This is a genomic window from Caenimonas sp. SL110, from assembly GCF_001044395.1.
Classification (GTDB): domain Bacteria; phylum Pseudomonadota; class Gammaproteobacteria; order Burkholderiales; family Burkholderiaceae_C; genus Ramlibacter.
In genome coordinates this window covers 115343-170546 of sequence record NZ_JANU01000007.1, presented here as the reverse complement: position 1 = coordinate 170546, position 55204 = coordinate 115343, and the positions used below count along the sequence as shown (strand labels likewise).

The 55204-nt window shown below is 63.0% G+C and carries 58 protein-coding genes (2 of these 58 cut by a window edge); 25 read left to right on the top strand and 33 right to left on the bottom strand.

What is annotated here, in order from left to right:
* Nucleotides 1–377 carry the end of a metallopeptidase TldD-related protein gene (locus AQ12_RS05610; RefSeq protein ID WP_048438885.1) on the top strand. Its footprint begins 946 nt before the window's first position, so the window shows 377 of its 1323 coding nt (coding positions 947–1323); its start codon lies off the left edge, out of view; its stop codon occupies nucleotides 375–377.
* Here AQ12_RS05610 and AQ12_RS05605 read toward each other — a convergent pair.
* Nucleotides 367–2085, bottom strand: coding sequence for a thiamine pyrophosphate-binding protein (locus AQ12_RS05605; RefSeq protein WP_048438884.1), 1719 nt, complete (start codon nucleotides 2083–2085; stop codon nucleotides 367–369). The genes AQ12_RS05610 and AQ12_RS05605 overlap by 11 nt on opposite strands.
* A 75-nt stretch (nucleotides 2086–2160) precedes the next feature.
* Between AQ12_RS05605 and AQ12_RS05600 the strand changes: the two genes are divergently transcribed.
* The 6 genes from AQ12_RS05600 (at nucleotide 2161) to AQ12_RS05575 (ending at nucleotide 8435) form a co-directional block, all read left to right on the top strand.
* Complete coding sequence (locus AQ12_RS05600) at nucleotides 2161–2811, top strand: TetR/AcrR family transcriptional regulator (protein ID WP_048438883.1); 651 nt, start codon at nucleotides 2161–2163, stop codon at nucleotides 2809–2811.
* Nucleotides 2812–3048: 237 nt separating this feature from the next.
* Nucleotides 3049–4032, top strand: coding sequence for a tripartite tricarboxylate transporter substrate binding protein (locus tag AQ12_RS05595; RefSeq protein ID WP_048438882.1), 984 nt, complete (start codon nucleotides 3049–3051; stop codon nucleotides 4030–4032).
* A 12-nt stretch (nucleotides 4033–4044) separates the two neighbouring features.
* Nucleotides 4045–5208, top strand: a complete 1164-nt coding sequence (locus AQ12_RS05590; protein WP_048438881.1) for a Gfo/Idh/MocA family protein — start codon at nucleotides 4045–4047, stop codon at nucleotides 5206–5208.
* Nucleotides 5209–5346: 138 nt separating this feature from the next.
* Nucleotides 5347–6531, top strand: a complete 1185-nt coding sequence (locus tag AQ12_RS05585; protein WP_048438907.1) for a dihydrodipicolinate synthase family protein — start codon at nucleotides 5347–5349, stop codon at nucleotides 6529–6531.
* Nucleotides 6532–6738: 207 nt separating this feature from the next.
* Nucleotides 6739–7617: a sugar phosphate isomerase/epimerase gene (locus AQ12_RS05580; RefSeq protein WP_048438880.1), complete on the top strand. Its 879-nt coding sequence runs from the start codon at nucleotides 6739–6741 to the stop codon at nucleotides 7615–7617.
* Nucleotides 7618–7691: 74 nt separating this feature from the next.
* Nucleotides 7692–8435, top strand: a complete 744-nt coding sequence (locus tag AQ12_RS05575) for a hypothetical protein (protein WP_048438879.1) — start codon at nucleotides 7692–7694, stop codon at nucleotides 8433–8435.
* Here AQ12_RS05575 and AQ12_RS05570 read toward each other — a convergent pair.
* From AQ12_RS05570 to AQ12_RS05555, 4 genes are all read right to left on the bottom strand, one after another.
* Nucleotides 8419–8976, bottom strand: coding sequence for a polymer-forming cytoskeletal protein (locus tag AQ12_RS05570; RefSeq protein ID WP_048438878.1), 558 nt, complete (start codon nucleotides 8974–8976; stop codon nucleotides 8419–8421). The two genes, AQ12_RS05575 and AQ12_RS05570, sit on opposite strands and share 17 nt — an antisense overlap.
* Nucleotides 8977–9143: 167 nt before the next feature.
* Nucleotides 9144–10076 carry a general secretion pathway protein GspB gene (locus tag AQ12_RS05565; RefSeq protein WP_048438877.1) on the bottom strand — a complete coding sequence of 311 codons (933 nt, stop codon included), beginning with the start codon at nucleotides 10074–10076 and terminating at the stop codon, nucleotides 9144–9146.
* 6 nt (nucleotides 10077–10082) lie between these two features.
* Complete coding sequence (locus AQ12_RS05560) at nucleotides 10083–11870, bottom strand: AAA family ATPase (protein ID WP_369798970.1); 1788 nt, start codon at nucleotides 11868–11870, stop codon at nucleotides 10083–10085.
* Nucleotides 11871–11913: 43 nt separating this feature from the next.
* Nucleotides 11914–13191 carry an MFS transporter gene (locus AQ12_RS05555; RefSeq protein WP_048438875.1) on the bottom strand — a complete coding sequence of 426 codons (1278 nt, stop codon included), beginning with the start codon at nucleotides 13189–13191 and terminating at the stop codon, nucleotides 11914–11916.
* A 71-nt stretch (nucleotides 13192–13262) separates the two neighbouring features.
* Between AQ12_RS05555 and AQ12_RS05550 the strand changes: the two genes are divergently transcribed.
* Nucleotides 13263–14117, top strand: coding sequence for a helix-turn-helix domain-containing protein (locus AQ12_RS05550; RefSeq protein WP_048438874.1), 855 nt, complete (start codon nucleotides 13263–13265; stop codon nucleotides 14115–14117).
* Nucleotides 14118–14120: 3 nt separating this feature from the next.
* Here the strand turns inward: AQ12_RS05550 and AQ12_RS05545 are convergent, their stop codons facing one another.
* The 5 genes from AQ12_RS05545 to hutC are packed head-to-tail and all read right to left on the bottom strand — an operon-like array spanning nucleotide 14121 to nucleotide 18756.
* Complete coding sequence (locus AQ12_RS05545) at nucleotides 14121–15491, bottom strand: formimidoylglutamate deiminase (RefSeq protein WP_048438873.1); 1371 nt, start codon at nucleotides 15489–15491, stop codon at nucleotides 14121–14123.
* Entirely contained in the window at nucleotides 15481–16293 is an 813-nt protein-coding gene (gene hutG, locus AQ12_RS05540; RefSeq protein WP_048438872.1) for an N-formylglutamate deformylase, read from the bottom strand. The genes AQ12_RS05545 and hutG overlap by 11 nt, the downstream gene beginning before the upstream one ends.
* Nucleotides 16290–17465 carry an imidazolonepropionase gene (gene hutI, locus AQ12_RS05535; RefSeq protein WP_238587660.1) on the bottom strand — a complete coding sequence of 392 codons (1176 nt, stop codon included), beginning with the start codon at nucleotides 17463–17465 and terminating at the stop codon, nucleotides 16290–16292. The genes hutG and hutI overlap by 4 nt, the downstream gene beginning before the upstream one ends.
* A gap of 35 nt (nucleotides 17466–17500) precedes the next feature.
* Complete coding sequence (locus AQ12_RS05530; RefSeq protein WP_048438870.1) at nucleotides 17501–18055, bottom strand: HutD family protein; 555 nt, start codon at nucleotides 18053–18055, stop codon at nucleotides 17501–17503.
* Entirely contained in the window at nucleotides 18052–18756 is a 705-nt protein-coding gene (hutC, locus tag AQ12_RS05525; protein ID WP_048438869.1) for a histidine utilization repressor, read from the bottom strand. Before hutC ends, AQ12_RS05530 begins: the two co-directional genes overlap by 4 nt.
* Before the next feature lie 127 nt (nucleotides 18757–18883).
* Here hutC and hutU point away from each other — a divergent pair, with 127 nt between their 5' ends.
* The 7 genes from hutU to AQ12_RS05490 all read left to right on the top strand — a co-directional run bounded on the left by hutU (nucleotide 18884) and on the right by AQ12_RS05490 (nucleotide 25243).
* Nucleotides 18884–20587, top strand: coding sequence for a urocanate hydratase (gene hutU / locus AQ12_RS05520; RefSeq protein ID WP_048438868.1), 1704 nt, complete (start codon nucleotides 18884–18886; stop codon nucleotides 20585–20587).
* 22 nt (nucleotides 20588–20609) lie between these two features.
* Nucleotides 20610–22145 carry a histidine ammonia-lyase gene (hutH, locus tag AQ12_RS05515; RefSeq protein WP_048438867.1) on the top strand — a complete coding sequence of 512 codons (1536 nt, stop codon included), beginning with the start codon at nucleotides 20610–20612 and terminating at the stop codon, nucleotides 22143–22145.
* 50 nt (nucleotides 22146–22195) lie between these two features.
* On the top strand, nucleotides 22196–23140 hold the full coding sequence (locus AQ12_RS05510; protein ID WP_048438866.1) for an ABC transporter substrate-binding protein: 945 nt from the start codon (nucleotides 22196–22198) through the stop codon (nucleotides 23138–23140).
* Between the two features lie 22 nt (nucleotides 23141–23162).
* Nucleotides 23163–23936, top strand: coding sequence for an ABC transporter permease (locus AQ12_RS05505; protein WP_048438865.1), 774 nt, complete (start codon nucleotides 23163–23165; stop codon nucleotides 23934–23936).
* Nucleotides 23937–24719 (top strand): ABC transporter ATP-binding protein, encoded by a 783-nt coding sequence (locus AQ12_RS05500; protein WP_048438864.1) that lies wholly within the window; start codon nucleotides 23937–23939, stop codon nucleotides 24717–24719. It abuts the gene before it with no gap.
* Between the two features lie 144 nt (nucleotides 24720–24863).
* Nucleotides 24864–25058 (top strand): hypothetical protein, encoded by a 195-nt coding sequence (locus AQ12_RS05495; protein WP_048438863.1) that lies wholly within the window; start codon nucleotides 24864–24866, stop codon nucleotides 25056–25058.
* On the top strand, nucleotides 25055–25243 hold the full coding sequence (locus AQ12_RS05490; protein WP_048438862.1) for a hypothetical protein: 189 nt from the start codon (nucleotides 25055–25057) through the stop codon (nucleotides 25241–25243). Before AQ12_RS05495 ends, AQ12_RS05490 begins: the two co-directional genes overlap by 4 nt.
* Before the next feature lie 122 nt (nucleotides 25244–25365).
* On the opposite strand, the gene AQ12_RS21935 is transcribed toward AQ12_RS05490, so the two are convergent.
* Nucleotides 25366–25791 (bottom strand): hypothetical protein, encoded by a 426-nt coding sequence (locus AQ12_RS21935; protein WP_053076560.1) that lies wholly within the window; start codon nucleotides 25789–25791, stop codon nucleotides 25366–25368.
* A gap of 195 nt (nucleotides 25792–25986) precedes the next feature.
* On the opposite strand from AQ12_RS21935, the gene AQ12_RS05480 reads away from it, so the two are divergent.
* A complete protein-coding gene (locus tag AQ12_RS05480) occupies nucleotides 25987–26763 on the top strand; it encodes an SDR family oxidoreductase (protein WP_048438861.1) in 777 nt (258 codons plus the stop codon).
* An 18-nt stretch (nucleotides 26764–26781) separates the two neighbouring features.
* On the opposite strand, the gene AQ12_RS22415 is transcribed toward AQ12_RS05480, so the two are convergent.
* The 3 genes from AQ12_RS22415 to AQ12_RS05470 form a co-directional block, all read right to left on the bottom strand.
* Entirely contained in the window at nucleotides 26782–26919 is a 138-nt protein-coding gene (locus AQ12_RS22415) for a DUF3096 domain-containing protein (protein WP_082151415.1), read from the bottom strand.
* A 117-nt stretch (nucleotides 26920–27036) separates the two neighbouring features.
* Nucleotides 27037–27342: a DUF1330 domain-containing protein gene (locus AQ12_RS05475; RefSeq protein WP_048438860.1), complete on the bottom strand. Its 306-nt coding sequence runs from the start codon at nucleotides 27340–27342 to the stop codon at nucleotides 27037–27039.
* Nucleotides 27343–27394: 52 nt separating this feature from the next.
* Nucleotides 27395–27700 (bottom strand): hypothetical protein, encoded by a 306-nt coding sequence (locus AQ12_RS05470; RefSeq protein WP_048438859.1) that lies wholly within the window; start codon nucleotides 27698–27700, stop codon nucleotides 27395–27397.
* An 87-nt stretch (nucleotides 27701–27787) separates the two neighbouring features.
* Between AQ12_RS05470 and AQ12_RS05465 the strand changes: the two genes are divergently transcribed.
* Nucleotides 27788–28894 (top strand): S-(hydroxymethyl)glutathione dehydrogenase/class III alcohol dehydrogenase, encoded by a 1107-nt coding sequence (locus AQ12_RS05465; protein ID WP_048438858.1) that lies wholly within the window; start codon nucleotides 27788–27790, stop codon nucleotides 28892–28894.
* Nucleotides 28895–29016: 122 nt separating this feature from the next.
* Here the strand turns inward: AQ12_RS05465 and clpB are convergent, their stop codons facing one another.
* Nucleotides 29017–31659, bottom strand: a complete 2643-nt coding sequence (clpB, locus tag AQ12_RS05460; RefSeq protein WP_048438857.1) for an ATP-dependent chaperone ClpB — start codon at nucleotides 31657–31659, stop codon at nucleotides 29017–29019.
* 98 nt (nucleotides 31660–31757) lie between these two features.
* Between clpB and AQ12_RS05455 the strand changes: the two genes are divergently transcribed.
* Together AQ12_RS05455 and AQ12_RS05450 are read left to right on the top strand one after the other, a co-directional pair.
* Nucleotides 31758–32333 carry a hypothetical protein gene (locus AQ12_RS05455; protein ID WP_048438856.1) on the top strand — a complete coding sequence of 192 codons (576 nt, stop codon included), beginning with the start codon at nucleotides 31758–31760 and terminating at the stop codon, nucleotides 32331–32333.
* 108 nt (nucleotides 32334–32441) lie between these two features.
* Nucleotides 32442–32933: a MarR family winged helix-turn-helix transcriptional regulator gene (locus AQ12_RS05450; protein WP_053076561.1), complete on the top strand. Its 492-nt coding sequence runs from the start codon at nucleotides 32442–32444 to the stop codon at nucleotides 32931–32933.
* Between the two features lie 53 nt (nucleotides 32934–32986).
* Here AQ12_RS05450 and AQ12_RS05445 read toward each other — a convergent pair whose 3' ends face one another.
* From AQ12_RS05445 to AQ12_RS05415, 7 genes are read right to left on the bottom strand one after another with little or no spacing between them, the layout of a single operon-like run.
* Nucleotides 32987–33460: a molybdenum cofactor biosynthesis protein MoaE gene (locus AQ12_RS05445; RefSeq protein WP_048438855.1), complete on the bottom strand. Its 474-nt coding sequence runs from the start codon at nucleotides 33458–33460 to the stop codon at nucleotides 32987–32989.
* A gap of 2 nt (nucleotides 33461–33462) precedes the next feature.
* Nucleotides 33463–33714 carry a molybdopterin converting factor subunit 1 gene (moaD, locus tag AQ12_RS05440; protein WP_048438854.1) on the bottom strand — a complete coding sequence of 84 codons (252 nt, stop codon included), beginning with the start codon at nucleotides 33712–33714 and terminating at the stop codon, nucleotides 33463–33465.
* Nucleotides 33711–34940 carry a gephyrin-like molybdotransferase Glp gene (gene glp, locus AQ12_RS05435; protein WP_048438853.1) on the bottom strand — a complete coding sequence of 410 codons (1230 nt, stop codon included), beginning with the start codon at nucleotides 34938–34940 and terminating at the stop codon, nucleotides 33711–33713. The genes moaD and glp overlap by 4 nt, the downstream gene beginning before the upstream one ends.
* A complete protein-coding gene (mobB, locus tag AQ12_RS05430; protein ID WP_048438852.1) occupies nucleotides 34937–35470 on the bottom strand; it encodes a molybdopterin-guanine dinucleotide biosynthesis protein B in 534 nt (177 codons plus the stop codon). Before mobB ends, glp begins: the two co-directional genes overlap by 4 nt.
* A complete protein-coding gene (thrC, locus tag AQ12_RS05425; RefSeq protein WP_048438851.1) occupies nucleotides 35467–36894 on the bottom strand; it encodes a threonine synthase in 1428 nt (475 codons plus the stop codon). Before thrC ends, mobB begins: the two co-directional genes overlap by 4 nt.
* Complete coding sequence (locus AQ12_RS05420) at nucleotides 36894–38228, bottom strand: homoserine dehydrogenase (protein ID WP_048438850.1); 1335 nt, start codon at nucleotides 38226–38228, stop codon at nucleotides 36894–36896. Before AQ12_RS05420 ends, thrC begins: the two co-directional genes overlap by 1 nt.
* Nucleotides 38225–39451: a pyridoxal phosphate-dependent aminotransferase gene (locus tag AQ12_RS05415; RefSeq protein WP_048438849.1), complete on the bottom strand. Its 1227-nt coding sequence runs from the start codon at nucleotides 39449–39451 to the stop codon at nucleotides 38225–38227. The genes AQ12_RS05420 and AQ12_RS05415 overlap by 4 nt, the downstream gene beginning before the upstream one ends.
* Before the next feature lie 92 nt (nucleotides 39452–39543).
* Here AQ12_RS05415 and AQ12_RS05410 point away from each other — a divergent pair, with 92 nt between their 5' ends.
* From AQ12_RS05410 to AQ12_RS05395, 4 genes are all read left to right on the top strand, one after another.
* Nucleotides 39544–39912, top strand: a complete 369-nt coding sequence (locus AQ12_RS05410) for an Mth938-like domain-containing protein (RefSeq protein ID WP_048438848.1) — start codon at nucleotides 39544–39546, stop codon at nucleotides 39910–39912.
* Nucleotides 39913–40051: 139 nt separating this feature from the next.
* Nucleotides 40052–40528, top strand: coding sequence for a peroxiredoxin (locus tag AQ12_RS05405; protein ID WP_048438847.1), 477 nt, complete (start codon nucleotides 40052–40054; stop codon nucleotides 40526–40528).
* Nucleotides 40529–40755: 227 nt separating this feature from the next.
* Entirely contained in the window at nucleotides 40756–42450 is a 1695-nt protein-coding gene (locus AQ12_RS05400) for a PhoH family protein (protein WP_048438846.1), read from the top strand.
* An 82-nt stretch (nucleotides 42451–42532) separates the two neighbouring features.
* Nucleotides 42533–42952 carry a CBS domain-containing protein gene (locus tag AQ12_RS05395; protein ID WP_048438845.1) on the top strand — a complete coding sequence of 140 codons (420 nt, stop codon included), beginning with the start codon at nucleotides 42533–42535 and terminating at the stop codon, nucleotides 42950–42952.
* 19 nt (nucleotides 42953–42971) lie between these two features.
* Here the strand turns inward: AQ12_RS05395 and dnaB are convergent, their stop codons facing one another.
* The 11 genes from dnaB to ppsA all read right to left on the bottom strand — a co-directional run bounded on the left by dnaB (nucleotide 42972) and on the right by ppsA (nucleotide 53978).
* Complete coding sequence (dnaB, locus tag AQ12_RS05390; protein WP_048438844.1) at nucleotides 42972–44375, bottom strand: replicative DNA helicase; 1404 nt, start codon at nucleotides 44373–44375, stop codon at nucleotides 42972–42974.
* Nucleotides 44376–44540: 165 nt separating this feature from the next.
* The gene (gene rplI, locus AQ12_RS05385; protein ID WP_048438843.1) at nucleotides 44541–44993 is read right to left on the bottom strand and encodes a 50S ribosomal protein L9; all 453 of its coding nucleotides are present in this window, start codon (nucleotides 44991–44993) and stop codon (nucleotides 44541–44543) included.
* Between the two features lie 12 nt (nucleotides 44994–45005).
* Nucleotides 45006–45287 carry a 30S ribosomal protein S18 gene (rpsR, locus tag AQ12_RS05380; protein WP_048438842.1) on the bottom strand — a complete coding sequence of 94 codons (282 nt, stop codon included), beginning with the start codon at nucleotides 45285–45287 and terminating at the stop codon, nucleotides 45006–45008.
* A 15-nt stretch (nucleotides 45288–45302) separates the two neighbouring features.
* A complete protein-coding gene (gene priB, locus AQ12_RS05375) occupies nucleotides 45303–45593 on the bottom strand; it encodes a primosomal replication protein N (RefSeq protein WP_048438841.1) in 291 nt (96 codons plus the stop codon).
* A gap of 29 nt (nucleotides 45594–45622) precedes the next feature.
* On the bottom strand, nucleotides 45623–45988 hold the full coding sequence (gene rpsF, locus AQ12_RS05370) for a 30S ribosomal protein S6 (protein WP_048438840.1): 366 nt from the start codon (nucleotides 45986–45988) through the stop codon (nucleotides 45623–45625).
* Between the two features lie 125 nt (nucleotides 45989–46113).
* Nucleotides 46114–46572, bottom strand: coding sequence for a hypothetical protein (locus AQ12_RS05365; protein ID WP_048438839.1), 459 nt, complete (start codon nucleotides 46570–46572; stop codon nucleotides 46114–46116).
* Between the two features lie 87 nt (nucleotides 46573–46659).
* On the bottom strand, nucleotides 46660–47133 hold the full coding sequence (locus AQ12_RS05360) for a hypothetical protein (RefSeq protein WP_048438838.1): 474 nt from the start codon (nucleotides 47131–47133) through the stop codon (nucleotides 46660–46662).
* 183 nt (nucleotides 47134–47316) lie between these two features.
* Entirely contained in the window at nucleotides 47317–49017 is a 1701-nt protein-coding gene (locus tag AQ12_RS05355; RefSeq protein ID WP_048438837.1) for an MFS transporter, read from the bottom strand.
* A gap of 114 nt (nucleotides 49018–49131) precedes the next feature.
* Nucleotides 49132–51219 (bottom strand): VC_2705 family sodium/solute symporter, encoded by a 2088-nt coding sequence (locus AQ12_RS05350; RefSeq protein ID WP_048438836.1) that lies wholly within the window; start codon nucleotides 51217–51219, stop codon nucleotides 49132–49134.
* Nucleotides 51212–51484 carry a DUF4212 domain-containing protein gene (locus tag AQ12_RS05345; RefSeq protein WP_238587657.1) on the bottom strand — a complete coding sequence of 91 codons (273 nt, stop codon included), beginning with the start codon at nucleotides 51482–51484 and terminating at the stop codon, nucleotides 51212–51214. Before AQ12_RS05345 ends, AQ12_RS05350 begins: the two co-directional genes overlap by 8 nt.
* A gap of 76 nt (nucleotides 51485–51560) precedes the next feature.
* On the bottom strand, nucleotides 51561–53978 hold the full coding sequence (gene ppsA / locus AQ12_RS05340; RefSeq protein ID WP_048438834.1) for a phosphoenolpyruvate synthase: 2418 nt from the start codon (nucleotides 53976–53978) through the stop codon (nucleotides 51561–51563).
* A 252-nt stretch (nucleotides 53979–54230) separates the two neighbouring features.
* Between ppsA and AQ12_RS05335 the strand changes: the two genes are divergently transcribed.
* Complete coding sequence (locus AQ12_RS05335) at nucleotides 54231–55052, top strand: pyruvate, water dikinase regulatory protein (protein WP_048438833.1); 822 nt, start codon at nucleotides 54231–54233, stop codon at nucleotides 55050–55052.
* 125 nt (nucleotides 55053–55177) lie between these two features.
* Nucleotides 55178–55204, top strand: the start of a protein-coding gene (gene ahpC, locus AQ12_RS05330) for an alkyl hydroperoxide reductase subunit C (RefSeq protein ID WP_048438832.1). Its footprint extends 537 nt past the window's final position; the window shows 27 of its 564 coding nt (coding positions 1–27); it begins with the start codon at nucleotides 55178–55180; the stop codon falls past the right edge of the window.

Genomic DNA, 55204 nt, shown 5'->3' with positions numbered 1-55204 from the left:
ATGGCGCGAATGCCTACGAGTCACCCGAGTCGCTCGCCCTGGCCGCAGGCACTTTGGCCCCGGCCGACATCCTGCGCACGCTGGGCACCGGCATCTACCTGAGCAACCTTCACTACCTGAACTACAGCGACCGCCAGGCCTGCCGCATGACCGGCATGACGCGCTTTGCCTGCTTCTGGGTGGAAAACGGTGAGCTCGTCGCGCCGATCGCGGTGATGCGATTCGACGACTCGTTCCTGCGCATGTTCGGCGAAGGCCTGGTCGCACTCACTCACGAGCGCGAGCTGGTGCCAGACAGCGGCACCTACATGGCGCGCGCGCTGGGCAGCGTGACGACGCCCGGCGCGATCGTGCAGGGATTCCGATTTACCCTTTGATCGGCTGATCCTGCTGATCCCGTTGGCGCTTCAACGCGCCTTCGGTGATCGCCGACAGCGGCCCGCGAGTCGTGATGACCTCTGGGTCGAGCATGATCTCGATCAGCGTGCCCTGCTTGCGTTCGAGCGCTGCGACCAGCTCGGGCTCGAACTCCTCGGTGCGCGACACCTTGACGCCTGCGTAGCCATACGCGCGAGCCAGCGCGGCGAAATCCGGATTGTTCAGGTGCGTGCCGCTCACATGCTCGGGATAGTCGCGCTCCTGGTGCATGCGGATCGTGCCGTACATGCCGTTGTTCAGCAGCACGATGATGGTCTTGGCGCCGTATTGCACGGCAGTCGCCAGCTCCTGTCCGTTCATCAGGAAGTCGCCATCGCCCGCCATCGTGAGCACCGTGCGCCCGCTCACGATATTGGCCGCGATGCCCGCCGGCACGCCATAACCCATCGCGCCGACGGTCGGTGCGAGCTGCGTCTTGTGCCCCTTCACCAGGCCGTGATGCTTGAAGAATCGATGCACCCAGCTCGCAAAGTTTCCCGCGCCGTTGGTGTGAACCGCGTCTTCGGGCAGATGCTTTGCCAGCAGCCCCACGATGGCCGGCATGTCGATCGTGCCGGGCAACTTCTGCGGGACCAGGTTGGCTTCGTAGTCCGCATGAACCGCCTCGGTCCAGGCTGTCCACGGCAGCTCGGGTGGCGCGGTCAACACTTCCAGTGACCTTGCAGCCGCATTCATCGTTGCGTTGATCGCGAGATCCGCCTGGTAGACCCGGTTGAGCTCTTCCGGGTCGGCATGGATATGGATCAGCTTTTGCACCGGCCTGGGTGCGCGAAGCAAGGTGTAGCCGCTGGTCGTCATCTCGCCCAGCCTCGGCCCGATCGCCAGGATCAGGTCGCTCTCGCGCACACGCGCTGCGAGCCTCGGATTGATGCCGATACCCACATCACCCGCATACAACTCGTGATGGTTGTCGAACGTGTCCTGGAAGCGAAACGCATTGCCTACCGGCAGCTTCCAGTTTTCGGCAAAACGCTGCAGGGCCTGCGCTGACTGCGGGGTCCATCCGCCACCGCCGGCGATGACCATCGGCTTCGTGGCCTTCAGCAGCATCTCGCGCACTTCGCGCACGGCTCCGGGGTCGCTCCAGGCCTGCACCGCCTCGACACGCGCCGTGGGCCGCGCCTCGGTCATCTTGACCAGCATGTCTTCCGGCAGCACCAGCACCACAGGCCCCGGCCTTCCGTTCATCGCCGTGGCGAATGCGCGCGCGATGTATTCGGGAATGCGATCGGGCTCATCGATGCGCTCGACCCGCTTGGCCATGCCCTTGGTGCTCGGCCCGAAGAAGCTCGTGTACTCGACCTCCTGGAACGCTTCGCGATCGCGCTGGTCGCTGGCCACGTCGCCCACGAAGAGCACCATCGGCGACGAATCCTGGAACGCGGTGTGGACACCGATGGAAGCATTGGTTGCGCCCGGCCCGCGGGTAACGAAGCAGACGCCCGGACGCCCGGTCATCTTGCCGTGCGCCTCGGCCATGTAGGCCGCACCGCCCTCTTGCCGGTTGATGATGACGCGGATGTCGCCCCGATAGGCATGGAAGCCATCGAGCACGGCGAGGTAGCTTTCACCGGGCACGCCAAAGACGTGCTCCACGCCCTGCGCCACCAGGCATTCGACAATCAGGTGTCCCGCGATCTGTGCCATGTCTTGCTTGTCCCCAGGTGATCGGCGCTGGTTTGGCGCCTTGACTTTATTAACGACTTGGTGAATTATCAACCCATGACCCGAGCACTCGCCCCAGTCACCGAAGAGCGGCTGCGCGATGCAGACCGCTCGCAGGCCACCATCTTAGCGGCGGCTCGCGATGAATTTGCAGAGAGCGGCCTGGGCGGCGCGCGCATGGATCGCATCGCGGAACGCGCAGGCCTGAACAAGCGCCTCATCTACTACTACTTCCAGGACAAGGAAAAGCTGTTCCAGGCTGTGCTGGAACAGGCCTACGTTGATATCCGCGAAAAAGAACGCGGCCTCAAGCTCACGGCCATGCCGCCTGCCGAGGCTGTTCGGCGCCTGGTGGAGTTCACCTGGAACTACTACCTGGACCACCCGGAGTTCATCACGCTGCTCAACAGCGCCAATTTGCATCGCGCACGGCATCTGGAAGATTCCGAACGGGTGCGAGAGATGAATTCGCCGCTGATCGCCACGCTGGGTGAAGTGCTGGAGCGCGGACGCAAGGACGGCTCGTTTCGCGGCGGGGTCGATCCGGTGCAGCTGTATGTGTCGATTGCTGCGCTGTCGTATTTCTATCTCTCGAACAACCACACGCTCTCGGCCATCTTCGGCCGCGACCTGATGGCGCCCAAGGCGCGCAATGAGCGGCTTGCGCACATGTGCGATGTGATTTTGGGGTACGTGCTGCGCGATTAGCCGCATCGGTGCTTGAGCATGCGCCGTTGCCGCTGCGCGGTGGATGCCGGATCAAGTCCGGCATGACAGCCTCTATGGACTGTCATTGCGGGCTCGACCCGCAATCCATGACTTCAGCGACGCCAGGTAGGCCCACCGCCACAACCACAGGTTCTCCCCAACTTGCCATTCAAAAAATCACGCCCTACAATTCACCGCCTAGTGAATTAACCATCGAATATTCCAGGAGACATCCCCATGAAGCTCACCCGTCGCCTTGCCATTGCCGCAGCCGCCGCACTCACAGTCGCAACCCCGTTCGCCGCCCAGGCGCAAGCGGGCTATCCCAACAAGCCGATCCGCGTGATCGTGCCTTTCGCAGCAGGCAGCACCACCGACATCATTGCGCGCGCCATCGCCGACAAGATGGGCCAGAGCATGGGACAGACGCTCATCATCGACAACCGCGGCGGCGCTAGCGGCACCATCGGCCAGGCGACAGTCGCCACGGCAGCGCCCGACGGCTACACCATCATGGTTCACTCGTCGTCGCACACGGTGAGCCCGCACACGTTTGCCAAGCTGCCCTTCGACACCGAGAAAGACTTCGTCGGCATCACGCCGATCTCGTCCACGCCGAACGTGCTGGTGATCTCGCCGGCCAAAAACATCAAGACGCTGCCGCAGCTTTTGGCCGCCGCACGCGCCAAGCCGGGTAGCCTGAACTTCGCATCCGCCGGCCAGGGCAGCGCCACGCACCTGAACGCAGAGAAGTTCAAGCACGCCGCGAAGATCGAAGCGACCAACATCCCCTTCAAGGGTTCGGCCGAAGCCGTGACCGAAGTGATGTCGGGCCGCGTTGACTATTACTTCTCGCCCATCGCGCCGGTGATCGGCCAGATCCGCAATGGCCAGCTGCTCGCACTTGCGGTCGGCTCTCCCAAGCGCGCCAGCGCCCTGCCCGACGTGCCCACCACGTCTGAAGCTGGCGTACCCGGCTCCGAGTTCAACTTCTGGATCGGCATGATGGCGCCGGCCAAGACACCGCGCGACATCGTCAACCGCCTGCAGGAAGAAGTCGTGAAGGCGCTCAACACGCCTGAAGTCAAGGAGCGTTTCGCCACCCTGGGCGCCGATGCCTGGACGCTCAAGCCCGAGCAGTTCGATGCCTACATCGCCGGCGAAATCAAGACCAATGCCGCACTGGTGAAAGCCGCCGGCCTCGACGTGCAGAAGAACTGAAGGACCTGACGAATGGCTACGCAAAGACTCGGCCTCATCATGCACGGCGTCACCGGACGCATGGGCATGAACCAGCACCTGATCCGCTCCATCGTCGCGATCCGCGACCAGGGCGGCGTGCAGCTGTCCAACGGTGACCGGGTCATGCCCGACCCGATCCTGATCGGACGCAACGCGGACAAGATGCAGGCGCTCGCCAAGGCCTGGAAGATCGAGCGTTGGGGCACCGTCCTGGACAAGGCGCTGGAGAACACAGCCGACACGGTGTTCTTCGATGCAGGCACGACGCAGATGCGCCCCACCCTGCTGGCCAAGGCCATCCGTGCGGGCAAGCATGTGTACTGCGAAAAGCCCATCGCCACCAACCTCAACGAAGCCGTTGAAATCGCGCGACTCGCTCAGGAATCGGGCCTCAAGCACGGCGCGGTGCAGGACAAACTGTTCCTGCCCGGGCTTCGCAAGCTGGACATGCTCAGGCGCGCGGGCTTCTTCGGAAAGATGCTGTCGGTACGGCTGGAGTTCGGCTACTGGGTTTTTGAAGGCGACCTGCAACCCATACAGCGCCCGAGCTGGAACTACCGCACCGAAGACGGCGGCGGGATGATCCTGGACATGATGTGCCACTGGCGCTATGTGCTGGACAACCTGTTTGGCGAAGTGAAGTCCATCAGCTGCATCGGCGCGACGCATATTCCGCAGCGTTGGGACGAAGCCGGCAAGCCGTACCAGGCCACGGCCGACGACGCTGCCTACGCCACCGCAGAACTCATCGGCCACAACGGCGAGCCCGTCATCGCGCAGATGAACATGTCGTGGGCCACGCGTGTGCGCCGCGATGATCTGGTCACCTTCCATGTCGACGGCACGCATGGCTCGGCTGTTGCAGGCCTGCAGGAGTGCCGCGCACAGAGCCGCGTGACCACGCCGCGCCCGGTGTGGAACCCGGACGTGAAGCAGACGATGAACTTCTTCGACCAGTGGCAGGAAGTGCCCGACTCGCAGTTCTACGACAACGGCTTCAAGATCCAGTGGGAACACTTCATCCGCCACGTGGTGGAAGACGAGCCGTACCGCTGGACGTTGCCTGAGGGCGCGAAGGGTGTGCAGCTGGTGGAGGCCGCGCTGCAGTCGTGGAAAGAACGGCGCTGGGTGGATGTACCCAAGCTCGAGGTCTGAACAAGCGCAGTCTGGATTGCGGGTCTAGCCCGCAATGACAGTGAAGGCTGTCATGCCGGGCCTGATCCGGCATCCATCTTCGATCAAACGCCGCCGGGCTTGCGGCGCGACCGCAATGAAAGCCAAGAAGGACACAACATGCCCCTTTCACTCCAGCTCCCCGCATCAAACAGGGACCTGACCACGTACACGCTCAAGGGCACCGAGCCGGTCAAGCCCGCCAGGGGCATCAGGTTCAACCGCATCGCCTACTCGGCCGCCCACGTCGTTGCCGACCCGCTCGCCGCCATCGACCCCTGGCTGCAGTGCGCCGTCGATTGGGACGCGACCATCGCCTATCGCCAGCACCTGTGGTCGCTCGGCCTGGGTGTCGCAGAGGCGATGGACACCGCGCAACGAGGCATGGGCCTGGACTGGCCGACGTCGCTCGAATTGATCCGCCGTTCGCTGGACGCAGCGCGTGATGTACCCGGCGCCCTCGTCGCATCAGGTTGCGGAACGGACCATCTCATTCTCGATGACGTCACGACTGTCGACCAGGTCATCGCCGGCTATGAAGAACAGATGGCTGCCATCGAAAAGCTGGGCGGCAAGCTGATCGTGATGGCCAGTCGCGCGCTCGCCCGCGTTGCAAAGAGCCCTGCCGATTACGAACGTGTTTATGACCGCATCCTGTCGCAGGCCAAACAGCCCGTCGTGCTGCACTGGCTGGGCCAGATGTTCGATCCTGCCCTCGCCGGCTACTGGGGAACCAGCGACGTCGATGCGGCGATGGACACTGCACTTGGCATCATTGCCGCGCATCCGGACAAGGTCGATGGCATCAAGATTTCTCTCCTGGACAAGGACAAGGAAATCGCCATGCGCCGACGGTTGCCTGCGGGTGTTCGCATGTACACCGGCGACGACTTCAACTATGCGGAACTGATCGCAGGTGACGGCTTTGGCGACGAGCCCACGCACGGCCAAAGCGATGCGCTGCTGGGGATCTTCGATGCGATTGCGCCTGCTGCGAGTGCGGCGCTGGGCGAACTCGCGCAAGGCAACGTCGACAGGTTCCACGCAATCCTCGGGCCGACCGTGCCGCTGTCACGTCACATCTTTGCAGCGCCGACCCGCTTCTACAAGACCGGCGTGGTGTTCATGGCCTGGCTCAATGGTCATCAATCGCATTTCACGATGGTGGGTGGCCAGCAGAGCACCAGATCGCTGCAGCACTTCGCCGAGTTGTTCCGGCTGGCCGATGCTGCGAATTTGCTGGAGCAGCCGGAGTTGGCGGTGCGGCGGATGAAGACGCTGCTGGCGATGCACGGCGTGCAATGAGAGCGCAAGCGCCGTCGCCGCTTCGCGGTGGATTGCGGGTCGAGCCCGCAATGACAACCGGGCTGTCATGCCGGACTTGATCCCGAGCCGCTCTGACACTCAAGGCTGTCATGCCGGACTTGATCCGGCATCCACCGCGCAGCGGCAACGGCGGTCGAAGACATGGATTGCGGGGCAAGCCCGCAATGACAACCTGAAGAGATAGAAATGCGCGATTTCACACAAGACCACCGCTGGCTCTCCATCAACACCGCCACCGTCCGCAAGAGCCGGGGCGTCGAAGTGCCGCTGACCGACATCATCCAAGCCTGCGCGGCGCGCGGCATCCGCGCGATATCGCCCTGGCGCGACCAGGTTGCTGCAACGGGCCTGGCCCAGGTGTCAAAACTCGTGAAACAACACGGCCTCGAACTGTCGGGCTACTGCCGAGGCGGCATGTTCCCGGCAGTCGGTGCAGACGCATTGAAGGCAGCTCGCGACGACAACCGCCGCGCGGTCGATGAAGCACGCGAACTGAATGCGAAGTGCCTGGTGCTGGTCGTCGGCGGCCTGCCCGGCGCGTTGGCCGGCAAAGCACTGCACAAGGACATCGCACTCTCACGCTCGCAGGTCAGCGATGGCATCGCCGATCTGCTGGACTACGCAAAGACGGCGAACATGCCGCTGGCCATCGAACCCCTGCATCCCATGTATGCAGCCGACCGCGCCTGCATCAACACCCTGGAGCAAGCGCTCGATATCTGCGACGCGCTCGACCCCGGCAAGACCGGCGCACTCGGTGTTGCCGTCGATGTCTATCACGTCTGGTGGGACCCCAAACTCAAGCAGCAGATCGAACGCGCGGGCAGCCAGCGCTTGATGGCATTGCATGTGTGCGACTGGCTGACCCCCACCACCGACCTGCTCAATGATCGCGGGATGATGGGCGACGGCGTCATCGACATACCGCTCATACGCGGCTGGGTCGAAGCGCAGGGGTTTGACGGCTACAGCGAAGTCGAGATTTTTTCCGCAAGCAACTGGTGGCAACTCGACTGCGGCGAAGTGCTCGACACCTGCATCACCAGACACAGGTCGAGGGTCTGAGGAACAAAAGCGCAGCCGGGGTTACACAGTCTTCAATCAACGGCTCGCTTCGGGCTGGCAACAAGGAAGACTTCGTGCGAGCAGATGCATACAACCCCGCCACTCAATCCACACGCCTGATCAGCGGCGAGCCTGAACCTCCGCACGGCGGCCCTTTTGTCACGGACCACGCACCTGCGCCCGTACTGCTGACCCTGTTCCATTACCTGGACGCCGATAGTCTGCGCACGATTGCCGGCGATGCGCCGCTGTCGGGCGGCATGCGCCATGTCCCTGCCTTGCGTGCGCTTTCAAGCGCGGTCATGGCCGAGCAGCTTGCAACTCGCGAATTTGATGCGGCTGTATGCCTGAAGGAATCCGACCCCCAGAACACCAGAGCCTTTGAAAATCCGCGCCTCGTTCGCGCTTACGAGCAGGTGGTCCTGCAAAGAAACGGTCTACATCCCAGGGTCGAGTCCGCTTTGGTGAACGGGCTCTCATTCCTGACCAAGGCGGCCGCCATCGGGGTGACGGCAAAAGCGGTGAACGACGCGCCGCAGACCCCGACGTCGGAATGGATCGTCCTGAGTGGATTGATCCCACTTGCAATTGCAGCCAACCTGGCCGCACGCCGCCACCATCGGCTTGCCGTCGAAGGCGAACAAAGGGACATGAGCCATGCTGTCTCGCTTGAACTCGATCGGCTCGGCTCGCAAGTGAGCCACGCGCAAGAGGCGGTCCATGTCGCGCTGCGCCAGTTCGATATCGCGGGCGCGCAGGAGTCATCGATAACGATTCACGTCACCGACGAAGACCCCCTCCTCACCCCGCAGAGCTGAGGACGTTCTGCAATCCGGTACGCGAAGAAGTCACTGCCGTGGGCGCAGTCGCTGTCTTCGTCGCGGCCGACCCGAACTCGATCTCGCCTGACAGCTGGCCGCCCTCTTCGATCACGATCGTGCCGTAGCGCACCTTGCCGGTCACCTTGCCGGTCGAATAGATCACCAGCTTCTGGCGCGCATTGAGCACGCCTTCGAAGTGCCCGCGGATCTCGGCAATGTCGATATCGGCCGAGCCCTTGAACGAGCCGCGTTCTGAAATCTGGATCACGCGCGAATCCATCGTCGCTTCAACCGAGCCTTCGACCACGAGTGTGTCGCAGTCGGTGATCTCGACCCCCTTGAGCTTGATATTCGGCCCGACGGTCAGCTTGCTCTCGCCCTCTTTGACCGGCGCGCTGTTGGCAGCGGGCGTTGTCGGTGCGGCTGCTGCGGTAGACACTGCCCCTGCGACAGCTGCTGCATTCGGATTCACGGCACCCTGGCGGGGGTTGTACGGTTCGTTTTCGCGCTTGTTGAAAAACGGGGATTGCAGGGCCATGGGTACTTCCTCTGAGTGGCGTTGTAAGAGGTCCCCATCGTACGGATGACTGGGCTTACAAGTTCACGCGTTCACGCAAGTTCGGTAACCAAAAACCGTTGGGTCTTGCATACCCATCGGGCGTTGCAAGCGACTTAATCCGCCTCGCCTGCACCACATGTGGCTCGTCAGTAAGCGACGGTGTAGCGCGAACCGCGATAGCGCAACACGGCTGTCTTGTTTTTGATCTCGTCAAGCACCACGCCGGCCGCGATCTCGTTGCCTTCGTTGTAGACCTGCCCGTTGACGATCAGCATGCGCTGCGCCTTGTTGGTGGAGTAGACGCCGCCATTGATCGCGAGCTTGGGCGCATCGGCTGGAAGGCCAGAGGCCGGTGGTGTGGTTGCAGCCGCAATCGCTGCAGTGCCGGCGCGGGCACCCGGCATCGGCGTGGCCGGCGACATCTGCGGCGCCGCTGGTATGTTCATTTCGGTACCCGACACATTGATAGAGGGCAAGGCACCTGGCGTCTGCGCGATCGCCGCAGGTGCCACCGGTGGGGCGTTGGGTTGCGGTTCGGCCGGCAGGGCCTCCATCGCCGAGCCGACACGCGGTCCTGAGCGTGGGATGCGAGGCGCGCGCGGGTCTTCACCCGCCGCCGGCCACCTCGGCGGCATCGCCGCTGCAAGCTGTCCCACGGTCGGCGGGGGCGAGGCACTGGGCGGCGGCTGGATCGCGTTGCCAACCACTGGCGCAGCTTCAAGGCTCTGCACAGGCGGCAGGGACTGCACCTTGGCCTGGGGAGGCATCGCAGCGGGGGACTCCATCGGCGCGCCGGGCGAAGCCGCCAGACCTGGACGGGGACGCATGTGCGCAGGCACGGCAGCCGCCGATTCGCCGCTATCGAATTTCTTGTCATCGCCACCGCGAAAAACGAACCAGCCTGCTGCAGCGAGCACGATGAATCCAGCCAGCGCAACAGCGATGTGCAAGGGGCGCAAACGGGCTTGCGCGTTGCCAGAGCTTTCCGAGCCTCGCAAGGGTTGGGCATGAATGCCACGCACCGGGTCGCGCGCGCGCTGTGCATCGGCCTTGCGAAGGGCATCGAGGATGTATGACATGGATTTCTACGGCTTGTTGGCGCTGTTGGAGTCGGTGCGAAGGCGCGGCTCATCGATGCCGGCTGCGCGATTGATCTGCATGAAGGTCATGGGGCCGGGCCAGCCATCTGCCGGCAGGCCCTGCGCAAGCTGGAAAGAACGCAGGCGCGCCCGCAGTGGTGCATCGAGTGCCTGCGGCCCCGACGGCGGTGGTGCGCCCTCGATGGCCGCGAGCCTGGCAGCCGTCCAGTCGATCGCCGGTCCCTTGGTTTCTTCCTTGCCGGTGTAGCCGGGCGGTGCACGCCACAGCGTCGCGAAGTCACCTTGCCAGCGCGAGGCCAGCGCCGCGATCGTCACGGTCTGCTCGGTGCCGCCCGCGCTGAGCGTGGCGCTGTCTCGCGTGAGCGCTGTGAGGACCGCATAGGTCGGCTTGCCTGTGGCCGCATCGAGCGTCACCACACCAGGGCGACCCAGCTCGCGGATGACCGCCAGGTTGAGCGTGCGGCTGAAGCACTGCACACCTTGCAGTGGCGCTGCCCTGCAAACGCCCGCCTCGCCCGGCTCGATCTTCCAGGACCTGGCCAGATCAACGAATGCCTTTTCCGGGTCGCCGTACAAGGTGGGCGACGAGCTGGATGCGACCGCAGCGGCGGTCGCGGGCGAAGGCGATGCGGCGGCGGATGTGGCGGCGGATGTGGCGGCGGATGTGGCGGATGTGGGCAAGGCTGCCGCCGCAACGGCAGGACTAACTGCAGCCTTGGGCGCAGCCACTGGCGCAACGGCAGCCACCTGCGGCGCCGGTGCACGTTGACCCATCAGCTGGTTGATCAACGCGAAGAGCGCCGCCCCAGCGACAACGCCCAATGCCAGCATCAGGGCTGGAGACAGCCGCCGACCCGAGCCCGCAATGGGCACCGGCTTGTCAAAAACTTCCGCCGCCGCCTTGTCCACCGTCGCCCGGTCGACCGCGCCCTGCGTGTTGGCGAATGCACCCAGCAATGCGCGATCGCACAGCAGGTTGATGCGACGCGGCACGCCACGCGCCAGCTGGTGAATGCGCGCAATGGCTTTTTTCTCGAACGGCATGGGCCGCTCCAGCCCGCCCACTTCAAGCCGGTGGCGAATGTACTGCTCGGTCTCCTGCGGCGTCAGCGCGTCCAGGTGATAGCGCGCGATCACGCGTTGCGCGAGTTGCTCCAGCTCGGGCCGCGCCAGCATCGTGCGCAATTCGGGCTGGCCGATCAGCACGATCTGCAGCAGCTTGCGTTCTCGGGTTTCCAGGTTGGTCAGCAGGCGCAGCTGCTCCAGCACCTCGGCCGACAGGTTCTGCGCCTCATCGATGATGAGCACGTTGTTGCGGCCCGCAGCATGGCTTTCCAGCAGGAAGGCATTGAGCGGATCGAGATAGTCCTTGACCGTCGGCGGACCATCGCCTCGCTGCGGCTCTTGCACCGGAATGTGGAATTCTTCGCAGACCGATTGCAGCAACTCCAGCACCGTCAGCTTGGGATTGAAGATATAGGCGACGTTGCAATCGGGCGGAATCTGCTCCAGGAAGAGGCGGCACACCGTGGTCTTGCCGGTGCCGATCTCGCCGGACAGCAGCACGAAGCCGCCCCCACCGCCCAGCCCGTACAGCAGGTGCGCCAACGCCTCGCGGTGGCGCTCGCTCATGAAGAGGTAGCGGGGGTCTGGCGCGATCGAAAACGGCTCGTGCTTCAGACCGAAATAGGCGGCGTACATGGCGGCAAGGATACCTTGCGGTGAAACCGGGTCGTCGGGCCGAGGCACCCCAGGGCTGTCGTCCGAATTCATGGATGCCGGATCAGGTCCGGCATGACGTCCTCACGATAGAACCTCAAGGCGTCAGGGCAACCGTGCGCCTGACCTTGCGCACATTGAACGCGCTCGTGATGAGCACTGCCTGCATGAACACCAGTCCCAGCCAGACACCACGGTACTGCTGGTGATCCATCAGCGCGCCGAAGAATAGCGGCGCCAGCGCCTGGCCGATATCCAGGCCCGAATAGACGATGCCGTAAACCCGCCCGGTGGCGTTCTCGGGTGTGGAGCGCTTGACCAGCAGGTCACGCGACGGGCCGGCCAGGCCACTGGCAAAGCCCATCGCACCAAACAGCGCAGGTACTGCCATCGCGGGCACCGGTCCGAGCGCAATCCACAAAGCGATCAACGCTGCAGCGCCAAAGCCCATGCCCACCACGCGCTCGCACCGCGCCGGGTCGGACGCAAGAAAGCCGCCGACAACCATGCCGCCCGCGCTCAGCACCATGTAAACCGTGAGGCACATCGCCGCCAGCGTCAAAGGCACGCCATGCAGAAAATGAGCCGCCGTGGGCGCAAACGCCTGTATCGCGCTCAGGACAACCGCATAGAAGAAAAAGAAGCTGAAGCACATCCACACGGCGGGGATTCGCAGGAAGTCGAAGTTGCCCTCACCGGTTGCGGCGGGCGCGGGGCCCTTGCCCTGCGCCGCCACCTCCGCCTTGCGCGCGGCCGCCAGCGGCAGGTCAAGCTTGCTGCGGTTGAGCCACAGAACGCCAAGAACCACGAACGCCAGCGTGCCCGCCGTCATCAACGCGGCCTGCCATGAAACGGCGATGGCAATGGGCACCATCACCGCGGGCGCGAGCGCCCAGCCCAGGCTGCCCGTGATGCCGTGAAAGCTGTACGCGTGTCCCAACCGGGCGGGGCTGATCTTGCGATTGAGCAGCGTGTAATCCACTGGATGGAAGACGCCGTTGCCGATGCCCGCGACCACCGAGAAGCACGCCATCGTCCAGTAGCTGGGACTCATCGCAAAGCCGAACGCCGCCACGCCCAGCAGGCTGAGACCGGCAAAGAGAATCGGACGCGGGCCGTACTTGTCGACCAGGAAACCCGACGCTGCCTGCACCCCGCACGACACGACGAAAAAGATCGTCATCAGGAAGCCAAGCTCGGTGTAGCTCGCGTTGAAGGCGTCCTTGAGCCAGGGGAACAGCGGCGCCAGCAAGAGCTGCGAGAAGTGGCTGATCATGTGCGCCAGCCCGACAAGGCCGATGACGCCCGCGTCCTGTCTCAGGGGCACGGGCGGCAAGGCGCCGGTCGAATCGGTCGTCGCGCTCAGGGTACTCATGGCGTGGATCGTAGCGGCGCACGATCTTTCTGAAATGCGACAGAACGACAGCTTTCAGCGAAAATCGGCCAATGCCCGCCCAAGCCAGAACCCGCGCTTCGACACACATCGCTGCCGTCGGCGACACTGACGCCTACGAACCAGATCGCCAGCGGCCGGTACGGGTGCGAGCCCGGTCAATGGCCGCCGACACGCACTTCGAGCCTCACAGCCATGCGTGGTCGCAACTGGCCTACTGCGCAAGCGGGATCGTGCAGGTCACCGCCCACAACCAGGGCCCGCGCGGCGAAGAGATCACCTATCTCGTGCCACCGTCGCGAGCCGTGTGGATCGCACCGGGCGCGAGGCACGCGGTGCATGTGATTGAAGACGCCCAGTTCCGAACGCTCTACATCGACGCGTCCGTCACGCCAGCGGGCTGGACCGGCTGCCGGGTGATCGTTGTATCGCCGCTGCTGCGCGAGCTGGTCCAGGCGCTCGATGACACCGCCGATGCGAAACTGCCTCGCACCCGCGAAGAGCGCCTTGCCGGCCTCGTGCTCGACGAAATCGCGCGCGCCGACATCCAGGCGCTCGGCGTGCCGATGCCATCTGAGCAGTCCGGCGACAAGCGATTGCGCGCGCTGTGCGAGGCGGTGATGCAGTCGCCGTCCGAACGCGCGACGCTTGCGCAATGGGCCCGCGAAGTCGGTGCGAGCGAACGAACGATGGCAAGGCTGTTTCGCGACGAACTGGGCACGACATACCAGCAGTGGCGCCAGCAAGCCACGCTCGCCAACGCCCTGCCCCTGCTCGCGCGCGGGATGCCGGTCTCGCACGTGGCAGCCGTGAGCGGCTATGCGAGCGACAGCGCATTCACCGCGATGTTCAAATCCGCAATGGGCGCATCGCCGCGCCAGTTCCAGCCCGGCCGCGACCCACGCTGACGCTTACGACCACAGCGCAGTCATGGCACGGACAAAGTCGGCTCGCAGCGCGCGCATGTCCAGCTCGATGCGGCGTCCCGCGACGTAAGTTTCAAGCATCGCCGCGTCGGGGCTGGAGAACACGGCTGCGTCCAGCAAGTGGGATTGCGGGATGCCTGCCAGCGAGGGCGCATCGCCATCCACGACCATGAAGTCCGCGCGCTCGCCGACGGCAAGCCCGCCGACTCGCAGGCCGCAGGCCGCGCTGCCGCCATGGAGCGCGCCCTGGAACAGCGCCCCCGCAGAGCTTTCGCTCAGCGCCGCGCTGGCAGCCACATTGCGCTTGCGCAGGTGAAAGCGCTGCGAATACTCCAGCAGGCGCAGCTCTTCCTGCCAGCTGCGTGTGACGTGGCTGTCGGAGCCTATCGACCAGTTGCCGCTGTGCCCCATCCACGCCGGCAGGTCGAACACGCCATCGCCCAGGTTGCCTTCGGTGCTGGGGCAGATCACGATCGATGCGTGTCTGTCGCGAATGGCGTTGAGTTCAGTGCTCGTGGCCTGCGTGGCATGCACAAGGTTCCAGCGCTCATCGACATTGACTTGCGACAGCAGCCATTCGACGGGCCGCACGCCATGCTCGACGATGCAGTCCTCGACTTCGCGGCGCTGCTCGGCGATATGGATGTGAATGGGCATGACCGGTGAAGCACCGGCAGCCAGTTCGCGCAGCGCGCCCTCGCCCACCGCTCGCAACGAATGGATCGCAACACCTGCATTGACCCGTGCGCCATGCGTCTCTTGGGATGCAATCCGGCCCGCTATGTTCAGGATCGAATCCGGGGTGGACGCGAAACGTCGCTGGTCTTCGCGCAGGCCCGCGGCTGCGAAGCCCTGGCGCATGTAGAGCGTGGGCAGCAACGTGAGCCCGATGCCGACACGCCTGGCGGCGCGCACGAGGCCCAGCGAAAGCTCCACCGGGTCGGCATAGGCCTTGCCGTCCACATCGTTGTGCAGGTAGTGAAACTCGCAGACCTGCGTGTAGCCCGCGCGTAGCAACTCGGCGTAGAGGAAGGCGGCGATTGATTCAAGTTGCCCGGGCGTGACGCGCAAGGCCGCGCCGTACATGCGCTCGCGCCAGCTCCAGAAGTCGTCATCGGCCGATGTGCTTCGCTCGGTCAGGCCCGCGATGGCGCGCTGGAAAGCGTGGCTGTGTCCGTTGACCAGGCCCGGCAGGACAGGGCCGGCGAGCGTCGTTACGCCCTGCTGCTGATCGGGCGGCGCATCGGGCACGATTCGCAACCACGATCCATCAGCGCCCGCGACCAGCAGCACGTTGCTGCGCCAGCCGCCGTTGATCCAGGCAGCCGGAGCGAGGAAGCGCTGCTCACCGGGCATGGAGCTTTGCAGCGGCCTGGACCGCAGCTCGCATCATGTCGCCCAGCACCGGTTGCACCGATTGGGCGAGCGCTTCGTCATAGTCATACGGCGCCGTCTCGCTCATGTAGAGGTTCTGGCACATCTCCAGCTGCACCGCATGCACATGCGCGGCCGGATTGCCGTAGTGACGCGTGATGTAGCCGCCCTTGAATCGGCCGTTGACGATGTGGCTCACATTCACATGGCGCGACGCCGCGCTGGCCACAGCCGTCGTGATGGACGCATCTGCGCTCGCGCCATTTGCGGTGCCGATGTTCAGGCCCGGCAGCACGCCCTCGAAGAGCCAGGGAATGGCCGAGCGGATGCTGTGTGCATCCCACAGCAGTGCGTAGCCATGCTCGGCCTTCAGGCGATCCAGTTCGCCCTGCAGCGCGTCGTGATACGGGCGCCAGTACGCATCGCGCCTGCGCTGGCGCTCTTGCGGCGATGGCTCACGGCCCGCCGCGTACAGCGGATCGCCTGTGAAAAATCGCGTCGGGCACAGCTCGGTATTCGATGCGCCGGGATACATGGGCGCGTCGTCGGGCGGGCGATTGAGGTCGATCACATAACGCGAATAACGCGGCCGCAACACGCTCGCGCCCATCGCTTCAAGATGATCGTAAAGCCGCGCCAGATGCCAGTCCGTGTCTTCGACATCCAGGGCGCGCGGCAGGTAGTCGGCGCGAAGGTCATCGGGTATTTCGGTGCCGATGTGCGGCATGCTCACCAGCAAAGGCGCGCGTCCCCGGTCGAGGGTGAAAGTCGTGTGTTGATTCATTGCAGGTTGCCGTCGATCACGGTTGCGCGACGGGGATTGAGCCCCATCGGATAGACAAGCTGTGCAGGGCTGCGCACATCCCAAAGCACGAAATCCGCTCGCATGCCTTGTGCCAGCGCACCCCGATCTGCGAGACCCAGCGCGAGCGCCGCATGGCGCGTGACACCGGCCCAGGCTTCCTCGGGCGTCAGTCGAAAAAGCGTGCACGCCATGTTGAGCATCAGCAAAATCGAGGTGCAGGGCGAACTGCCAGGATTGCAATCGGTCGATATCGCCATGGGCACGCCGTGCTCGCGAAGCATGGCGACCGGCGGCAGCTTTGTCTCGCGCAGGAAATAGAAAGCGCCGGGCAAGAGCACGGCGACCGTGCCTGCCTGTGCCATGGCTTTCGCGCCCTCCTCGCCCAGCCACTCCAGGTGGTCGCAGCTGAGCGCGCCAAAGCGGGCCGCCAGCTGCGCGCCGCCGCTGTCACTCAGTTGCTCGGCGTGCAGCTTGACCGGCAACCCCAGCGCCTTCGCTGCGGTAAACACACGCTCGGTCTGCGCCGTGCTGAAAGCGATCCGCTCGCAGAAGGCATCGACCGCATCGACGAGGCCTTCTTCATGCAGCGCGGGCAGCATCTGCAGCACCGCGTCGATGTACTCGTCCGCGCGGCCGGTGAACTCGGGCGGCAGTGCATGCGCGCCAAGAAAGGTCGTGCGAACCGCTATCCCCGCCTGCGCCCCAAGCCGGCGCGCGACACGCAGGCATTTGCGCTCGTGCTCCAGCGACAGGCCATAGCCGGATTTGATCTCCAGCGTGGTCACGCCTTCAGCCATCAGTGCGTTCAAACGCGGCAGGCTTTGTGCGAACAGGTCGTCTTCGCTGGCGGCGCGCGTGGCTTGCACCGTCGATGCGATGCCGCCGCCTGCGCGCGCGATCTCTTCATAGCTCGCGCCGTTCAAGCGCAGCTCGAACTCGTTTGCACGATCACCGCCGTAGACCAGGTGCGTGTGACAGTCGATGAGCCCCGGCGTGATGAGCGCGCCACCGCAGTCGTGCTGCTCACTGGCCTGCTCGCTCCAGAACGGCGCGAGCGCTGCCCGGTCGCCGACCCACGCAATGCGCCCGCCCTGCACAACAAGCGCAGCGTCGTCGATAAGGCCGTAAGGCGTCGCTGCCTCCGGCTGCATGGTCGCGATGCGGCAGTGAGTCCAGAGCGAAACGGTCAAGGCGCCACCTCCATCCAGATCGCGTCATCGCCGCTGAGCTGCACTCGCGTTTCACTGGGCAGCAGCCGCCAGGCCAATGTGCCGGCGGGCACGCGCGTGACCACACCGGCGCAGTCGAGCGATGCGTCCGATTCGCTGGCGAAGGCTGCGACCAGCGTCTCGGCGCGCAGCCGTCCGGTCCATGTGCCATTGACCCGATCCATTCGTGCTACGCGGTCTTTCACCATCAGGTTGAGATCGAGCGTCGCGCCTCCCAGAAGGCGGCAATCCACCACGGCGCCGCCGCTGAATGCCAGCGCCGGATCGGCTCGGGTGACCCGGTGCAAGGCACCATCGACCGTCAACTCCACACCGGCCCCGGTCAACACCGCGAACCAGCGGTCAACGCCGGGAAACGACGAGAACGGGCCGGCGCGCGATACATCGGCCAATGAAATCCGCACAGCCCAGTCGTCGCCCGAAGGCCAGGCCAGGAGTTCACGCGTCACGCCGCCGCCGTTGCGCCAGGGCTGCACCGCAGCATCAGAAGCACGAATCAAAGTCCAGTTCATGCCTGGAATTCTCCTGCAAAGCTGTAGCGCGAAGCCGGATACAGCAGCCGGGCCACGCTGGCCACGTTGGCCCCACTGACCGTACGGCGCATCATCACAAGGCAAGGCTCGCTGCGTTTGATGGAGAGTTCGCGCGCCTCATCCGCGGTCGGCAGGCAGGCCTCGATGGAGTAGCTGGCTTCTGTCAGCGGTGCATGTTGCAGCAGATGCAAGGTCGGTGATGCCTGGGTGAAATCGGTGTCGATGTAATCGGGTGCCGCCGCCGGATTCACATAACGATCCTCGTACTGGATCGGCACACCGTTCTCCATGTGGATGAGCACGCTATGGAACACGATCGAACCCGCAGGCACGCCCAGCGACAGCGCCACCTCGCCGCCCGCCTTCTCTCGTGCAAGCAGCAGCACACGGGTCGTGTGAACGTGGCCGCGCTCGACCACCTCTTCGTGAATATCGCGGATGGTCAGGCGCGATGAGATGCGGTGCAGCTGCGCGACTCGCGTGCCCGAGCCCTGCACCCGGTTCACCAGGCCCTCGGCGGCGAGTTCACGCAAGGCGCGGTTCGCCGTCATGCGGCTGATGGAGAACTGCGCCATCAGCGCAGCCTCGCTGGGCACCGGATCGCCCGGACGCCACTCGCCGCTTGCAATGCGCTGGCGGATGTGGGCCTTGACCTGCTCGTACGCGGGAACGTCGCTCATGAATCGGAGAATAACCCAGTTGACACAAGTTGTATAGACAACTACGATTTCATTTCCCGTGTCAGCCTTCCTGGTGTCATTGCGGGCTTGACCCGCAATCCATGCAGCGCCTTTTATTGGAGCCTCCATGTCCGATCTTTCGACCACACCCTTCCTCGACAGCAAGGCGCGCCCCGTGCACGCGCCGCAAGGCACGGCGCTGACTTGCGCGAACTGGCAGATCGAAGCGGCCTACCGCATGATCCAGAACAACCTGGACCCCGCCGTCGCCGAGAACCCCGATGAACTCGTGGTGTACGGCGGCATCGGAAAGGCAGCGCGCAACTGGCCCGCGTTCGACGCCATCCTCGATTCGCTGCGCAAGCTCAAGCCTGATGAAACACTGCTCGTGCAATCGGGCAAGCCGGTCGGCGTGTTCCGCACGCATGAAGGCGCGCCGCGCGTGCTCATTGCCAACTCCAACCTCGTTCCCAAGTGGGCCACCTGGGAGCACTTCAATGAGCTCGATCGGGCGGGCTTGATGATGTACGGCCAGATGACGGCGGGCAGCTGGATCTACATCGGCACGCAGGGCATCGTGCAGGGCACCTACGAAACATTTGTCGAAGCCGGTCGCCAGCATTTCGGCGGTGACCTCGCAGGCCGCTGGGTGTTGACCGCAGGCCTGGGCGGCATGGGCGGCGCGCAGCCATTGGCCGCATCGTTTGCCGGTGCCTGCTCGCTCAACATCGAGTGCCAGCAATCGCGCATCGACTTTCGCCTGCGCACCCGATACCTCGACAAGCAGGCCAGGGACCTGGACGAGGCACTGGCCCTGATCGCACACCACACCTCGCGCAAGGAAGCCGTGTCCATCGGCCTGTGCGGCAATGCCGCCGAGATCGTGCCCGAACTGGCCCGGCGCGCAAAAGCTGGCGGCATCCGGCCCGACATCGTCACCGACCAGACTTCCGCGCACGACATCATCAACGGCTACCTGCCCGCCGGCTGGTCGGTCGAGCAATGGCAAGCCGCGCAAAAAGATGCTTCGCAGCACGCCGCGTTGAAGCAGGCAGCCGGCGAGTCGTGCGCAGCGCATGTGAAGGCCATGCTCGAATTCCACGAGATGGGCGTGCCCACGGTGGACTACGGAAACAACCTGCGCCAGGTCGCGCAGGATTTCGGCGTTGCCAACGCGTTCGACTACCCCGGCTTTGTGCCGGCCTATATTCGCCCGCTGTTTTGCCGTGGCGTCGGGCCCTTCCGCTGGGTCGCGCTCTCGGGCGACCCGCAAGACATCCGCAAGACCGACGCGAAGATGAAGGAGCTGTTTCCCAACAACGCGCCGCTGCATCGCTGGCTCGACATGGCCGAAGAACGCATCAGCTACCAGGGCCTGCCCGCACGCATCTGCTGGATCGGCCTGGGCGAGCGGCATATCGCAGGGCTGGCGTTCAACGAGATGGTGCGAACCGGCGAACTCAAGGCCCCCATCGTCATCGGTCGCGACCACCTCGACAGCGGCTCGGTCGCATCGCCCAACCGCGAAACCGAAAGCATGAAAGACGGCAGCGATGCCGTCAGCGACTGGCCGCTGCTCAACGCACTGCTCAATACCGCGAGCGGCGCGACCTGGGTCAGCATTCATCACGGCGGCGGTGTGGGCATGGGGTACTCGCAGCACTCGGGCGTGGTCATCGTTTGCGATGGCACGAAAGAAGCCGCCGAAAAGGTCGAACGCGTCTTGTGGAATGACCCGGCCACCGGCGTGATGCGCCATGCCGATGCCGGATACGAGATCGCCATCGAATCTGCGCGCGAGAACAAGCTCAACCTGCCCATGCTGCGGTAAGTCCCTTCTTCCGGTAAATCTCATGATCCTGACTCCCGGAAAGCTCACGCTGGCCGAGCTGCGCCAGCTGTGCAGCAGCACATCCGAGCAAGTGCAACTCTCGCCGTCTTGCAGGGACGGCATACGCGCCAGCGCCGCGCTGGTGCAACGCGCGGCCGACGGCGACGCGCCGGTGTATGGCGTCAACACCGGCTTTGGCAAGCTCGCGACAACCCGTATCGCCAGGAGCGACCTGGCGCTGCTGCAACTCAAGCTGCTTCGCTCGCACGCGGTGGGCGTGGGTCGTCCGCTCGATGAACGGGTGGTGGCCCTGATCCTTTTGCTCAAGGCGACGAGTCTTGCGCGCGGTCACTCGGGTGTGCGCGAAGAAGTCGTGGACACGCTGCTCGCGTTCTACAACTTGCGCATCATTCCGGTGATTCCCTGCCAGGGTTCGGTGGGTGCTTCGGGTGATCTCGCACCACTTGCGCATCTGTCGCTCCCACTCATTGGCGAAGGCGAGGTGTTCTATCGCGGCGAACGCATGCCGGCGGCTTCTGCGCTTGATCAGGCAGGCATCTCGCCGCTGAAGTTGGGCGCGAAAGAAGGCCTCGCGCTGATCAACGGCACACAGGTGTCGACAGCACTGGCCATCGACGCGCTGCTTGCCGTGGACCGCCTGTTCGAAGCCGCAGTGATCGCAGGCGGCCTGACGCTGGACGCCGCGCGCGGCAGCGATGCGCCCTTCGATGCGCGCATTCATGACGTGCGAGGTCAACCGGGCCAGATCGACTGCGCAGCTGCCTATCGTGCTTTGACCTCGGGCAGCGAGATCCGCAAGTCGCACCTTGAAAACGACGACCGCGTGCAAGACCCCTACTGCCTGCGTTGCCAGCCGCAGGTGATGGGTGCGTGCCTGGACCAGATGCGCTATGCGGCTCGGGTGCTGGTGATCGAAGCCAATGCGGTGACCGACAACCCGCTCGTGTTTGCGGACCAGATGGTCTCAGGCGGCAACTTCCACGCTGAACCCGTGGCGCTTGTCGCGGATGCGCTCGCAGTCGCCATCGCCGAGATCGGCGCGATTGCCGAGCGCCGTATTGCCATGCTCGTGGACACGGTGGTGTCGCGCCTGCCGCCTTTTCTCACGCCCGAACCCGGCCTGAATTCAGGCTTCATGATCGTGCACGTCACGGCTGCAGCGCTTGCTTCTGAAAACAAGTCGCTGGCGCATCCGGCCAGCGTGGACAGCCTGCCGACTTCTGCCAACCAGGAAGACCATGTGAGCATGGCGACCTTCGCCGCGCGGCGCCTGGGGCAGATGCTGGAGAACACGGCGCACATCGTCGCGATCGAGTTGCTGGCTGCAGCGCAAGGCATCGAGTTCCTGCGCCCGCTCACCAGCAGCCCTGCGCTGGAAGGCGTGATGCGGCTGGTGCGAACCGTGTCGCCCGCGATGATGCAGGACCGCAGCCTCGCGCACGACATGGAGGCGGTGCGACATCTCGTTTCCACCGGTGCCATCGGGCACGCCACCGAGCAGGCGATACCAGAGTTGCACCAATTGCGTTTGGCATGAACCCTGCATACAGTCATTTCGATTTCACCCAACCCACACGGAGATCCCCCATGAAGAAGTTCCTTGCCCTTACCCTGGTGGCCCTGGCCTGCGCAAGCGCGCAGGCGCAAGAGACCAAGCTGTCAGTCGGCATCTCCGGCTGGACAGGCTTTGCACCGCTCACGCTTGCCAAGGAAGCCGGCATCTTCAAGAAGAACGGCCTTGACGTTTCCATCAAGAAGATTCCGCAGAAGGACCGTCACCTCGCGATTGCATCAGGCGATGTGCAGTGCGCAGCAACCACCGTGGAAACCTGGATCGTGTGGAACGCCAACGGCGTCGCCACCACGCAGATCTTCCAGCTGGACAAGAGCTATGGCGCGGACGGCATGGTCGTCAAGGGCGCGATCGGCAAGATCAGTGACTTGAAGGGCAAGACCGTCGCCGCCAGCGCGCCGGGTACTGCGCCCTACTTCACCCTCGCATGGATGCTCAAGAAAAACGGCCTGTCGACCAAGGATGTGAAGATCGTCAACCTCGAGCCGCAAGCTGCTGCCAACGCCATGATCGCGGGCACCGCCGACCTCGACGCGGCCATGACCTATGAGCCCTATCTCTCGGCGGTTCGTTCCAAGCCCGAAGCAGGCAAGATCATCGCCACCACGCTCGACTACCCGATGGTGATGGACACCTTCGGCTGCACGCCCAAGTTCCTCTCGGAGAACCCGAAGGCTGCCAAGGCGCTGGCCGACAGCTATTTCGAAGCGGTAGAGATGATCAAGAGAGACCCGGCCAAGAGCTACGAGATCATGGGCGCGGACGTCAAGCAAAGCGGCGAGGCCTTCGGCAAGTCGGCCGCCTACCTGCGCTGGCAGGACAAGGCCGCCAACCAGAAGTTCTTTGCGGGCGAGCACGCGGCATTCAGCAAGGAAGCCGCCGACCTGTTGCTCGAAGCGGGCATCATCAAGGCCGCACCGGACATGAGCAAGCTGGCGGACACGCGCTTCATCCAGTAAGCCCTCTAGAAGAGCCACAACCTTGCGCCCGCTTCAACCCGTCTCCCCCGGCGCGCGTATCGCGCTGGGCGTGAGCTTCTTCGTGCTGTTCTTCCTGGTGTGGGCTGCGTTCACGCTGGGAGGCTACGTCTCCAAAACCTTTCTCGCGGACCCGATCACGATGGTGCGGTCGGGCTGGGACCTGCTCGCCAACCAGGGGTTCGGCAAGGACATCGGGATGACGGTGTGGCGGGTGCTGGGCGGCTTTGCCATCGCTGCTTTCCTGGCCGTGCCGCTGGGCGTGATGATGGGCGCGTACAAGCCGGTCGAGGCGTTCTTCGAACCCTTCGTGAGCTTCGCGCGCTACCTGCCGGCTTCGGCTTTCATTCCGCTGCTGATTCTCTGGGCGGGCATTGGCGAAGCGCAAAAGCTCGCCGTGATCTTCATCGGCTCGTTCTTCCAGCTGGTGCTGATGATCGCGGTGAGCGTGGGCAATACGCGGCGTGACCTGGTCGAAGCTGCTTACACCCTGGGCGCGGGCGACCGCGGCATCGTGACGCGCGTGCTGCTGCCTTCGAGCGCGCCCGAGATTGCAGAGACATTACGCATGGTGCTGGGCTGGGCCTGGACCTATGTGATCGTCGCGGAGCTGATCGGCGCTTCCAGCGGCATCGGCCACATGATCACCGACAGCCAGGCGTTGCTTGCAACCGACCAGATCATCTTCGGCATCATCGTCATCGGCCTGATCGGGCTGGCCAGCGACTTCGCGTTCAAGGCGCTGAACCGCAAGCTGTTTCCGTGGGCACGGCTGTAAATGAACATCCTCGATATTTCCGGTGTCTCCAAAACATTCCCCGGCGGTACGGTCGCCCTGCAAGCGACAGACCTCGCGGTGCAGGAGAACGACTTCATCACCATCCTGGGGCCTTCAGGATGCGGCAAGAGCACGCTGCTGCGCATGGTCGCAGGCCTTGACACGCCGACCACCGGCGCGATCGCGCTCGACGGCCGCCCGGTCACGGCGCCGGGCGCGGACCGGGGCATGGTCTTCCAGAGCTACACGCTTTTTCCGTGGCTCACGATCCTGCAGAACGTGTGCTTCGGCTTGCGCGAGAAAGGCTTGCCGCTGGCCGACCAGAAAGCGCGCGCCATGGAATTCATTGGCAAGGTCGGGCTCAAGGGCTTCGAGGGTCACTTTCCCAAGCAACTGTCCGGCGGCATGCAGCAACGCACGGCGCTGGCACGCGCGTTGGCGAACGATCCACGCATCCTGCTCATGGACGAGCCCTTCGGCGCGCTCGATCACCAGACCCGCGAGCTGATGCAGGAGCTGCTGCAAGGCATCTGGGAAGCCGAGCGCAAGACAGTGCTCTTCGTCACCCACGACATCGACGAAGCGATCTTCATGGGCAACCGGGTGGTGGTGATGAGCGCGAGGCCGGGCCGCATCAAATGCGACCTGCCTGTGCCCATTGCGCATCCTCGCCATTACTCGGTCAAGACAACACCGGAATTCATCGAACTCAAGGCGCGCCTGACCGAGGAAATCCGGGTGGAGGTTCGCAGGGCGGCGGGGCTGGAAAACACGCCGGCGTGAGGCGTGAGAGATGGCTCGACGCGAGCCATCAGAAATTTCCTACGGGCACCTCAGCCGTGTTCCGACCGTCGAGTTTGACGGGCTTCAAGAAAATATGGATTGAGCGGCAGAGCGCTGTCGCAGCACATTTTTCCTGGAGCCACCATGAGCAAGAACGGTCAAAAAGACCAGAAAGAAGAGAAGGGATCACAAGACCAGAACCAGGCCGGCGAGCACGGTGATGGGGGTCATTCCGGTGAGGGTGCGGCCAGCGCAATGGCCCACATGATCTCGCAAAGCCAGCAGCGTCACCAGACGGGCGAAGCTGATGACGCCGCAGGCGGGAGCCACGGACAATGAATCCCAACGACCCCAACCCCAAGGCCACAGGTTCCAACGCGCCCTGCGCCCCTGTCGAGCCCCGTAGCGGTTCCGGCGCGGACACTGCATTCGAGGCGATGCTGCGCAAGCGCCAGGTTCACCCAGCCGAGATCGACGACATCCCGTTGCGAGACGGCTTGCCGGGCGGCGCTGCCGTCGACTGACACGGGGGCGATGCCCCCTTTTTTTTCGGCCTGGCTCAGACCCCCTTTGAATCGTCGCTGTCCGTGCGGGCAGCAAAAAGCGCGGCCGGGGCCGCGCTCTCACTTTCCAAAGACTTTTCAGGTCAACGAAGCACCGGGGCGTGGATCTTCATTGAGGGCAACCGGGCGGGCATGCGAACACGAAGCCGGCGCAGCTTGCGCACCATCGATTCGTTGTGCACGGCCACGAACTGGGTATTGCGCTCTTCCATGCGCATCCAGGCAGCGCGAACCGCCTGCAGGGCCTGGTCCAGCGACAGGCGCGAGTCGCCCTTGATACGCACCCAGTTGGAGATCAGTGACTTTTCTGCGTCCTCAAAGCTGCCCCCGTACTGGGCGTAGCCGATATAGCCCACGCAGTAAGCGGGCGCGAAATCTTCGTAGTCCAGCCCTGGGGTGTAGTACTGCTGGCGGAAGTATTCGCGCTCCCAGTACATCTCTTCCGCGCTGGGATCGACCCGGCCGGCCACTGTCACAGTTTCCACGTCGAGGTCGTCTTTTACGTTCATGTCGGGTCTCCGTTGAAAGCAGAATTTGGTTGGGGAGATATTCACCGTTTGGCGGGCCGCTGCGCGTAGGACGACGTATATCTCGGCGTGTGGGAATGCAGGCCGACAGCCCTTGCGGTTTGCGCTGTCGCCTTCGTGCCTCGGGCCCCCGTGCCCGCCGGTTCATACTCAGCGCCACATCAAAAAGGACACCTCATGGACATCCGTGGAAAAGTCGCAATCGTCACTGGGGCTGCCAGCGGAATCGGCGCCGCACTGGCCAGAACACTGGCCGCCGGTGGTGCGCGCGGGGTTGTTGTTGCCGACTTGAACGAGTCGCTGGCGCAGGCAGTTGCGCAGGGCATTGGCGCGTCAGCCATGGCGGTGCGATGCGACGTGAGCGTCGAAGCCGACATCCAGGCTCTGGTGGCGGCGACGCGTGCCCGGTTCGGGCAGGTCGACATCTATATGTCCAACGCCGGCATCCTGGGCCGCATGGGCGGGATCGAGCTGGAAGACGCGCTGTGGGACAAGATGTGGCAGGTGCACGGCATGGCGCACGTCTGGGCCGCGCGTGCCGTGGTGCCCGAGATGGTGGAACGCGGCGAGGGCTACTTCGTGGTCACCGCCTCGGCCGCCGGCCTTCTCAATATCGTGGAGAGCGCGCCTTACGGCGTGACAAAGCACGCGGCCGTTGCATTTGCCGAATGGCTTCGCATTGCCTATGGCAAGAAGGGTGTGAAGGTGTCCTGCCTGTGCCCGCAATCGGTCCAGACCGCGATGACGGCGGGCGGCACGGGCTCAGCCGGGGTCAATGGCGTGCTGTCGGCGGAGCAGGTTGCCGCCGATGTGCTGGAAACGATGCGTGAAGAAAAATTCCTGGTGTTGCCGCATCCGGAAGTCGCCAAATACTTCCTGAACAAGGCGCAGGACTATGACCGCTGGCTGGGTGGCATGCAAAAACTCTACGCCCTGCACACAACCCAGCCTTGATGCAGCCCTGAATCGGGCTTACCGGCCGAACAGACCCACGGCGCCAATCACGATCAGGTAGATCGCGACGATGTAGTTGAGCAGCTTGGGCATCACAAGGATGAGCACGCCGGCGACAAGTGCAGCAATGGGGCCGATATGGGGAACGAGGTTCATGCGAAGGATCTCCTGGGTTTTTGGAGCCCGAGTATGGCCTCGCGAATCAGGCCAAAACGAGCACCTGACCTTTCGGATTGAAAAGTTTTTTCTTATCGGTCACATGCCCGCACCAGCTCATCCGGGCTGCGGCCCGTCGTAGCCTTCGATGATGACGATGTCGCCGATTCCTGCGTTCGCACGCAGGGCCTTCGCCGCCTGGTAGCCGGGTGAGTGGTAGCAGTCGAGCGCAGCCTGGTAGCTCGGAAATTCAATCACCACATTGCGTGCGCGAGATCCGCCTTCGGGGTTCTCGAAAGGGGCGCCGCGCACGATGAACCTGGCGCCGTACTCGGCAAACGGCTTCTTGTTGGCTGCGACGTATTTGCCGTATTGCTCGGCGTCGTGAACATCGACGCGTGCGATCCAGTAGCCTTTGGGCATGGTGACTCCTCATGTGGAGCCGCCATCCTAGCGCGAGGCCGGTTTTGACGCGTCAGCGTGGCTTGGGCTCGACGTCGGTCACGTCGGGGATCTTGCGTGCAGTGGGCACCGAGTCGGCTCGCGGCGTGCGGCTGCCCTGACCCGATTGGCCTGCGCCACGGTACATGCGGTCGAACCCCTGGCGCGGATTGACGCGAAACACGAATGGCTTCGTGGGGCGCCCGGTGAGCCTGGACCACGTCGCCCGCATCGCCCAGATCGCGAGCACGACAACAGCACCCAGCGCGATCACTGCGGCCGAGGCAAGGCCAGCCACCAATAGCAGCACACGAAGCACGAAAGAGATCAAGGTAGTCATGTGATGCGGATTATGGCGCGGGCCTTCTTATGCAGGAATGAGCGCATCACCAGCGACCACGCTAGGATCGCACGACAAGGAGATTCCATGAAAACACGTGCCGCTGTAGCGTGGCAGGCGGGCCAGCCGCTCACGATTGAAGAACTCGACCTCGAGGGCCCACGCGCCGGCGAGGTGCTGGTGGAAATCAAGGCCACCGGCATCTGCCACACCGACTACTTCACGCTGTCGGGCGCCGACCCGGAAGGCCTGTTCCCGGCGGTGCTGGGACACGAAGGTGCCGGTGTGGTTGTCGACGTTGGTCCCGGGGTCACCTCGCTCAAGCCGGGCGATCACGTCATTCCGCTGTACACGCCCGAATGCCGTCAGTGCAAGTTCTGCCTCTCGCGCAAGACCAACCTGTGCCAGCTGATCCGCGGCACGCAAGGCAAGGGCCTGATGCCGGACGGCACTTCGCGCTTTTCGCTCAACGGCAAGCCGGTGCTTCACTACATGGGCACGTCTACTTTCAGCAACTACATCGTCGCGCCGGAAATCGCGATGGCAAAGATTCGCAGCGACGCGCCCTTCGACAAGGTTTGCTACATCGGCTGCGGCGTGACGACCGGTGTGGGCGCGGTGATCTATACCGCCAAGGTCGAAGCCGGCGCGAACGTTGTCGTGTTCGGCCTGGGCGGCATCGGCCTGAACGTGATCCAGGGCGCGCGCATGGTCGGCGCGGACAAGATCATCGGCGTGGACCTGAACCCCGAGCGCGAAGCGATGGCCCGCAAGTTCGGCATGACGCACTTCCTCAACCCGAAGGACCACCCTTCCATCGTCGATGCGATCGTGCAGCTCACCGACGGCGGGGCTGATTACAGTTTTGAATGCATCGGCAACACCACCACGATGCGCCAGGCCCTGGAGTGCTGCCACAAGGGCTGGGGCCAGAGCATCATCATCGGCGTTGCGCCGGCCGGCGCGGAGATCAGCACCCGGCCCTTCCAGCTGGTGACAGGTCGTCACTGGCGGGGTTCGGCGTTCGGTGGTGCGAGGGGCCGCACCGACGTTCCGAAGATCGTCGACTGGTACATGGAAGGCAAGCTCAACATCGACGACCTCATCACGCACACCCTGAAGCTGGAAGACATCAACAAGGGGTTTGATTTGATGAAATCGGGAGAGTCGATCCGGTCGGTGGTGGTTTTCTAGAGGCCGCCTGCCCTCACCCCAGCCCTCTCCCTCTCGGGGGAGAGGGGGCAAGACGCGCGCGCAGCCAGGAAGGTGCCCACTCCCTCTCCCGCATGCGGGAGAGGGTCGGGGTGAGGGTGATCTCAAGCCGAGGCGAGAACCTCTTCACCCGTCGCAGACACCGCACCACCAAACTTGAACACCCCGGGCTCGCGCACCGGGTCCACTTCCACCGGGATCGTGCTCTTGGGCGGGAAGCGCCCTTCCAGGATCAGCTTTGACAGCGGGTTCTCGATGCGCTGCTGGATCGCCCGCTTGAGCGGCCGCGCGCCGAACACCGGATCGAATCCGACTTTGGCCAGCTCTTCGAGTGCAGCCGGCGACACCTGCAGGTACAGGTCCATCTTCGCCATCCGGTCTTCCAGCGTCTTGAGCTGGATGCCCGCGATCTTCGCGATGTGCTTGGCATCCAGGCCGTGGAACACCACTGTCTCATCGATGCGGTTCAGGAACTCGGGGCGGAAATGATTCTTGAGCTCATCCCACACCGCGTCCTTTACTTCTTCGTACGACTTGCCCACCATCGCCTGGATCATGTGCGAGCCGATGTTGCTGGTCATCACGATGACAGTGTTCTTGAAGTCCACGGTGCGTCCCTGGCCGTCGGTGAGGCGGCCGTCGTCCAGCACTTGCAGCAGCACGTTGAACACATCCGGGTGCGCCTTCTCGACTTCATCGAGCAGGATCACGCTGTAGGGCTTGCGGCGAACGGCCTCGGTCAGGTAGCCGCCCTCTTCGTAGCCCACATAGCCGGGCGGCGCACCGATGAGGCGCGCGACGGAGTGCTTTTCCATGAACTCGCTCATGTCGATGCGAATCATGTGCTCTTCGCTGTCGAACAGGAAGTTGGCAAGTGCCTTGCTCAACTCGGTCTTGCCCACGCCCGTGGGACCCAGGAACAGGAATGAACCCGTTGGCCGGTTGGGGTCCGACAGGCCCGAGCGGGACCGGCGGATGGCATTGGCCACGGCACTGATCGCTTCGTCCTGGCCGACCACACGCTGGTGCAGGCGCTCCTCCATCTTGAGCAGCTTCTCGCGCTCGCCCTGCATCAGCTTCGACACGGGGATGCCGGTGGCACGCGCAACGACTTCAGCGATTTCTTCGGCGCCCACCATCGTGCGCAAGAGCTGCGGACGGCCTCCGTCCTTGGCGTTCTTCGCCTTGCCGGCTTCGGCAGCCTGCGCGGCCTTGAGCTTGTTTTCCAGCTCAGGCAAGCGCCCGTATTGCAGCTCGGCGACCTTGTTGAAATCGCCTTTGCGCGTGTGCTCTTCGATCTCGCGGCGCAGTTGTTCGATCTCTTCTTTCACCTGCGCGGAACCCTGGGCCGTGGCCTTCTCGGCCTTCCAGATCTCGTCGAGGTCGGCGATCTCTTTTTGCAGGCGTTCGATCTCTTCCTTGATGAGGGCCAGACGCTTCTTCGATGCCTCGTCCTTTTCGCGCTTCACGGCTTCACGCTCGATCTGCAGCTGGATGAGACGCCGGTCAAGCTTGTCCATGACCTCGGGCTTGGAGTCGAGTTCGATCTTGATCTTGGAGGCCGCCTCATCGATCAGGTCGATCGCCTTGTCGGGCAGGAAGCGGTCGGTGATGTAGCGGTGCGACAGCTCGGCCGCGGCGACGATAGCCGGGTCGGTGATCTCCACGCCGTGGTGCACTTCGTATTTTTCCTGCAGGCCGCGCAGGATGGCGATGGTCGCCTCCACAGTCGGCTCGCCGACCAGGATCTTCTGGAAACGGCGTTCCAGCGCGGCATCCTTTTCAATGTACTTGCGGTACTCGGCCAGCGTGGTCGCGCCCACGCAATGCAACTCGCCGCGAGCCAGCGCGGGCTTGAGCATGTTGCCCGCGTCCATCGCGCCTTCGGCCTTGCCGGCGCCCACCATGGTGTGCAATTCGTCGATGAACACGATGGTCTGGCCTTCGTCCTTGGCCAGTTCGTTGAGCACGGATTTCAGGCGTTCCTCGAACTCACCGCGAAACTTCGCACCGGCCAGCAACGCCGCCATGTCGAGCGAAAGCACACGCTTGTTCTTGAGCGACTCCGGCACTTCGCCAGCCACGATGCGCTGGGCCAGGCCTTCGACGATGGCCGTCTTGCCGACGCCCGGTTCGCCGATCAGCACCGGGTTGTTCTTGGTACGGCGTTGCAGCACCTGGATCGCGCGGCGGATTTCATCGTCGCGGCCGATCACCGGGTCAAGCTTGCCCATGCGGGCGCGCTCGGTGAGGTCCATGCAATATTTCTTGAGGGCTTCCCGCTGGCCTTCGGCTTCGGGGTTGTCCACGCTCTGGCCGCCGCGCACGGTGTCCACCGCCGTTTCGAGCGACTTGCGCGTCAGGCCGTTGTCGCGCGCAATGCGGCCGATGTCCTGCTTGGTATCGGCAAGCGCCAGCAGCACGAGTTCACCCGCGATGTACTGGTCGCCGCGCTTGATGCCTTCCTTCTCGGCGCCCTGCAGCAGCGACACCAGGTCGCGGCCGGCCTGGACCTGTTCGTGGCCCTGCACCTTGGGCAGCTTGTGCATGGCTGCTTCGGCCGAGGCGAGCAGCCCCTGCACATTGACGCCCGCGCGCTGCAGGAGCGAGCGCGGCCCGTCTTCCTGGCGCAGCATCGCCACCAGCAGGTGAACGGGTTCGATATAGGCGTGGTCGTTGCCCAGGGCGAGCGTTTGAGCTTCGCCCAGGGCTTCCTGCAATTTGGTCGTGAGTTTGTCGAGTCGCATGGCAATGTTCTCCTGAGCACCAGCTTAGGTCCGGCCACCCGGTTTTCAAGGGTGCGCAAGCTTCCGGTGTGACCCCGGGCTGACTAGAATCAAACAACATGAAGATTCATCAGCTCTCGGTCACCTATATCGCCGAGCAGGACCGCATCCTCGCGCGTATCAATACCGACGCGTCTGAAGAGATGCGGCTGTGGCTGACCCGGCGGCTCATGCTGGGGCTCTGGCCGCTCCTGAGCAAGCTGTTGACCCGGCATTTGCTCAAGCTCGAATCCGCAGGCACTTCGCTGGAAACAGCCGACGAGGGCCTCAAGCAGATGCTGGCCGACTTCCGAAAGGAAGAATTCCTGAAAGACGCGGACTTCGACACGCCCTACAAGGAACAGCAGGCGCAATTGCCGCTGGGCGAGGAGCCGTTGCTGGTGACAGATGTGGAAGCGTCGCCGCTGCCAAACGGCCGCCTTCGCCTGGGTTTCAACGAGCGCACTGCCCATGCACAGACGCCCCGCAGTTTCCAGATGGAGATGGAACCCAAGCTGATGCAGGGCCTGATGCATTTGCTGGAGCAGGCGCTGGCGCGATCCCAGTGGCGCGAGCCCTTCGGCAACCCGCTGGTCGATGAGGCCGCTGTACCCGAAGACGATCCATCGCCCCGCAAGCCCCGCTACCTCAATTAGCGTCAATTTGCGCAAAGGCATTGCCTTTCCGCACGATGTTTGTATGCTAACCAGACCCTGCTGCTGAGTTGCAGCGTCAATCTGGTTGCCGCACACCGTCTCCACAACTTGTCCAGTTCCACCAAACCCAACGCAACGCTCTCGCGCCTGTACGTCCGGCCGGGGTTCTTGCTGCGCCGCGCTCACCAGATTTCGGCAGCGGTATTCGAAGACGAGTGCCGGGAACTGGGCTTGACACCCGCCCAGTTCGGCGTGCTCACCGTGCTCAAGTCACATCCGGGCCTGGGCCAGTCGAGCCTGGCGCGAGCACTGGGTTTCGACAAGGTGACCGTGCTGCGGGTCCTGCGCGGCCTGGAGTCGCGCGGATTTGTGGAGCGCGCCCCCGCACCGGACAACCGGCGAAATGTCTCCGTGGCCCTGTCCCCTGCGGGCCAAGCGATGCTCGCGCAGGCGCAAAAACCCGCCGAGAGAGCCTACAAGCGACTGCTCTCACCACTCAATAAAGATCAGCAGGTGCAATTGATCGAACTGCTGCAGCTGCTCAATGGCGAGCTGGAAAGCGATGCACGGGCGGCGTTTGTGCCGCCGGGAAGCGACTAAGGTTATCTACCCGGCATCGCCCGGACGCTGCCTGGATGCTGCCTCAACGTCGCTCAGGCGTTGGGCCTGGCAATGCCCCATTTGGCGAGCGCCGCATCATCTGCAACGCGCGCATCGACCCATCGCGCACCTGCGGGGGTCTGCTCTTTCTTCCAGAACGGTGCCTGTGTTTTGAGGTAATCCATCAAAAACTCGCAGGCCCTGAAGCTTTCGCCCCGGTGCGCGGACGTCACGGCCACCAGGACGATCTGGTCGAGCGGTGCCAGCAGGCCGATGCGGTGGATCACCCTTGCGCCGAAGATATCGAAACGCTCATGCGCCTGGTCGATCATGGCTTCGATGGCCTGCTCGGTCATGCCCGGGTAGTGCTCCAGCTCCATCGAGCTCACGCTGTCGCCGTCATTGCGATCGCGCACCGTGCCGATGAAGCTGCACACCGCCCCCACCCGCTTGTCGCCAGACCGAAGCGCCACCACCTCATCTGCGAGGTTGAAATCCTGGGCCTGGATGGAGACGCGCGCAGCCACGGTCAGCCTCCGGTGACGGGCGGGAAGAAAGCCACTTCGCACCCTTCGTGCAGGGGGTCCGAGTCGCTGGCCATGACCTTGTCGATCGCGACGCGCACGGCTTTGCCCCGCGCGAGGCTTTGCGCATACGCATCGCCGCGCGCAATCAGCATCTGCCGCAGCGCATCGACGCTTTGCGCTTCGGTTTCCACAACTTCGCTGCCCTTGCCGAGGGCCTCGCGGATCGACGCGAAGTAGCGCACGGTGAGCTTCATGCCAGCAGGTCCGAAAACGGGATGAAGGCAACGAGATCGCCATGCGCGATCGTGCGACCGGCAGCCGTGTCCACGAGACCGTCGCCCCAGACCACCGACGTGAGAACACCCGAGCTTTGATTGGGAAACAGGTCCAGGCCGCCCGCATCGTTGCGCCGCGCGCGCAGGAATTCGCGGCGCCTGTCGGCACGCGGCCAGTTGAAGTGCGCTGGCACCATCACCGGTCGCGGCGCAATCTGCGTGGCCCCCTGCAGCTTGAGCAGGAAAGGACGCACCAGCAGCAAGAAGGTGACGAAGCTGGAGACCGGATTGCCGGGCAGGCCCATGAAATGCGCAGCGCCGACCTTGCCGTATGCGAAGGGCTTTCCGGGTTTGATGGCGATCTGCCAGAGATCGAGCGTGCCGAGCGCTTCGACCGCTGGCTTGATGTGGTCTTCTTCGCCCACCGACACGCCCCCACTTGTGAGGATCAGGTCGTGCGCCCGTGAGGCCTCCTGCAGCGCAGCGATGGTCGCATTGCGCTGGTCGGGGACGATGCCCATGTCGGTCACGTCACACCCCAGCTTGCGAAGGAGTGTTGAAAGGAAAAAACGGTTCGAGTTGTAGATCGTGCCGGGCTTCATCGCCTCGGGCGCGATGGTGCCGGGCATGACGAGTTCATCGCCCGTGGAAAACAGCGCGACACGTGGTCGGCGCGAGACCGGGAGCTGGTGCATGCCGATGCCGGCAGCCAGACCCAGCGAACCGGCCGACAGCCGCTCGCCAGCGGCCAGCACGACGGCGCCGCGCGTCACGTCTTCTCCGCTGCGGCGTATCCACTGGCCCGCTGAAGGGACCCGCACGATGCGCACCTGCTGGTCGCCTGCCGTCTCGACGTCTTCCTGCATGACGATCGCGTCCGCGCCCGGCGGCACGGGTGCCCCGGTGAAGATGCGGGCAACCGAGCCGGGGGCAAGCGGCAACGCAGCGTTGCCGGCCGCGATGCGCTGGCTCACCGGCAGGGTGACGCCTTCATCAGCGATTTCGGCCACACGGACGGCGTAACCATCCATCGCGCTGTTGTCCTGCGGCGGCACCTGCAACGCCGAGACCAGATCGCTCACCAGCACGCGTGAGTCAGCGTCGAAGGTGGACACCATCTCCACACCTTCCAGCTGGCGCGCATGGCCCAGCAATTCAGCCAGCGCGTCGTCGAGCGGCCTCAAGGCGGGGCGTGTGCCATTCATCCGTAGTTCTCCGGGTCGTATTCGAAGCGGTCACCATTGTCGACGAGCCATTGCGCGACCGAATCCGGGTCGTTCAGATCCAGCACCGGCCTCAGGGTTGCCTGGGGCAATTGATCGGGAGAGTCCGTGGCAATGGCAACGATGAAATCGTCGTCAGGATAGCGCGCCGGATTGGCCGCGCCGGCTCGCCAGATCTCCACCTTCAGCAGGTTGCTGTGCTTGAAGCCTTCGACCAGCACCCAATCGACGCCGTCATAAAGCTCCGCGATGAGGTGATGCACCGTCAGCTCGGACGGCTGCTCGAATTCGCGGATCAGCGCCAGTCGCTTGTTGGAAGCGACCACCACTTCGAACGCGCCCGCTTCGCGGTGCCGGTACGTGTCCTTGCCGGGATGGTCGATGTCGAACTTGTGATGGGCATGCTTGATGACCGATACCCGAAGTCCCCGCAGCTTGAGGGCGGGGATGAGTGCCTCGACCAGCGTTGTCTTGCCGGAGCCCGAGTAGCCCGCAAAGCCGACGACCTTCATGCGCAGTGGGTTGCGATGAAACCCTTGACCTGTTGCACGTCGGCTGGAAGCACGGTGACCCGGCGCGGCAGGCTTTCGATGCCTGCCAATGCTGCAGGACGATCGGGTTCACGCCCTAGCGCCTCGACGATGGTCGCTGCGAATTTGATCGGCAATGCGGTCTCCAGCACGATCATCGGCACGCCGGGCTGCAGGTGCTCGAACGCAACCTTGACGCCATCTGCGGTGTGTGTATCGATGATGATGTGCGAGCTTTCGAAGGTGCTGCGAATGGTCGCCAGGCGGTCGGCGTGCGTGCTGCTGCCGCTGACGAATCCATAGCGTTCGCGCAGCTGTTTGAAAGCGGGGTCCGCGCTCAGGTCGAACTGACCGGTCGCTGCGATCTGCTCGCTGAAAAGCGACTTGACGCGGGCACCGTCGCGGCCCAGCAGGTCGAAAACAAAGCGCTCGAAGTTGCTGGCCTTGGAAATATCCATGGAGGGACTGGACGTCTCATGCGTGTCAGCAGCCGAGCGCACGCGGTACACACCGGTGCGCAGGAATTCGTCGAGCACGTTGTTCTCGTTGGTGGCCAGCACCAGCGTGTCGATCGGCAAACCCATCATGCGAGCCACGTGCCCGGCGCAGATATTGCCGAAATTGCCCGATGGCACCGTGAAGCTCACCCTCTGGGCAGCCGCCTGGAAGTACCCCGCAAAGTAATAGACCACCTGCGCCACGAGACGCGCCCAGTTGATCGAATTGACTGTGCCGATACGGTACTTTCGCTTGAACTCCAGGTCATTCGACACCGCCTTGACGATGTCCTGGCAGTCATCGAACACGCCGTCAATCGCGAGGTTGTAGATGTTGGCGTCCTGCAGGCTGAACATCTGCGCCTGCTGGAACGGACTCATGCGGCCGTTGGGCGAAGTCATGAAGACCCGCACGCCCTTCTTGCCCTTCATCGCGTATTCGGCCGCGCTGCCCGTGTCGCCGGAAGTCGCGCCCAGGATGTTCAGCTCTTCGCCGCGGCGTGCCAGTTCGTACTCGAACAGGTTGCCCAGCAGCTGCATCGCCATGTCCTTGAAAGCGAGCGTGGGGCCGTTGGAAAGCGCCTGCAGGTAAAGCCGCTTGGACTCTGAACCAGTGCCCAGCTCAAGCTTCTTGAGCGGAACAATCTCCGGTGTGCCAAACACCTCTGCTGTGTATGTCTTGCGGCAGATGGCCTGCAAATCACCAGCCGGAATGTCATCGATGTAGAGCGAGAGAATCTCGAACGCAAGCTCGTGGTACTTCAGGCCGCTCCACTTTTGAAGCGTCGCCGCATCGACTTGCGGATAGCTCTCAGGCAGGTACAGCCCGCCGTCTGGTGCAAGACCTTCAAGCAGGATTTCGCAAAAGCGCTTGCGGTCCGGGTGACCGCGCGTGGACAGGTAACGCATTACGCGAGGTCTTCCTTGCGGATACGGATGATGGGTGCGAGCACCGTGGGCAGCGCCTGCATCTGGGCCAGAACATCGTTCATCGTGCCTTCGCGCACGCTGTGCGTGAGGATGATCAGGTCGGTCTGCGCAACACCTTGCGACGCCTCGGTGGTCTGACCCACGCCAGCGGGGCGCTGCAGCATGGCGTCGATGCTGATGTTGGCCGCTGCCAGCAGGCCGGTGACCTTGGCGAGCACGCCGGCCTGGTCGGCCACCTGCAAACGCAGGTAATAGCTGGTCACGATCTCGCTCATCGGCAGCACGGTCGCATCGCTCATCGAGTCGGGCTGGAATGCAAGATGCGGTACGCGGTGGGCGGCATCGGCGGTGTGCAGCCGAGTGATGTCCACCAGGTCGGCTATGACGGCGCTTGCCGTTGGCTCGCTGCCGGCACCCTTGCCGTAGTACAGCGTGGTGCCCACTGCATCGGCCTGCACGAGAACGGCGTTCATCGCGCCTTCCACATTGGCGATCAGGCGCTTGGTCGGCACCAGCGACGGGTGAACGCGCAGTTCGATCCCCTTGGCCGTGCGCTTGGTGATGCCCAGCAGCTTGATCCGGTAACCGAGCTGCTCCGCATAGCGGATGTCCTGCGCGCCCAGCCTGGTGATGCCCTCGACGTAGGCCTTGTCGAACTGCACCGGAATGCCGAACGCGATGGCCGACATGATGGTCGCCTTGTGGGCGGCGTCCACACCTTCGATGTCGAAGGTCGGATCGGCTTCGGCGTAACCCAGGCGCTGCGCATCCTTCAATGCGACGTCGAAATCAATGCCCTTGTCGCGCATCTCCGACAGGATGAAGTTGGTGGTGCCGTTGATGATGCCGGCGATCCATTCGATGCTGTTGGCGGTCAGGCCTTCGCGCAGGGCCTTGATGATCGGGATGCCGCCGGCAACCGCTGCTTCGAACGCGACCATCACGCCGCGTCGGTGCGCGGCCGCAAAGATCTCGGTGCCATGCACGGCGAGCAGCGCCTTGTTGGCGGTCACGACGTGCTTGCCGGCTTCGATGGCTTCCATCACCAGCTGGCGAGCGATGCCATAGCCGCCGATCAGCTCGACGACGATATCGATATCAGGATTGGCGATGATCTCGCGCGCATCACTGACGACCTTTGCATTCGATCCCACCACCGCTTGCGCGCGCGCGGCGTCGAGGTCCGCAACCATGGTGATATCAATGCCACGGCCGGCGCGGCCCATGATTTCTTGCTGGTTACGGCGAAGCACGTTGTAGACGCCGCTGCCGACGGTGCCAATGCCCATCAGGCCGACTTGGATAGCTTTCATGCGGTCGTGTGTTTCCTGTAGCTCTCGAGAAATTTCGCGATGCGGCGCACGGCCTCGCGAAGGTCGTCTTCATGGGGAAGAAAGACGATGCGGAAGTGGTCGGGCGTGGCCCAGTTGAAGCCCGTGCCCTGCACCAGCATGACCCGTGTTTCTTCCAGCAGTTGCAGGAAGAACTGGCGGTCATCGGCGATCGGATAAACCTTGGGATCGAGCCTGGGGAACATGTAGAGCGCCGCTGTCGGCTTCACGCAGGTCACGCCAGGAATTGCGGTGATGAGCTCGTACGCGAGGTCGCGCTGGCGACGCAGGCGCCCGCCTTCGGCGACAAGTTCGTTGATGCTCTGGTAGCCGCCCAGGGCGGTCTGGATCGCGTATTGCCCCGGCACATTGGCGCAAAGGCGCATGTTCGAGAGCATCGTCAGGCCCTCGATGTAATCGGCGGCGGCCTTCTTGTCGCCCGACACGACCATCCAGCCCGCGCGGTAGCCGCACGAGCGATAGCTCTTGGAAAGCGAGTTGAAGGTGAGCGTGAGCACGTCGTCGGACAGACTGCCGATGGCCGTGTGCTTCGCGCCGTCGTACAGGACCTTGTCATAGACCTCATCGGCCAGGATGACCAGGCCATGTTCACGGGCGATCGCCACGATACCCATCAGCAATTCGTCGGAGTACAGCGCGCCGGTCGGATTGTTCGGGTTGATGACGACGATGCCTTTGGTGGCCGGCGTGATCTTGCGCCGGATGTCGTCGAGGTCGGGCATCCAGCCGTTGTTTTCGTCGCAGAGGTAGTGCACCGGCTTGCCACCGGACAGGCTCGCGGCGGCAGTCCACAGGGGGTAGTCCGGCGCCGGCAGGAGCAACTCGTCGCCATCATTGAGCAGGGCGTTGGTCGCCATGGCGATGAGTTCACTGGCGCCGTTGCCCAGGTACACGTCTTCGAGCGTGACGCCCTTGATGCCCTGCTTCTGCGTCTCGTGCATCACGGCCTTGCGTGCCGCGAAAATGCCCTTGCTGTCGGAGTAGGCTGAAGCGCTGTTGAGGTTTCGCGCCATGTCCTGCTGGATCTCTTCAGGCGCGTCAAACCCGAAAACGGCAAGGTTGCCGATGTTCAGGCGAATGATCTTGTGGCCCTCTTCTTCCATCCGGCGGGCCGCGTCCATGATGGGTCCGCGGATGTCGTACAGGACGTTGGCGAGCTTGGCTGATTTCTGGACCGTTTTCAAAGCCCCTCCAGAGCGGTTTTGAGAGTGCGAAAACATATAATTTGACCACAGTTCCGCTCACATTTAGTGCAGCGCAACAATACCGACGCACCATGAAGCTGCAACCCGATCAATCCGACGTACAGACCATCACCGGCTATGGCCCCGGCTGGGTGGGCGTGAGCGGCGAAAAAATCACCACGAGCGTCATCCTCACGTCGGCGGGTGAGCGCATCGAATGGAACGCGTCTTCATTCGACGAACTCGGGCCTGACCACTTCGCTCGCATCGCCGGGGTCAGCGCAGAAGTGGTGATCTTCGGCAGCGGCTCGCGCATACGATTTCCCAAGGCCGCATGGCTCGCGCCATTGATGGAAAAGCGAGTTGGGGTCGAAACGATGGACACCGCGGCTGCATGCCGCACCTACAACATCCTGGCGCAAGAGGGCCGCAGTGTGGCGGTCGCGCTGCTGCTCGAATAGCCATGCCTGCAGGCATGGGGTCGGTTTCAGGGTAAAATTGCAGGTTGCAACGGGATGTCCGCATCCCCATAAGGTCGCGGCAATCGCGTCCTTATGCAGTCAGCAACGAGCAACCCCTGTCACACGAGAAACACATTCCATGGCGATCGTTGTCAACAAACTCATCCCCGAATTCGAAGCAAACGCCACTGGCGGCATCAAGGTCACCAACACGTCACACAACGGCGCTGTGCTGGTACTGTACTTCTACCCGAAGGACAACACGCCAGGCTGCACCACCGAGGCGATGCAGTTCCGTGACAAGTACAAGGATTTCGTGAAGGCCGGCGCCGAAGTGTTCGGCGTTTCGCGCGACAACATGAAATCTCACGACGAATTCAAGACCAAGCTTGAACTGCCGTTCGAGCTGATTGCCGATACCGAAGAGAAGATGTGCCACATGTTCGGCGTGGTCAAGAACAAGATCATGTACGGCAAGAAGGTCAAGGGCATCGAGCGCAGCACCTTCCTCATCGGCGCAGACGGCGTGCTCAAGCAGGAGTGGCGTGGCCTGAAGGTCCCCGGCCACGTTGATGAAGTACTCAAGGCCGTCAAGCTGCTCAAGAAAGCCGCCTGACGTTTGGTAGCAACATGGCGTGCGGCGCGGTTGAAGCGTCACGCGACATGTGCATAATGAATTCATGCAGTTGACCACGGCGCGCGGCGTCGACACTACTGAACCACTCAAAGCCGCCCGGCTCGCCTGGCGGCTTTTTCGCTTCTTGAACCGCTTCTTGAACCGCCTTTCGCACCCCCGCTTGCCGGACTACATCTCGTCATCCTCATCAGGGAATCAACCCACCTATGCCACTGCCCCCCGCCCCCACCAAACGCGCCGCCCTGCTCCCGTCCGAAGCGTACGACGCTCCGGCCCGTACCTCGCACAAGGCCGCTCGAAAATCGGAGGTGGCACCGCCCAACAGCCCGCTGGCTGAAAAGCCGCAGGCCGTCATGGATTTCGATCCGCGTTCCAGCGGAGGCGACCGCCAGGTCGAAGCCTTCGAGGACGAAGCCCCCGGGGTCGTCGTAGCCACCAACAGCACAGCACCCTACAAGCGGCCTGCGCAGCCGCATGTCGCGCCAAAACCTGCGCGTAAAGCCAAATCGACCGGACCTTCCAAGCTCTTCGTTCTGGACACGAACGTGCTCATGCACGACCCGATGAGCCTGTTCCGCTTCGAGGAACATGACATCTTCCTGCCGATGATCGTGCTGGAAGAACTCGACGGCCACAAGAAAGGCATGACCGAAGTCGCGCGCAACGCCCGGCAGGCCAGTCGCTCGCTCGACGCGCTGGCCGGCGCTCAAGGCGCGGATATCACCAGTGGCCTCAAGCTCAACACCAGCGGACACCGCGAAGCTGGCGGATGCCTTTTCTTCCAGACACAGGCGCTGGCCAATCACCTGCCCTCCAGCCTGCCGCAAGGCAAGGCAGACAACCAGATCCTGGGCGTGGTCCAGGCTTTGCGCGACCAGCATGCGCCGCGCGAAGTAGTGCTGGTGTCCAAGGACATCAACATGCGCGTCAAGGCGCGCGCACTCGGTCTGGCGACTGATGACTATCAAAACGACAAGACGCTCGACGATCTGGAACTGTTGTATTCGGGTGCGATGGCGCTTCCGTCCGACTTCTGGGCCAAGCATGGCAAGACGATCGAGAGCTGGCAGACCGGCCAACACACCTTCTACCGGATCACCGGCCCTGTCGTACCCAATCTGCTGATCAATCAGTTCGTGTACTTCGAGTCTCCCGGAGAGCCCAGCCTGTATGCACGTGTCACGGAGATTCGCGCCAAGACCGCCGTGCTCAAGACGTTGAAGGACTTCGGCCACCTGAAGAATTCCGTATGGGGCGTGTGCACGCGCAACCGCGAGCAGAACTTCGCGATGAACCTGCTCATGGACCCCGAAATCGACTTCGTCTCGCTCACTGGCACAGCCGGCACGGGCAAGACGCTGATGGCACTGGCTTCGGGGCTGACGCAGGTCCTTGATGACCGTCGTTACACCGAAATCATCATGACCCGTGCGACGGTGAGCGTGGGCGAGGACATCGGTTTCCTGCCGGGCACCGAAGAAGAAAAGATGGGCCCGTGGATGGGCGCTCTCGATGACAACCTCGAGGTGCTCGCCAAGACTGAAACCAGCGCCGGAGAATGGGGCCGCGCTGCCACCAACGAACTCATCCGCAGCCGCATCAAGATCAAGAGCATGAACTTCATGCGCGGTCGCACCTTCCTGAACAAGTACGTGATCATCGACGAGGCGCAGAACCTGACGCCCAAGCAGATGAAAACGCTGATCACTCGCGCGGGTCCGGGGACCAAGATCATCTGCATGGGTAACCTCGCGCAGATCGATACACCCTACCTGACTGAAGGCTCGTCCGGCCTCACGTTTGCCATCGACAAGTTCAAGGGATGGCCGCACAGCGGGCACATCACGCTTGCGCGTGGCGAACGCTCGAGGCTGGCTGATTTCGCGAGCGAAGTGCTTTGACGACTCAAGCTGTTCTCTGACACCGGCGGGAAGTAATTGCGGGTACTTTTATCCGCAACTCAACCGACCGCAAGGACAATCCATGAAGCAGCTCAAAGACGTGATGACCCCCGATGTCGTGGTCATCAATCCCAATTCGACCATCGCCGAAGCCGCGCAGCAGATGCGCGACGGTGACTTCGGCCTGCTGCCTGTCGGCGAAGACGATCGCATGATCGGAGCCATTTCCGATCGGGATATCGTCGTGCGCGCCGTTGCCGAAGGTCTGGCCGGAAGTACCTCGGTGCGCGACGTCATGACGCAAGGCATTCGCTGGTGCTATGAGGACCAGTCGATCGACGAAGCCGCAACCCTCATGAGCGAGCACCAGATTCGCCGCCTGCCCATCATCAATCGCGACAAGCGGCTGGTGGGGATAGTCGCGCTGGGTGATCTTGCTGCACACAAGGCGGCAATTGGCCCTGCTGCGGACGCCCTCGCCGAGATTTCCGAACCGAGCTGACCTGGCTCGATAGACGCCGTCAGAAGTCGCCGGCTCCCGAGGCCAACGACTCGAAGCGCGTCATCTCTTTCATGAAAGCGAGCTTCACCGTGCCGGTGGGGCCGTTTCGCTGCTTGCTGATGATGATCTCGGCGACGCCAGGCTCCTTGGAGTCCTTGTTGTAGTAGTCGTCACGGTAAATAAACATGATCACGTCGGCGTCCTGCTCGATGGCGCCGGATTCCCGCAGGTCGCTCATCATCGGACGCTTGTCCGTCCGGGATTCCACGCCGCGCGACAGCTGCGACAGCGCGATCACCGGACACTGCAACTCCTTGGCGAGCATCTTCAAGCCGCGAGAGATTTCACCCACTGCCGTCGCGCGGTTCTCGTCGTTCATGCTCGTGGACACGCTCATGAGCTGCAGGTAATCGACAACGATCAACCCCAGCTTGCCGCACTGGCGCGCGAGCCGCCGTGCATTTGCGCGCAACTCGCTGGTCGTCAGGCCCGGCGTTTCGTCGATATGAAGCGAGATATTGCGCAGCTTCTCAATCGCTTCGGTCAGGCGCGGCCACTCGGAATCGGTGAGGCGCCCGGTGCGCAGGTGCATCTGGTCGATGCGGCCGATGGAGCCGACGATACGCACTGCCAGCTGGGAGGCACCCATTTCCATGGAGAACACAGCTACCGGTAGGCCTTCATTGAGAGCGACATGCTCTGCGATGTTGATGGCCAGCGCGGTCTTGCCCATCGAGGGCCGCGCCGCCAACACGATCATGTCACCCGCCTGCATACCCGACGTCATCCGGTCGAGGTCGTAGAAGCCGGTGGGCACCCCGGTGATGTCGTTCGGGTTGTCGGCCATCTCCTGGACCCGGTCCAAAAGTTGGACAACGAGCGAATCCATCCCCTGGAAGCCCTGCTTCATCCGCGAGCCTTCCTCGCCGATGTTGAAAATCTTCTGCTCGGCTTCGTCGAGGATCTTGTCGACGGCCTTTCCCTGTGTGTTGAATGCCGCAGTGGCGATCTCGTCGCTTGCGCTCACCAGCTTGCGAAGGATCGATCGCTCGCGAACGATCTCAGCGTAGCGGCGAATATTGCTTGCGCTGGGAACGTATTGCGCCAGAGAGTTGAGGTACGCCAGACCACCGATCTCCTCCGCTTTGCCCAAGCCCTGCAACTGCTCATAGACCGTGATCACGTCTGCCGGTCTTGTTGCGTTGATCAGGCCGCCGATAGATGCGTAGATGAGCCGATGCTCATAACGATAGAAATCGCTATCCGTGAGCAAATCTCCAACGCGGTCCCAGGCGTTGTTGTCCAGCAGCAGTCCGCCCAGCACGCTCGATTCCGCCTCGATGGAGTGCGGCGGAATACGAAGTTGCGCAACCTGGAGGTCGCGTGAAAAGTCGTCATTGGAGGGATGGAGTACTGCAGACATGTCGGGCTTCGGTGAATCGAACGATGCTAGGGCTTTGGCGTCGGAAGTCGAGGGAAAAGGTTTGGGAAAAGCTGTGGATTGCCAGTGGGCAACCCGGTACAACCACAGCGAAAAGAAAAAGCCGCCCGAAGGCGGCTTTTTGCTTGTGGCGAAAGCTGTCTGGGCTTAGGCGGTTTCGCCGTAAACCGTGACGGTGATGTCGACCACGACGTGCGTGTGAAGAGCGACGGCAACCGTGGAATCGCCAATGACCTTGATCGGGCCGTTGGGCATGCGCACTTGCGACTTTGCAACCTTGAAACCCTGCTTGCCCAGTTCTTCAGCGATGTCGCTGTTGGTGACCGAGCCGAACAGGCGGCCATCGACGCCGGCCTTTTGCGTGAGCTTGAACGTCTTGCCAGCGAGCTTCTCGCCTTCAGCCTGCATTTCTGCGAGCTTGGCTGCGGCAGCCTTTTCGAGCTCGACGCGCTTGGCTTCGAATTCGGCCTTGTTGGCAGCGGTAGCACGGCGGGCACGGCCCTTGGGGATCAGGAAGTTGCGGGCATAGCCGTCCTTGACCTTGACGATTTCGCCGAGCTTGCCGACGTTCAAAACTTCATCGAGCAGAATGATTTGCATGTTCTTCGCTCCTTAGATGCGGTGCTGGTCCGAGTACGGAACCAGTGCCAGGAAGCGGGCGCGCTTGATGGCGGTGTTGAGTTGACGCTGATAGATCGCGCGGGTGCCGGTAAGGCGTGCCGGAATGATCTTGCCGTTTTCGGCGATGAAATCACGAAGCGTGTCGACGTCCTTGTAGTCGATCTCTTCGACGCCGGCGACGGTGAAGCGGCAAAAGCGCTTGCGCTTGAACAGCAGCGACTGGGTGTTGCGCTTAGGACGCTTGTCCTTGTTGAATTTCTTGAACGTGGCCATGTGGACCTCTGAAAATTAGTTTGCCTGAACAAATGACTGGATATGGAGTACAGCGTGTTTGCCGTTGCGAGGTGTTGCCAGGAATCCCGTGAATCGCCATTGGCTGCCTATCGATTGACGCACCAGCGTTTCCGCCGTGCTTCCGAAGGCCACCGCCTTGATCGCCACTTTCACTTGCCGCATCTGCCCTGCTTCTGAAATTTCCGACTCGTGTTCGAGGCGGCAATCAAAGGCTGGCAGTCCGGCCGGTGTGTATCGCAGGGCTGATGCCTCGGCGATCTGGGCGCTCAAAACGAGCTGATTCACTCCCGGTCAATACCGCTGCAAGCGGACTCTTACGCCTGGTACTCCGCCTGCTGGGCCTTGCGAGCCTCTTCGCGCTCAACCGTCTTCATCATGGAAGATGGGCCGGTATCGGCCTTCTTCTTGACAACGGTCAGATGGCGCAGCACGGCGTCATTGAAGCGGAATGCGTGCTCCAGTTCGGCCATCACGGGCTGGTCAGCCTCGATGTTGACGCACAGGTAGTGCGCCTTGCCAAGCTTGTTGATCTGGTAGGCCAGCTGGCGGCGACCCCAGTCTTCCACCCGGTGCACTTTGCCGCCGCTGGCGGTGATCATGCCCTTGTAGCGTTCCAGCATGGCCGGAACCTGTTCGCTCTGGTCCGGGTGGATCAGAAGAATGATTTCATAGTGACGCATATGACTCCTTGTGGATTCGAGCCGCGGCTAAAAGCGGGGTGGCTCTGGGTTACAGCTGCCTGGCGCGTCGGTGCCGGTGCAGCAAGGTTAGCCCACGATTATAGCCCGTTGAGGAGTCCATGCGCCTAGTCGTTCATCAGCCGGTCAAGCATGGCGTATTGCTCGTCACCCACCGCATCACGGATTCGACCCGCCAGTGCCAGAAGGTCCATGTAGTTCATGGCGTTCGTCACTGCGTAGCTGAGGTTTCGACCCCGCAGGCCCAGATTGGACGTGAGCATCAGCGCGACCGGATGAGCCCGGTCGTAACGCTCCTCCAGGCTCCGGCCCGATCGCTTGGCCTCAAGCCGCCGGGAGTTATCAAGCGCCATGGCCGCCGACCTGGACAGTTCGCAAACCAGGCCCAGTTCCAGCAACCGGTCCACATCGGCGCGGGTGACACCTCCGGCGCGGGTTGCAGCGAGCAACTCATCAACCGACCGTTTGCCGTCCACAAGAATGAAAACCGAGCGCTGATGCGCAGTCAGCGCGACGGACCGATCTTTCAGGACGCGCTGGCCTTCCAGCGTCTTGCAAGGAATCATCTGGCCTCCGGTCGCACGCATTCATGCGGCGAAGGCTGAGTTTGCAGCGCCCTGTGCGGGCGCGCAAGACCTGCGGCGGTCACCCTCTCAACGATCGTTGAGCGCGTCGTCCAGAGGAGCGTACTTATCGGGTCCAACCGCCTCGCGGATGCGCGGCGCAACGACCAGCAGTTGCTCATAGTTGGTCGCCCCTTCCACGGCGAGATTCAAGCGAAAGCCGCGAAGTCCGAGCGCAGCCGTGAGGCGAGTCGCAATAGGGTATGCGTCCTGGTAACGCTCCTGGGGTGAGCGCTGCTTGTGCTGCTCCACCTTTTCGGCCTGCGCCGCGATGGCTGCGTTTTCGACTGCAGTCTTTCCAGGCGCGGAATCGGCCAGGAGACCCAGCTCGATGAGCCTTTCGATATCGTCCCGCGTGACACCGGCCGCAGCTGTGGCCGTCAGCACCTGGTCGACGGTTTTCTTGCCATCCACCAGGATCAAGACCGACCGCTGTCGGGGCGTCAGCTGGATCGAGCGGTCCTTGATGACCTGCTGGCCCAGTCCGGTCTTGGCAATGTGCATTGTTCCCCCATACCCGTTTTACCGATTTATCCGATGACTTCTGGCTTTAGACAGCGCCCTGCCTCGGTGCATGCAGCTTTGCACGCCTGTCGTGCCACTCGCATCGGGGTTTATCCATAGTCTGGACGAAAAAAAGCCCGCTCCAGGGAGCGGGCTTTCGCACTTTCTTACCAATTCAGCGCATCAGTCTCGCGCGTAGATGTCCACATCCTTCGTTTCGCGAATGAACAACATGCCGATGACGAAGGTGCCGGCGGCAACGATCACCGGGTACCACAACCCATAGTAGATATCGCCGGTTGCAGCCACCATGGCGAAAGCGGTCGTCGGCAGCAAGCCACCAAACCATCCGTTACCGATGTGATACGGCAGGCTCATCGAGGTGTAGCGGATGCGCGTTGGGAACAGTTCGACCAGCATCGCAGCGATCGGGCCGTACACCATCGTGACCAGGACCACCAGGAATACCAGCAACAGCAAGACCATGCCCTTGTTCATCTTCGCGGGGTCAGCTGCGACGGTCAGGCTGGCTGCCTTCGCCGTATCGCCAAGCGATTTGCGGAAGTCGGCAATTGCCTTGGCGCTCTCTGGAGCGAAGCCGTTGCCGGCTGCGTTGAGGCTGGCTGCGGGAGCCGGGATCACCTTGTCGCCCAGCGTGATCGTCGCAGGCGTGCCGGCAGGCGCGACCTTGTTTTCGTACGGGATGTACGACTGGGTCAATGCGCGCTTGGCGATGTCGCACGACGTACGGAAATCGATATCGCGCGCAATCGGGCTACCCTGGAATGAGCATTCCTTGGGATCGGCCGTGACAGTCACCTTCGATGCCTGTTGGGCGGCCAGAAGTGCCGGGTTGGAATACTTCAGAAGCAGCGGGAAGATCGTGAAGTACGTGAGTGCCGCGATCAGGCAGCCTGCCATGATGATCGGCTTGCGACCGATCTTGTCGGACAAGGCGCCGAAGACGATGAAGAACGGCGTGCCGATGAGCAGCGACGCCGCAATCAGCAGGTTGGCCGTCGTGATGTCCACTTTGGCGATCGTCGTCATGAAGAACAGCGCGTAGAACTGGCCCGTGTACCAGACGACTGCCTGACCGGCGGTGAGGCCGAGCAACGCGAGGATCACGATCTTCAGGTTCTTCCACTCGCCAAACGATTCGGTCAGCGGGGACTTGGAGGTCTTGCCCTCGGACTTCATCTTCTGGAACGCTGGCGACTCATTGAGACTCAAGCGGATCCAGACCGAAATACCCAGCAGCACGATCGACAGCAGGAACGGAATGCGCCAGCCCCAATCGCCGAACTCCTTTTCGCCCAGCATGTTGCGCACACCCAGGATCACCAGCAGCGACAGGAACAGGCCCAGCGTTGCGGTTGTTTGAATCCAGGATGTGAAGGCGCCTCGCTTGCCGTGCGGCGCGTGCTCGGCCACATAGGTCGCCGCACCGCCGTACTCGCCGCCCAGGGCCAGGCCCTGCAGCATCCGCAAAACGATCAGGATGACCGGAGCGGCCATGCCGATCGAGGCGTAGCTGGGTAGCAAGCCGACGATGAAGGTCGATGCACCCATGATCAGGATGGTCACCAGGAAGGTGTACTTGCGACCGATCATGTCGCCCAGACGGCCGAAGAAGATCGCGCCGAACGGACGCACCAGGAAGCCCGCAGCAAAAGCCAGCAGCGCGAAGATGTAGGCGGATGTCGGATCGAGGCCCGAGAAAAACTGTTTTGCAATGATCGCAGCGAGCGATCCGTACAGATAGAAGTCGTACCACTCGAACACGGTGCCGAGCGAGGAAGCGAAGATCACCTTCTTTTCCTCACGGGTCATCGGTGCGGTCGAAGCAACGGGTTTGACCCCGGTCGCGGACGCTGTCGCCATGTATGTCTCCTCAGGTTGATTCTGGTGGGGTCAGAGTGCGGATTGCGTCTGACGCCAACCTGACTCAAGGCCGTATCGCGACCTGCCCGCGGGCAAGCCCTACTAGGGGAATCCCTAGGATCGTTGCTGCAGCGGGACTGCAGCGACTGATGGCACGGGTCGCGTCAGAAGGCTGACTGCGATGGTGACTGCAAACCCTAGTGGCACACCGAACACACCGGCAGACACAGGCTGTATGCCAAACCAGAGGTCCTGGCCGGGGACGGCCTGGAAGAACGCGCGAACGGTCGGTGAATTCACCAGCATGTAGTAAACCGTCACGCCCAGCCCGGCGAGCATGCCGGCGACGGCGCCTCGCCGATTCGCGCGGCGCCAGAAGATGCCCAGCACCATCGTTGGAACGAATGCTGACGCTGCCAGCGAAAAGGCCGAAGCCACCAATGGAAGAATCTCCGCGGGCTTGATCGAAGCCACTGCTGCCGCGACCAACGCCACGGCCAGCAACGCAAACTTGGACAGGATCACGCGCTGCTCGGCGGTGACCCGGTGGTTGATTTCGTGCGAATAGATATCGCGCACCATCGCGTTGCTGATGGTGAGCAACAGTCCGTCCGCAGTCGATAGCGCGGCTGCGAGCCCGCCTGCCGCGACCAGGCCCGAGATCACATAGGGCAAGCCGCCCAGCTCGGGCGTCGCCAGCATGATCATGTCCGCGCCCAGGCGAATCTCGCCCCATTGAAGGATGCGGTCTGCGTTGACGTCGGCCACCGAAATCAACGAGCTGTCGACCTTGGCCCACTGCGCGATCCACTGGGGTAGCGAATCGAAACTGCTGCCCACCAGGTTGTTCATCACCTCGAACTTCACCAGCACCGCCAGTGCCGGCGCGCTGAGATAAACAAGTGCAATGAAGAAAATCGTCCATGCCACAGACGACCGCGCCTCGGCAACCGTTGGCGTCGTGTAGTAGCGCGTGAGCAGGTGCGGCAAGCCCGCCGTTCCGAGCATCAAACAGAACATGAGCGCGATGAAATTCAGGCGCGCGCTGCTGAAGGCCTCCTGCTCGGCGGGCGTGCCTTTCGGGTCACCCGCAAACGGTTGGCTGTGGGCTGGAACACCGCCCAGCGGCTTGGCGCGCTCATGGTTGTCGTGCACGACTCGCGTCCAGCGCTCACGCGCGGCGGCCACATCCTTGGGCAGCGCCGCGAGTTCGCGATTGGCCTGCACGATGAGCGCTGAATCAGCGCCCTGCGCCTTCAACTGCCGCACGCGTTGCTGCGCGGCCGAGCGCTCCCGTTGCAACGCGCCCTCGATGTCCTGCAGCCGCGCCTCGTACTCGCGCGCACGCTGAAGGAAGATGGCCGCCACCTGCTTCTCGGCAGGATCGTCCATCAGTTTTTTCTCAAGTTCGCTGATCTTCTGGATCTGCGCGCCATACACCAGGGGCGCCGCAGGATTGCCCAGTTGCTTGAAGGCCAGCCACGACACCGGGATCAGGAAAGCAAGAAGCAAGATGACGTACTGCGCGACCTGCGTCCAGGTAATGGCTCGCATGCCGCCCAGAAACGAGCAAAGCAGCACACCGCCCAATCCGAGGAGCACGCCGATCTCGAACTGCACGCCCGTGAGGCGAGACGCGATCAGCCCGATGCCGTAGATCTGCGCGACCACATAAGTGAACGAGCAAAGAATCGCAGCCAGCGCCGCGATCACGCGCGGCCACCGGCCTCCGTAACGCATGCTGAAGTAATCGGGGACCGTGTAGAGATTGAGCTTGCGAAGATGCGGTGCGATCAACAGCGCCACCAGGCAAAAGCCGCCGGTCCAACCCAGGATGTACGCGAGGCCACCGGGTTGCCCGTCGGTACCGCCGAACCCTTGCAGATACAGGCCGCCGGCCAGGCTGATGAACGACGCAGCGCTCATCCAGTCGGCGGCTGCCGCCATGCCGTTGTACATCGATGGAATGCGCCGGCCGGCGACGTAGTACTCCTCCGGGTCGGTGGTGCGGCCATAGATGCCGATGGCCGCATACATCATGACCGTCGAAAACATGAAGATCGGCCCGAGCCAATAGCGTGACAGCCCGCTTCTCTCGGCCCACGCCATGAGAACCAGAAAGACCATGAAACCGGCAACGAAGATGGCCAGGTTGCGGTGCAGCCTTAGCTTGTAGGCGGCGTAGGCGGGCGAATCAGACATCGATGCCAGTGGCCTTGGGGGCTTCGTCGTCTTCTGGCGCGAGCCGTTTCATGGCGGCCGCATAAAACGCGACGATGCCGATGAAAACCAGCACGGAGCCCTGCGCTGCCATCCAGTAGCCGAAAGGCCACGGACCCATCATGAATTGCAGGTCGCGGGCGAACCAGCAGACGCCAAAAGTCACGAGGGCCCACACGGCCAGCAAGCCGGCCTTCAATGCGAGCACGCGCGGATCGTGCTTTTCCTGCGCCTGCGGGTCACCCATGGCGCGGATCATCGCACTGCTTGGAGTCGGCGGCTCTAGGTATTTGCTAGAACCGCCTGGAATCCAAAGCGCGGAATCAACGAGCGGCCAGCTGCTTCCAGGTCGAGATGACGCTGTCGGGGTTGAGCGAAATGGAGGTGATGCCTTCGTCAGCCAGCCACTGCGCAAAGTCCGGATGGTCGCTAGGGCCCTGCCCGCAAATGCCGACGTACTTGCCCTGCTTCAGGCAAGCCTTGATCGCGCGCGAGAGCATGGCCTTCACCGCAGGATCGCGCTCGTCGAAGTCGGCGGCGAGCAATTCCAGGCCCGAATCGCGGTCCAGGCCCAGCGTCAGCTGCGTGAGGTCGTTCGAGCCGATCGAGAAGCCGTCGAAGTACTCCAGGAACTCGTCGGCCAGGATGGCGTTGCTCGGCACCTCGCACATCATGATGATCTTGAGGTCGTCCTTGCCCCGCTGCAGACCCTGGCTGGCGAGCAACTGCGTCACGCGGTCGGCTTGGCCCAGCGTGCGCACGAAAGGCACCATGACCTGCACATTGGTCAGGCCCATTTCGCCGCGCACTCGAACCAGCGCCTCGCATTCCATTGCAAAGGCCTCGCGGAACTCCGCGCTGATGTAGCGCGCCGCACCACGGAAGCCCAGCATCGGATTTTCTTCTTCAGGCTCGTAGCGCGAGCCGCCAATCAGCTTGCGGTATTCATTGGACTTGAAGTCCGACAGGCGCACGATGACAGGCTTGGGCCAGAAGGCCGCCGCAATGGTCGCAATACCCTCAGCCACCTTGTCCACGTAGAAGGCACGTGGCGAGGCATGGCCGCGTGCCACAGATTCGACCGCCTTTTTCAGGTCGGCATCGACGTTCGGGTAGTCAAGGATCGCCTTGGGATGCACGCCGATGTTGTTGTTGATGATGAACTCCAGCCGTGCAAGGCCGACGCCGTCGTTGGGCAGCTGCGCGAAGTCGAATGCCAGCTGCGGATTGCCGACGTTCATCGTCATCTTGATGCCGATCTCGGGCATCTTGCCGCGCTCGACTTCGGTGACCTCGGTCTCGAGCAAGCCGTCGTAGATGAAGCCGGTGTCGCCTTCTGCGCAGCTCACGGTCACCAGCGTGCTGTCCTTCAGGCGATCGGTCGCGTCGCCGCACCCGACCACTGCCGGGATGCCGAGCTCACGCGCAATGATGGCTGCGTGGCAGGTGCGACCGCCGCGATTGGTCACGATGGCGCTGGCCCGCTTCATCACCGGCTCCCAATTCGGGTCGGTCATGTCGGTCACGAGCACATCACCCGCCTGCACCTTGTCCATTTCGGAGATGCTGTGGACCAGGCGAACCGGACCGGTGCCGATCTTCTGGCCAATGGCGCGGCCTTCGGCGAGCACATTGCCACGGCCCTTGAGCTTGTAGCGCATCTCGGCCTTGCCATGCTGCTGGCTTTTGACCGTCTCGGGGCGAGCCTGCAGGATGTAGATGTGGCCGTCGTCGCCGTCCTTGCCCCACTCGATGTCCATGGCGCAGCCATAGTGCTTCTCGATGACCAGCGCATATCGCGCAAGTTCTTCGACGTCGGCATCGGTCAGGGAGAACCGGTTGCGCTGTTCGAGCGGCACGTCGATTGTCTTGACCAGCTTGCCCGATGAAGCTTTTTCCTGCGGGTTGGTGAACACCATCTGGATCAGCTTGGAGCCCAGGTTGCGGCGAATCACGGCGCGCTTGCCAGCTTCCAGCATGGGCTTGTGGACGTAGAACTCGTCGGGGTTGACAGCGCCCTGCACCACCGTCTCGCCCAGGCCATAGCTGGACGTGATGAACACGACCTGGTCAAAGCCGGACTCGGTGTCGATCGTGAACATCACGCCTGCGGCGCCCAGGTCACTTCGAACCATGCGCTGCACGCCTGCAGACAGAGCGACGTCCGCGTGGGCAAAGCCCTTGTGCACGCGATAGCTGATGGCGCGGTCGTTGTAGAGCGATGCGAAGACTTCCTTCATCTTGGCAAGGATGTCGTCGATGCCGATCACGTTCAGGAAGGTTTCCTGCTGGCCCGCGAACGATGCATCGGGCAGGTCTTCTGCAGTTGCAGACGAACGCACGGCAAAGGTCGCCGTCGGGTGGTCTCCCGCGAGGGTTGCGAACGATTCGCGGATGGCCTTGTCGAGGTCGGCGGGAAAAGGCTGGTGTTCGATCCAGCCGCGGATTTCGGCGCCGGCCGCGGCGAGTGCGCGAACGTCGTCGGTGTTGAGTGTGGTCAGGCGCTCTTCAATGCGCCTGGCGAGTCCGTCGTAAGCCAGGAACTCGCGAAAGGCGTGCGCAGTCGTTGCAAACCCGGTCGGAACGCGAACGCCCTGGGGTAGCTGGGAGATCATCTCGCCGAGGCTGGCGTTCTTGCCGCCGACCACGCCGACGTCGGTCATTCTCAGGTTTTCAAACGGTACAACCAGCAGGTTGTCTAGGCGATGCTCCAGGGCGGTCGGGCTGATAGTGGCAGACATGGGAAAACTCCAAAAGTAAAAACCGGGTCTGCGCTCCGTCGGAGCGGCGCGGCATGCAGGCAGTCAGGGTCGTGAAGGCCGTCAGGGCCGCACTGGCTTTGTATTTCTTGGAATGAGCCGGTGGCGTGCATGCGCGTAGAAAATTGGGGCTGGGGGACGTCGTTGAACGTATGCCGATAATTGCTCCCATTGTAGGCTTCGCGCGGTTACGTGCGGCTTGCAGCAGTCTGAAAGCACTACAGGGCACTCTTCATGCACACCCGCACGGTTTTCTTCATCTCCGACGGTACCGGCATCACTGCCGAAACCTTCGGAAACGCCATCCTCGCGCAGTTCGAATTCAAGCCGCGCCATTTGCGCCTGCCGTTCATCGACAGCGTCGACAAGGCGCACCAGGTCGTCCGCCAGGTCAACCACACGGCCGAGGTCGAGGGCAACAAGCCGCTGGTCTTCACCACGCTGGTCAACCGCGAGATCCTGCAGGTCATCGAACAAGGCTGCAAAGGCATGCTGCTGGACATGTTCGGCACTTTTGTGCGGCCACTGGAGGTCGAGCTGGGCATTACCTCCAACCACCGCATCGGGCGCTTCTCGGACGTGAGCAAGAGCAAGGCGTACCACGACCGGATCGAAGCCATCAATTTCAGTCTGGCGCATGACGACGGCCAGTCCAACCGTGACCTGGAGTCAGCCGATGTGATCCTGGTTGGGGTGAGCCGCAGCGGGAAAACGCCGACATCGCTCTACCTGGCCATGCAGTACGGCCTGAAGGCGGCCAACTATCCGCTGATCCCGGAAGACTTCGACCGGCAGCAGCTGCCCGGAGCCCTGGTGCCCCATCGCGCGAAGATTTTCGGGTTGACCATCCAGCCCGAGCGCCTGGCCGAAATCCGCAACGAACGCCGGCCCAATTCGCGCTATGCCTCGCTGGAGAACTGCCGCATGGAAGTGGCTGAAGCAGAGGCCATGATGCGACGGGCCGGCATCCGCTGGCTCAGCACGACAACCAAGTCCATTGAAGAGATCGCGACCACCATCCTCCAGGAGATCCGTCCCGAACGGCTCGAGTACTGAGGGATTCGATAGTTATTTCATATCGGGTTAATACCGCCAATTCATTGGATCAATCTGCCGTCTGACGGCAAACTCCGTTCCGTCAGTCACCCATCCATCAACAACAACCACAGAGAGAAAAGCCCATGTCCCTGATCAATACCCAAGTCCAG

Excerpts from the sequence above, each read along its gene's own strand:
- AQ12_RS05560 (WP_369798970.1), bottom strand. The coding sequence starts at position 11,870 with ATGAATTCGGACGACAGCCCTGGGGTGCCTCGGCCCGACGACCCGGTT.
- AQ12_RS05420 (WP_048438850.1), bottom strand. The coding sequence starts at position 38,228 with ATGAAAGCTATCCAAGTCGGCCTGATGGGCATTGGCACCGTCGGCAGC.
- AQ12_RS05590 (WP_048438881.1), top strand. The coding sequence starts at position 4,045 with ATGGCTACGCAAAGACTCGGCCTCATCATGCACGGCGTCACCGGACGC.
- hutH (WP_048438867.1), top strand. The coding sequence starts at position 20,610 with ATGATCCTGACTCCCGGAAAGCTCACGCTGGCCGAGCTGCGCCAGCTG.
- mobB (WP_048438852.1), bottom strand. The coding sequence starts at position 35,470 with ATGAAGGTCGTCGGCTTTGCGGGCTACTCGGGCTCCGGCAAGACAACG.
- AQ12_RS05545 (WP_048438873.1), bottom strand. The coding sequence starts at position 15,491 with ATGCCCGGTGAGCAGCGCTTCCTCGCTCCGGCTGCCTGGATCAACGGC.
- AQ12_RS05405 (WP_048438847.1), top strand. The coding sequence starts at position 40,052 with ATGGCGATCGTTGTCAACAAACTCATCCCCGAATTCGAAGCAAACGCC.
- AQ12_RS05455 (WP_048438856.1), top strand. The coding sequence starts at position 31,758 with ATGAAGATTCATCAGCTCTCGGTCACCTATATCGCCGAGCAGGACCGC.
- AQ12_RS05350 (WP_048438836.1), bottom strand. The coding sequence starts at position 51,219 with ATGTCTGATTCGCCCGCCTACGCCGCCTACAAGCTAAGGCTGCACCGC.
- AQ12_RS05490 (WP_048438862.1), top strand. The coding sequence starts at position 25,055 with ATGAATCCCAACGACCCCAACCCCAAGGCCACAGGTTCCAACGCGCCC.
- AQ12_RS05335 (WP_048438833.1), top strand. The coding sequence starts at position 54,231 with ATGCACACCCGCACGGTTTTCTTCATCTCCGACGGTACCGGCATCACT.
- AQ12_RS05605 (WP_048438884.1), bottom strand. The coding sequence starts at position 2,085 with ATGGCACAGATCGCGGGACACCTGATTGTCGAATGCCTGGTGGCGCAG.
- AQ12_RS05600 (WP_048438883.1), top strand. The coding sequence starts at position 2,161 with ATGACCCGAGCACTCGCCCCAGTCACCGAAGAGCGGCTGCGCGATGCA.
- AQ12_RS05355 (WP_048438837.1), bottom strand. The coding sequence starts at position 49,017 with ATGGCGACAGCGTCCGCGACCGGGGTCAAACCCGTTGCTTCGACCGCA.
- AQ12_RS05565 (WP_048438877.1), bottom strand. The coding sequence starts at position 10,076 with ATGTCATACATCCTCGATGCCCTTCGCAAGGCCGATGCACAGCGCGCG.
- AQ12_RS22415 (WP_082151415.1), bottom strand. The coding sequence starts at position 26,919 with ATGAACCTCGTTCCCCATATCGGCCCCATTGCTGCACTTGTCGCCGGC.
- AQ12_RS05510 (WP_048438866.1), top strand. The coding sequence starts at position 22,196 with ATGAAGAAGTTCCTTGCCCTTACCCTGGTGGCCCTGGCCTGCGCAAGC.
- AQ12_RS05410 (WP_048438848.1), top strand. The coding sequence starts at position 39,544 with ATGAAGCTGCAACCCGATCAATCCGACGTACAGACCATCACCGGCTAT.
- AQ12_RS05470 (WP_048438859.1), bottom strand. The coding sequence starts at position 27,700 with ATGACTACCTTGATCTCTTTCGTGCTTCGTGTGCTGCTATTGGTGGCT.
- AQ12_RS05395 (WP_048438845.1), top strand. The coding sequence starts at position 42,533 with ATGAAGCAGCTCAAAGACGTGATGACCCCCGATGTCGTGGTCATCAAT.
- thrC (WP_048438851.1), bottom strand. The coding sequence starts at position 36,894 with ATGCGTTACCTGTCCACGCGCGGTCACCCGGACCGCAAGCGCTTTTGC.
- rplI (WP_048438843.1), bottom strand. The coding sequence starts at position 44,993 with ATGCAAATCATTCTGCTCGATGAAGTTTTGAACGTCGGCAAGCTCGGC.
- AQ12_RS05500 (WP_048438864.1), top strand. The coding sequence starts at position 23,937 with ATGAACATCCTCGATATTTCCGGTGTCTCCAAAACATTCCCCGGCGGT.
- clpB (WP_048438857.1), bottom strand. The coding sequence starts at position 31,659 with ATGCGACTCGACAAACTCACGACCAAATTGCAGGAAGCCCTGGGCGAA.
- hutG (WP_048438872.1), bottom strand. The coding sequence starts at position 16,293 with ATGAATCAACACACGACTTTCACCCTCGACCGGGGACGCGCGCCTTTG.
- moaD (WP_048438854.1), bottom strand. The coding sequence starts at position 33,714 with ATGAAGCTCACCGTGCGCTACTTCGCGTCGATCCGCGAGGCCCTCGGC.
- AQ12_RS05580 (WP_048438880.1), top strand. The coding sequence starts at position 6,739 with ATGCGCGATTTCACACAAGACCACCGCTGGCTCTCCATCAACACCGCC.
- AQ12_RS05555 (WP_048438875.1), bottom strand. The coding sequence starts at position 13,191 with ATGAGTACCCTGAGCGCGACGACCGATTCGACCGGCGCCTTGCCGCCC.
- ppsA (WP_048438834.1), bottom strand. The coding sequence starts at position 53,978 with ATGTCTGCCACTATCAGCCCGACCGCCCTGGAGCATCGCCTAGACAAC.
- AQ12_RS05595 (WP_048438882.1), top strand. The coding sequence starts at position 3,049 with ATGAAGCTCACCCGTCGCCTTGCCATTGCCGCAGCCGCCGCACTCACA.
- hutI (WP_238587660.1), bottom strand. The coding sequence starts at position 17,465 with ATGCAGCCGGAGGCAGCGACGCCTTACGGCCTTATCGACGACGCTGCG.
- rpsR (WP_048438842.1), bottom strand. The coding sequence starts at position 45,287 with ATGGCCACGTTCAAGAAATTCAACAAGGACAAGCGTCCTAAGCGCAAC.
- AQ12_RS05570 (WP_048438878.1), bottom strand. The coding sequence starts at position 8,976 with ATGGCCCTGCAATCCCCGTTTTTCAACAAGCGCGAAAACGAACCGTAC.
- AQ12_RS05345 (WP_238587657.1), bottom strand. The coding sequence starts at position 51,484 with ATGGGTGACCCGCAGGCGCAGGAAAAGCACGATCCGCGCGTGCTCGCA.
- AQ12_RS05365 (WP_048438839.1), bottom strand. The coding sequence starts at position 46,572 with ATGATTCCTTGCAAGACGCTGGAAGGCCAGCGCGTCCTGAAAGATCGG.
- hutC (WP_048438869.1), bottom strand. The coding sequence starts at position 18,756 with ATGAGCGACGTTCCCGCGTACGAGCAGGTCAAGGCCCACATCCGCCAG.
- glp (WP_048438853.1), bottom strand. The coding sequence starts at position 34,940 with ATGAATGGCACACGCCCCGCCTTGAGGCCGCTCGACGACGCGCTGGCT.
- AQ12_RS05360 (WP_048438838.1), bottom strand. The coding sequence starts at position 47,133 with ATGCACATTGCCAAGACCGGACTGGGCCAGCAGGTCATCAAGGACCGC.
- AQ12_RS05465 (WP_048438858.1), top strand. The coding sequence starts at position 27,788 with ATGAAAACACGTGCCGCTGTAGCGTGGCAGGCGGGCCAGCCGCTCACG.
- AQ12_RS05530 (WP_048438870.1), bottom strand. The coding sequence starts at position 18,055 with ATGAACTGGACTTTGATTCGTGCTTCTGATGCTGCGGTGCAGCCCTGG.
- AQ12_RS05585 (WP_048438907.1), top strand. The coding sequence starts at position 5,347 with ATGCCCCTTTCACTCCAGCTCCCCGCATCAAACAGGGACCTGACCACG.
- AQ12_RS21935 (WP_053076560.1), bottom strand. The coding sequence starts at position 25,791 with ATGAACGTAAAAGACGACCTCGACGTGGAAACTGTGACAGTGGCCGGC.
- AQ12_RS05480 (WP_048438861.1), top strand. The coding sequence starts at position 25,987 with ATGGACATCCGTGGAAAAGTCGCAATCGTCACTGGGGCTGCCAGCGGA.
- AQ12_RS05475 (WP_048438860.1), bottom strand. The coding sequence starts at position 27,342 with ATGCCCAAAGGCTACTGGATCGCACGCGTCGATGTTCACGACGCCGAG.
- AQ12_RS05495 (WP_048438863.1), top strand. The coding sequence starts at position 24,864 with ATGAGCAAGAACGGTCAAAAAGACCAGAAAGAAGAGAAGGGATCACAA.
- rpsF (WP_048438840.1), bottom strand. The coding sequence starts at position 45,988 with ATGCGTCACTATGAAATCATTCTTCTGATCCACCCGGACCAGAGCGAA.
- AQ12_RS05550 (WP_048438874.1), top strand. The coding sequence starts at position 13,263 with ATGCCCGCCCAAGCCAGAACCCGCGCTTCGACACACATCGCTGCCGTC.
- hutU (WP_048438868.1), top strand. The coding sequence starts at position 18,884 with ATGTCCGATCTTTCGACCACACCCTTCCTCGACAGCAAGGCGCGCCCC.
- dnaB (WP_048438844.1), bottom strand. The coding sequence starts at position 44,375 with ATGTCTGCAGTACTCCATCCCTCCAATGACGACTTTTCACGCGACCTC.
- AQ12_RS05400 (WP_048438846.1), top strand. The coding sequence starts at position 40,756 with ATGCCACTGCCCCCCGCCCCCACCAAACGCGCCGCCCTGCTCCCGTCC.